The sequence below is a fragment of the Carboxydocella sp. JDF658 genome (assembly GCF_002049395.1).
In the GTDB taxonomy this organism is placed as follows: Bacteria; Bacillota.
In genome coordinates, this window is sequence record NZ_BDLR01000025.1 from 1 (window position 1) to 57671 (window position 57671).

Consider the following 57671-nt stretch of genomic DNA (forward strand, 5'->3'; position numbering starts at 1 on the left):
GGAGTATCGGTTTCTACCGTTTCCCGGGTACTAAATAACAGCAAACCGGTAAGTTCGGAAATCCGGGCCCGGGTTCTGGCGGCAGTAAATAAATTGAACTTTCAGCCCAACTCCCTGGCCCGCAGTCTGGTTCTGAAAAAAACCAGGCTGATCGGGGTTTTGGTCCCGGATATTGCTAACCCCTTTTTCCCGGTGGCTATCGCCGGGATTGAGGAAATTGCCAGTATGTATGGCTACAATATCCTGTTGTTCAACACTTTCGGGCAGATTGAGAAAGAATTGCAATATCTCAATATTTTAAAGGAAAAACAGGTAGATGGTATTATTAAAATGAGTACACAGGTTACAGAAAAACACGAGGAATATTTTGCAAGCACTTCTATTCCTATGGTAGTTACCAGCAATTGTACCGAACGGGAAGATGTGCCCTGTGTAGTAATCGATGATGTGAGAGCTGCCTATGATGCTACCTCCTATCTGATTTCCCTGGGACATAAGCGAATCGGCATGATTAGTGGCCCGCTGGATGACAGTGCCGGACGGGATCGTTTTTTGGGCTATCAGCAAGCAATGCTGGAACACAAACTTAATATTGACTTCAACTTGCTCAAACAGGGGAACTTCAAGGTGGAGAGCGGCAAAAAGGCAATGGAAGAAATTTTGCGGACTGTAGCCAGAGAGGAGTTGCCAACCGCCATTTTTGCAGCCAATGATGAAATGGCGATAGGCGCTATTGGAGTGCTACTGGATAATGGGCTAAGAGTGCCGGAAGATATCTCGGTGATGGGTTTTGATGATATTTTTATTGCCCCTGTTTTCCGACCGGCTTTGACCACAGTGAAGCAGCCTATATATGATATTGGGGCGGTAGCCGCCAGAAAACTGGTAAAGCTAATTGAAGGAGAAAAATTAAGTGAAACAAAGACAGTCTTGCCCTATCACATAATAGAACGTAATTCTTGCCGTAGAATATAAATTTTTTTAAGGTGTAGGAAAACGGTTTCCTAATTAGGGGGTGAGATGGCAAATAAAAAGGTGGTGTTTAGTTTCATTTAAAAATCAATTTAGATGGAGGAGGAGAACAAATGTCGAAGTGGAGAAAGGTAACCAGTATCGCCCTTGCCGCTGTCATGGCTTTTTCTCTCACTGCCTGCGGTACCGGCAAGCAAGCAGCAGAAGCACCCAAAACTGAGAACAAGCAAGCTACTGAACAACCGGCAGAAAAGGTAAAACTCATTTACGCTCGGGGTAAAGATGTCACCGGTGCTACCGAAAAAATTGTAGAGGCATTCGAAAAGAAATACCCCAACATTGATGTGGAATTCCGGGAAATGCCGGCTGATACCGGGCAAAGCCATGACCAGTATGTAACCATGTTCAGTGCCAAATCTTCTGAAATCGATGTTTTTGACCTGGACGTAATTTGGCCTGCTGAATTCGCTCAGGCTGGCTATCTCTTGCCCCTGGATCGGTTTATTGAAAAAGATCAGATTGATATGAGTAAGTACATCAAAGGTGCTGTCGAAGCCGGTAACTACAATGGTCAGCAGTGGACCATGCCCAAGTTTATTGATACCGGTTTGCTCTACTACCGGAAAGATATCGTGAAGCAGCCGCCCAAAACCTGGGATGAGCTGATCGCTCAAGCTCGTCAGTACAAAGGGAAAGGCGGAACTCAGTTTGGCTACCTGATGCAAGCCAAGCAATATGAAGGTCTGGTCTGTAATTTTGTAGAGTTCAATGCTGCTTATGGTGGTAAGATTCTGGACGAAAATGGCAATGTAGTCATCAATAACCCCAATAGCATCAAAGCCTTAAAGAAAATGATGGAAATCGTCAAGTCTGACATTGTGCCCAGGAATATCACTACCTTTACCGAACTGGAATCTCACACTGCCTTCATTGAAGGACAGGCACCTTTCATCCGCAACTGGCCCTATATGTATGCCCTGGCCCAGGACAAAACCCAGTCCAAAGTTGTAGACAAAGTGGCTATCGCTCCGCTGCCGGCAGGGGATGCTGGTTCTGCTGCTACCCTGGGTGGCTGGATGACCGGTATTAACAAGTACACCAAACATCCCAAGGAAGCCTGGGAGTTTGTTAAGTTCATGACTGGTCCGGAAGGCCAGAAGATCACTGCTATCTATGGCGGTTCTGCTCCTACTCTGTTGCCTGTTTATGATGATCCGGAAGTGCAAAAAGCCAGCCCGCTCTTCGCCAATAAAGACTTCATTAATGGTGTAAGTGCAGCTGTGCCGCGTCCTAGTTCCCCCATCTATCCCAAGATTTCTGAAATCATCCAGATCGAAGTCTCCAAGGCTCTGGCCGGTCAGCAAACTGCTGAGCAGGCAGTTCAGAACATGGAGAAGAAAATGAAAGAGGCCATTGGCAAATAAAATACCATGAAAGCGCTGTTGAGGGAGGGATTTCCTCCTCCCTCAACAGCGGGTTTTCATGGTTTTTTTTCTCACCTGAAAGGTTGTAAAAAACAGGAAGTTGGTGAATGCGATGAAACCGGGTAAAGGCAAAGGCTTATCGGAAAAACAGATAGGTTATCTGATGGTATTGCCTGCACTCCTGATGATTACGGTTATTGCCATCTGGCCAGTGCTGCGTTCTTTCTGGCTGAGTATGTTTGATATTCGCCTCAATGACCCGGCCCGGACGGCTGTACATCTCAATTACGGGCTGGATATGGAAAGATATGTGGAAACCATGCCGGCTCTAATCCGGGTGTTAAATAAAAAGAGCGCAGAGGCAGCCGGAGAGGCTCTAACTGCCCTGACGGATTTGAAAACAGCAGCGGAAAATTTGCAAAAGGAATTGAACCGGGATCCAGAAATTGCTAAAAGATATGAAGAGATTGACAAACTGCTCTATGATTTTCAGCCTGTGCCTGAACAGTTAAAATATCTGGAAGTAAAAAAAGAACAAGCAATCTTGATTAAAACCCAGCTGGCCAGTATGCAGGGAAAAATTGATGCCTTAAGCAAAGCTAAAACCATCGAAAAACCCGAGGAAATCCTCGGTCCACTGCAGGGATTGCGGGCAGCTATGATTGAACCAAACTATCTCGGTCTAACCTACTACAAAACCTTTTTCAAGGAGCCCCGGCTCTGGGCAGCTCTATTTAATACCTTTTTCTTTACGGTTGTTTCAGTATTTATTGAACTGGTGCTGGGCCTGTGGATTGCCCTGCTGATCAATAAACAGTTTAAAGGCCGCGGACTGGTCAGGGCAGCAGTGCTGATTCCCTGGGCCATTCCCACAGTAATCTCGGCCTTAATGTGGAAATTTATGTACGATGGACAGAACGGAATCGTAGCCAGGTTTTTTGAAACCATTGGCCTGGTTAATGATATGAGTGTGTTGTTAACCACCAAATGGGGGGCTATGTTCTCGGTTATCTTTGCTGATGTGTGGAAAACTACGCCCTTTATGGCGTTACTCTTATTTGCCGGTTTGCAGACCATTCCTGACTCTCTCTATGAATCAGCGGAGGTAGAGGGGGCCAGCAAAACCCAGCAATTTTTCTACATTACTTTGCCTATGCTGAAATCCACCATTCTGGTAGCGCTCCTGTTCCGGACCCTGGATGCGTTCCGGGTCTTTGACCTGATTTATGTACTAACCGGCGGTGGCCCGGCTAACTCTACTGAAACCATTTCCATCTATGCTTACAAAACCATGTTTGCGCAGATGAATTTCGGGGCCGGTTCTGCTCTCTCGGTCATAGTCTTCCTGTGTATAGCTATTATCAGTTTGATTTTCATCAAAGTTCTCGGCGCTGACCTGATCGGCGATAATCGAGGCAGGTAGGGGGTGGCAGCAAATGATTCAGAAAAAGGCAGGGCCGTTGTTTTATCTCTTTCTGGTTGGTTTCCTGTTTGTAATCATGTTTCCCTTTTTATGGCAGTTAGTCGCTTCCATCAAACCGCCCGGTGAACTGTTTGGAGACAGGGCTTTTAATGTACTGATTGAGAATCCCACCATTGAAAACTATATCCGGGTCTTCAGTGCTCGACCCTTTGGCAGATATCTCTGGAACAGTTTCGTAGTAGCTTCCACTACCACTCTGGTCAGTATTGTTATCGCCTCAATTGCTGCCTATGCTATTGCCTGGGTAAAATTCAGCGGCAAAGCCATCGTACTGGGGATAGTGCTGGCGGTATCCATGTTCCCTCAAATCGCTACCATTTCTCCCATCTTTCTGTTTTTACAGTCGGTGGGACTAACCAATAGCTATCTGGGGCTGATTTTGCCCTATACTACTTTTGCTCTGCCGCTGGCTGTCTGGAACCTGACTGCTTTCTTCCGTAAAATTCCCTACGACCTGGCTGAGGCGGCCAAAGTGGATGGAGCCAGTATCTTGCAGACTCTAACCAGAGTCTTTTTCCCGCTGGCCTTGCCCGGGATTTTTACTACAGCGATCCTGGTCTTTATTGCAGCCTGGAATGAATTTCTCTTTGCCCTGACTATCAACACTGAAGAGGCAATGAAAACGGTACCGGTAGGGATTGCCATGTTCCAGGGGCAGTATACCATGCCCTGGGGTGAGATTGCGGCAGCTTCCATTGTGGTTACCGTCCCGCTGGTAATCATGGTATTGATCTTCCAGAAACGGATTGTATCAGGCTTAACCGCAGGAGCAGTTAAAGAATGATGGGAGGAGAGGACGGATGAAAAAAGCCTGGTGGAAAGAAGCGGTTGTATATCAGATTTATCCCCGCAGTTTTATGGACAGCAATGGGGATGGCATCGGGGATTTGCGGGGAATTATCTCCAAACTGGATTATCTGCAGGAGCTGGGGGTGAATGTAATCTGGCTCTGCCCGGTTTATAAATCCCCCAATGATGATAATGGCTATGATATTAGTGATTACCGGGATATCATGACGGAATTCGGCACCCTGGCCGACTGGGAGGAACTGCTGGCCGAGGTCCATAAGCGGGGGATGAAACTGATCATGGACCTGGTGGTAAACCACACCTCGGATGAACATCCCTGGTTTATCGAATCCCGCAAGTCCAGGGATAATCCCTACCGGGATTACTACATCTGGCGGCCAGGCAAGGATGGCCGGGAACCCAACAACTGGCGTTCCTTTTTCAGCGGCTCGGCCTGGGAGTATGATGAAACAACGGGGGAATATTATCTCCACCTCTTCTCCAGAAAGCAGCCGGATTTAAACTGGGAAAATCCCCGTTTGCGGGCAGAAATCTATGAGATGATGAAATGGTGGCTGGACAAGGGGATTGACGGGTTCCGCATGGATGTGATCAATGCCATCTCCAAGGTTCCGGGTTTGCCAGATGCACCCAAACGCAGTGATGACCCCTACCAGTGGGGAACAGAGTATTTCATTAACGGGCCCCGTATTCATGAGTTCCTGCAGGAAATGAAACGGGAAGTGCTGGACCACTATGATATCATGACCGTGGGGGAAACACCCTTTGTCACTCCCGAAGATGCCATCAAATACACCCATGAGGAAACGGGGACCCTGAACATGGTTTTCCAGTTCCAGCACATGGATGTGGATATGGCACCCAATAGCACTAAAGGGAAGTGGGAGCTCTATCCCTGGAAATTAACGGACTTGAAAAAAATCATCACCACCTGGCAAAAAGAGCTGGAAGGCAAAGGCTGGAACAGTATCTATCTGGAAAACCATGACCAGCCCCGTTCTGTCTCCCGCTTCGCTGATGATGGGGAGTACCGGGTGCCATCTGCCAAAATGCTGGCCACTTTCCTGCTCACTCTGCAGGGTACACCTTACATTTATCAGGGTCAGGAAATCGGCATGACCAATGTCAAATTCGATTCCATTGAGGACTACCGGGACATTGAAACCCTGAACATGTATCGGGAGGAACTGGCGAAAGGAAGTAAGCCGGAGGAAATCCTGCCCTTGATTCATGCCAAGGGCCGGGATAATGCCCGTACCCCCATGCAGTGGGATGCCAGTGAAAATGCGGGCTTTACCGGTGGTCAGCCCTGGATCAAAGTCAACCCCAACTACCGGGAAATCAATGTGGCCCAGGCCTTAATGGACCCCGATTCCGTATTTCACTATTACAAGCGCTTGATTCGCCTGCGCAAGGAAATGCCGGTTTTCGTATATGGTACCTATGACTTGCTGCTGCCTGAAGATGAACAAATCTATGCTTATACCAGAACCCTGGGAGAAGAAAAACTGCTGGTGGTGCTGAACTTCTCCGCGGCTACCCCTCTTTTCACCATGCCGGCAGAACTGGAGCGGTTTAGCCAGCGGCAATTGCTGATTGTCAACTACCCGGTAAACGATGAGGAAAGCAGGGAATTCCGGCTCCGTCCGTATGAAGCCCGGGTCTATCGGTTCAGTAATGGTACAGACAGGAGGTAATGGCGATGGCCAAAGTCCGATTTGAACATATCTACAAGCGCTATGGCCAGCAAACCATTGTTAAGGATTTCAATCTCGAAATCAAGGATAAGGAATTTCTGGTGTTTGTCGGTCCTTCCGGTTGTGGTAAATCCACTACCCTGCGCATGGTGGCCGGTCTGGAAGAAATTTCCGAAGGCAATCTATATATTGACGACCGGCTGGTCAATCATTTGCCACCGAAAGAACGGGATGTGGCCATGGTATTTCAAAACTATGCCCTCTATCCCCATATGAATGTTTATGAGAACATGGCTTTTGGATTGAAATTGCGGAATGTACCCAAAGAGGAAATCGACCGCCGGGTGCGGGAAGCGGCACGCATTTTGCAGATCGAACATTTACTGGAACGGAAACCCAAAGCCCTGTCCGGGGGTCAGAGGCAGCGGGTAGCCATGGGGAGGGCTATTGTGCGGGAACCCAAAGTCTTCCTGATGGATGAGCCCCTTTCCAACCTGGATGCCAAACTGCGGGTGCAGATGCGGACGGAAATCATCAAACTGCACCGGCGGCTGGAGTCCACTATCATTTATGTTACCCATGACCAGACGGAAGCGATGACCATGGGTGACCGCATTGTGGTGATGAAGGATGGGGTGATCCAGCAGGTGGATACACCTTTAAATCTCTATCACCATCCCTGTAATAAATTTGTTGCCGGGTTTATCGGTTCTCCGGCCATGAATTTCCTGGAATGTACCGTTAAACTGGAAGGTGAGACGGTCTCCCTGAATTTCGGTAATTTCGAGCTGGCAGTGCCCCAGGGGAAAGGGGAAAAATTGCAGAAGTATATTAATCAGCGGATAATTTTCGGGATCCGGCCCGAGGACATTCACGATGAGGCGGTGGTGCTGGAAGCATATCCTCACAGCCAGGTGGAAGCGGTCATTGATGTGGTAGAACTGATGGGGGCTGAAACTTATCTCTATCTTTCTGCCGACACCCATAACTTTACCGCCCGCCTGGATGGCCGTTCCCAGTATCGGGCCGGGGAAAAAGTACGGCTGGCCATTGATATGAACAAAATGCATGCCTTTGATAAAGAAACCGAAGAAGCGATTTTGTAAAGCGGGGGACTGCTAATGATAGTTTGTATCGGCGAGGCTTTAATAGATTTTGTGCCCACAGTGTTAGGCCAGGCCCTGCGGGATGTGGAAACCTTCAGTAAAAAAGCCGGAGGAGCTCCCGCTAATGTAGCTGCCGGGATTGCCAAACTGGGGGGTAAAGCGGCCTTTATTGGCAAAGTGGGAGCTGATGAATTCGGCCGCTTCCTGGAGAAAACCCTGGCGGAATTGGGGGTTGATACCAGCGGAATGCTGTTTTCCGAGGAGGCCAACACCGGCCTGGCCTTTGTTTCTCTGCGGGCTGACGGGGAGCGGGATTTCCTCTTTTACCGCCGTCCCAGTGCCGATATGCTGCTTCGGCCCGAGGAAATCCGGCAGGACCTGCTAGCACGGGCCCGGATTGTCCACTTTGGTTCTGTCACGTTGATTAGCGAGCCGGCTGCTTCTGCCACTCTGGCAGCGGTAAAACGGGCTAAAGAGCTGGGGGCGTTAGTTGCTTTTGATCCTAATCTCCGCCTCAACCTCTGGCCTTCAGCTGAAATGGCCCGGGAGCGGATCCTGGCAGTCCTGCCACTGGCTGACCTGGTCAAGGTCAGTGAAGAAGAACTGGAGTTTCTTGCTGGCCATGCGGGGGAGAACCGGGAGGCGGCCTGCCAGCAGCTGCTGGCTGCTGGCCCCCGTCTGGTGGTGGTAACCCTGGGAGCGAAAGGCGCCTTGCTCTGCAGCCGGGAGCAGGTACTGCAGCTGAATGGGTTTGAGGTGACGGCCATTGATACCACCGGGGCTGGAGATGCCTTCTGGGCGGCTTTTCTCACCCGGCTGGAGGAAATGCTGGTAACCGGACGTCAACTGTCCGGACTAACTGAAGGGGAGTGGCAGGAGGTCCTGACCTTTGCCAACCGGGTAGGGGCGCTGACCACTACCCGGCCGGGGGCAATTGCTGCTATACCCACCCGGGCGGAGGTGGAGGCAGAACTGGCAGCAGCTCCTGTAACCAGTGCGGACTACATTCGTCAGGTGACTGTTGAACTGCCGGAAGGGCTGCTGGGAAGAAGCGCTGCTCTATTTGTCCAAACAGCCGGAAAATATGAGGCGTTATTGAAAATAGGCTACCAGAATAAACTGGTGGATGCCAAAAGTATTCTCGGGGTGATGGTGCTGGGGGTGCGACCAGGGGAACAGGTAACTCTGTATGCCGACGGCTCGGAAGCAGCCGAAGCCCTGGAAACACTGACTTCTTTCTTACAAGGCAAGACAGGGAGCGAAAGTTGAGATGAAACAACAGACAGCAACACCAATTTACCCCCTCGATGAATGGAAGATCATTGAAGAGAGATTCCGACCTGAAGATAATCTGCGCAATGAATCCATCTTCGCCACCGGCAATGGCTATATCGGGATGCGGGGAAATTTTGAAGAAGGCTATGAAGGCCCGGAAGGGACCTCGGTGAATGGCACCTATCTGAATGGTTTTTTTGATTCAGAGCCCATTATTTACGGGGAAGAAGCTTATGGTTATGCCAGAAACCGGCAAACCATGCTGAATGTAACCGATGGCAAAATCATGCAGGTATTGGTGGATGACCAGCCTTTCAGTCTCTTTCGTGGGCGCATTCTGGCTTACCGGCGGGAACTGGATTTAAAGACCGGTTTGCTTACCCGTGAGGTGACCTGGGAGGCCCCTGCAGGCCAGCAGGTACGCTTGCGCTTTCAACGTCTGGTATCATTACAACGTAAACACCTGGCGGCTCTGACCTGTGAAGTGGAAGCTCTCAACTTTAATGGGGAAATTACCTTTATCTCCGCTCTGAATGGAGAGGTGCGCAACCAGGTCAGCAAGGGGGACCCCCGCACCGGTTCCGGTTTTCAGGGCCAGGTCCTTTTGACGGAAGGGAAAGTGGCTGAGGGTGACTTTGCCGCCCTCCGTCAACGAACCAAAACTACCGCCTTTGCCCTGGTCTGTGCTATGGAAAATGCGATAGTGGCCAGCCGGGAAGGAAAGCGGGAAAAGGTTGAAGCAGAGCAACTGGTGGGCTTTCGCTATACCCTGCCGGTGAAGCAGGGGGAAAAAGTGAGACTGGAGAAATATTTGGCCTATTATACCTCCCGGGATTATCCGGAAGGGGAATTGCTGACTCGCGCTCAGGCAACTGTAGAGGAAGCCAGGAACCTCGGCTTTACGGCCCTGGCAGAGGAGCAACGCCAGTATCTGGCTGCTTTTTGGCAAGTAGCAGATATTGAAATTAAAGGGGATGCCGCCCTGCAGCAGGGACTGCGTTTCAATGCCTTCCAGCTGCTGCAATCCGCTGGCCGGGATGGCAGGACCAATATCGGAGCCAAAGGTCTGACTGGTGAAGGCTACGAAGGCCACTATTTCTGGGATACGGAAATCTATATTCTGCCCTTTTTCCTCTATACCAGTCCGGAAATTGCCCGGTCGCTGCTGGCCTATCGCTATCACATTCTGAACAAGGCCAGGGAGCGGGCCCGGCAAATGTCCCAGCGGGGGGCCCTCTTCCCCTGGCGGACCATTGATGGGGAAGAGACTTCCGCTTACTATCCGGCCGGTACTGCCCAGTATCATATCAATGCTGCCGTCATCTATGCCCTGAAAAAATATCTGCAGGCCACCGGGGATCTGGAGTTTTTCCTGCAGGCCGGGGCGGAAATGCTGTTTGAAACCGCCCGGTTCTGGGTGGACCTGGGAGATTATATCCCCAGAAAAGGCAACCGCTTCTGTATCAACGGGGTAACCGGCCCGGATGAGTATACCGCCATTGTCAATAACAACGCCTATACCAACCTGATGGCCAAAGACCATCTGGAGTTTGCTGCCCGCATGGCGAACTGGCTGCAGAGGGAATATCCGGAGCAGTACCAGGTCCTGGCGGCCAAAATCGGGCTTCAGCCCGAGGAAGTGGCGGAATGGCAGCGAGCAGCCGGGCTTATGTACCTTCCCTATGATGAAGAACTGGGTATTCTGGCCCAGGATGATTCCTTCCTGGACAAGGCGGTCTGGGATTTTGCCGGCACTCCGGCGGATAAATATCCACTGCTGCTTCACTATCATCCGCTGGTGATCTATCGCCATCAGGTACTGAAGCAGGCTGATGTGGTACTGGCCCTCTTCCTGCAGGGCAACCGTTTCTCCCTGGCGGAGAAGAAGCGCAACTATGATTATTACGAGCCTCTGACTACCCATGATTCTTCCCTCTCCCCCTGTATTTACAGCATTATGGCGGCAGAGATCGGGTACAAGGACAAGGCTTATCATTATTTTATGCAGACCGCCCGCCTGGATCTGGATGATTACCATGGCAATGTCAAGGATGGCTTACACATGGCGGCCATGGCCGGGGCCCGCCTGGCCCTGGTCTGCGGTTTTGGCGGGATGCGGGAATATGATGGTCAACTCTACTTTAATCCGATCATTCCGGCTAAATGGGAAAGTTACACTTTTAAGCTCAGGTTCCAGAACCGCCTGCTGGCAGTGCAGGTGACACCGGAAAAGGCGGTCTATACCTTGCTGACAGGAGAACCCCTGACCATCTACCATCGTCAACAGGAGCTGCAGTTGCTCGCTGGTCAGCCGGTGGCGGTCAGTATCAAGCCCCGCCTGGAGGCGGTGATTTTTGACCTGGATGGGGTAATCACTGATACCGCCGAATATCACTACCTGGCCTGGAAGCGGCTGGCCGAGGAGCTGGGGCTGGCCTTTGACCGGGCCCTGAATGAGCAGCTGAAAGGGATTGGCCGCAAGGAATCCCTGGAGATTATCCTGCAGGCCAATGGCAAAACCGCGGCGGAAGCGGAAAAAGAAGCGTGGATTACCAGGAAAAACCGGTACTATCTGGAGCTGCTGGAGCAGCTGACACCGGCGGCGGTGGCTCCCGGGGTGCTGGCCCTGCTGCAGGAGTTGAAGGCTCATGGGATCAAGATCGCTCTGGCTTCAGCCAGCAAGAATGCGCCGCTGGTGCTGGAGAAACTGCAACTGACCCGGTATTTTGATGTAATTGTAGATGCGGGTGCAGTAAAAAAAGGCAAACCCGATCCGGAGATTTTCCTGACCGCTGCTGAGCAATTACAGGTGCATGGGGGAAATTGCCTGGGAATCGAGGATGCTGCAGCCGGGATTGCTGCTATCAAGGCTGCCGGGATGGTAGCGGTCGGTGTAGGCGATAAGGCAACTCTCCCGGCAGCGGATCTGGTAGTCAAAACAATGAATGAACTGAATTTGTCTAAACTGCAAGCATGCTTTACAGGTGTCCGTTAATGGCACCTGTTTTCTTTTGTCTTTATGTTTAAGAGATATAAAAAAAGGGAAAAATCAAGGATAAGGAGGTGTTTTTATGAGCTGGTGGAGAAAAATTATCGACTGGCCCTGGTGGCCGGATGCTCTGGAAAGGCAAAGGAACTGGCGGCGGCGCTGGCTGCTGGGCTGGAGTATCTGGGGGATAGCTATTACTGGCTTGGTCCTGGCGGGTACATATGCCTGGTGGTTTAACCGGACTTATCAGGATCATGTAACTGTGACCCGGGCGGTACAGGATGACCTGAGCAGCACTGCCACATGGGTTAAACCGGCAACGGTGCTGGCCCGGCAAACCGGAGAGGAAACGCAAGCTAAGCGGGCGGTAGAGCCTGCCCGGTCCCGGGAGGAAAAAAAGCAAAAAATTTCCCGCTCTCAGGTATACACCCGGGCCCAGGTGGGGAATAATATAGTAGGGAAGGAACTCCCCTCTCCCAGATTTCCGCTGGCAGGTGGACAACTTATTTTCGGCTATGGCCAGATTTACTGGCCGGTTTTCGGGGACTACCGTTTCCACCACGGGGTGGATATCCGCCCGGCGGAAAACAATCACCTGGTGCGGGCAGTGTGGCCCGGTCAGGTCAAGGCCATTCGCGATGGCAGCGAAGGACCGGAACTGGTCCTGAGCCATGCCCAGGGTTGGGAAACGGTATATGGCAACCTGCAGGGCATCAAGGTGCGAATGGGTCAGCGGGTGGAAGGTGGCCAGGTCTTAGGCCTGGTAGCACCGGGTGAGTTGCTCCATTTTGCTGCCAGCCAGCGGGGAGAAGCGGTGAATCCTGCGGTTATCTTCCCTTAACAAGCTACCCTCATTCTTTTCATATCCCCTATCCCCTTTCTTGGCAACCGTTCTGGTTGCCTTTTTTTTATATTGAACATAATCTGTAATAATAGTTGCTCCAAGAGCCCGGTTAGTTTTGCTTGAAAGGAGTAGTCATAAGCTATGGATGACAGGTTTGAATCACGATTTTTTCGCCAATCAGACCCCAAAAGGAAAGAATTCATCTTTACTCTCCCCCCAGCATGGTGGAGCCGTTGTTATGAGTACCCCTGGGCCAGTATGTTTGCTGAACCCGGTGATACGGTACTTGATGCTGGCTGTGGTATTAGTCATCCCTTTAAATTCTTTCTTTCCGATACATGTCGCGAAGTGCATGCCTGTGACATTGACGAACGCATTTTGTCATCCACCGCTATCCTCCAGGAGATTGAAGCGGACTTTGGTCAAGAAGAGGTCACTAAATTTCCCTTACGTTACTTTGATAACATCCACTTTGCTAAAGCTGATCTGGCTAAACTTCCTTATGAAAAGGGAAAATTTGATAAGATATTCTGCATTTCTGTCCTGGAGCACTTAAATATGAAGGTGATGCTGTCTATTCTAAAAGAATTTAAAAGGACCCTTAAAGATACAGGCTTAATTATTTTGACTTTCGACTACCCAACGATTAATTTAGATACTTTCATAAACATAATCACTGAAGTTGGCTTAAAATTTAATGGACCTGTTTCACTTACACTGCCAGAGGACGCAGTCTTTAGTGATCTATATGGCCGACTCTATTGCTATCGCGCGGTTTTAAGAAAAGATTAGTACTTTGAGACGCTATCAGCCTGGCTTTTTGCTATATTACCCGACAAGTGGCTTCTTTTCTCATTCCCTGCAGCATATATATCTATTAGCAATGGCTGTAGGGGGGTTGAGGACGGGATGCAAGAATACATCAGGAAACGGGTCCTGGATATCAGCAATTATATTCTGGAGTCGGGGGCAACGGTGCGGCAGGCAGCCCAGGTCTTCGGCGTCAGCAAATCCACCGTGCATAAGGATATAACCGAGCGGTTACCGACCATTAATAAACGCCTGGCATCCCAGGTCAAAAAAATCCTGGAAAACAACAAGGCAGAACGTCATATTCGGGGCGGGGAGGCAACCAGAAAAAAATATCAGGAAAATGCCGAATGACCGTAAGAAAAAGAGGATTTTCCCCTTTTTAGTAGAAATAAATTATATTTAGACGAAACTGGGCGTAATAGAATATTTGAAAGGGGAAAAGAAGAGAATGTTCGGCTTCGGCATGGATATCGGTGTGGATCTGGGCACTGCCAGTGTGCTGGTATATATAAGGGGGAAAGGGATCGTTCTCCACGAGCCCTCTGTGGTCGCCATCAACAAGGATACCGGCAAAGTGATTGCTGTTGGGGAGGAAGCCCGGCGCATGATCGGGCGGACCCCGGGCAATATTGTGGCTATTCGCCCTTTGCGGGACGGTGTTATCGCCGATTATGACGTAACGGAAAAAATGCTGCGCTATTTTATCAACAAAGCCGTCGGCCGCAAATTTATTTTGCCTTTTTTCCGGCCCCGCATTATGGTGTGCATTCCCTCCGGTGTAACGGGGGTAGAGGAACGGGCAGTCAGACAGGCCGCCATTCAGGCCGGGGCCAGGCAGGCGGCGCTGATTGAGGAACCCCTGGCAGCAGCCCTTGGGGCAGGGATTGAGATTTCCGAACCCAGTGGCTCCATGGTGGTGGACATCGGCGGGGGTACCACCGATATTGCCGTCCTTTCCCTGGGGGGCATAGTGGTGAGCAAATCCCTGCGGGTCGGCGGAGACAAGTTTGATGAGGCTATTATGCGCTATATTCGCCGGGAATTCAACCTGATGATCGGGGAACGGACAGCGGAAGAGCTGAAAATCCAGATCGGCACTGCCTATCCCGCCGCCAAACGGGATAACAGCGTTTACGAGATTCGCGGTCGGGACCTGGTTTCCGGTCTGCCCAAGAATGTGCAGGTAACCAGCCAGCATACCTATGAAGCCCTGCAGGAAGCGGTGGAACAGGTAGTAAGCTCGGTCAAGGAAGTGCTGGAAAAAACCCCGCCGGAACTGGCGGCTGATATTATGAACAAGGGGATTGTCATGACGGGGGGAGGTTCTCTCCTGCATGGCCTCAGTACCCTGATCAGCAAGGAGACAGGCCTGCCGGTCTATATTGCCGATGATCCTCTCTCCTGTGTAGCCCTTGGAACGGGGAAAGCCCTGGTTAACTACGATGTAGCAGCCAAAAACAACCGGTCCTATCGGAAAGTGCTGTAAGCGGTGGTGATGGAGAGTGAAGCGGCAGCACTGGCTAAGTTTGATATTGTTGCTGCTGGTCTGGCTGGGGACAGGCTCAGCGTTAAGTCAGGGGGCAGAGGTGGCCCTGGTGGTGGAAAGCCCACTGGAGGGAGCAAGGGTAACCACTGGTCAGATTGATGTCAGGGGCTATCTCAGAGGCAGTACAGAGCTGACAGTTAACGGCAATACCGTTAGTGTAGGCAGTGACGGTTCCTGGACCACCCAGATCCAGTTGACCCCGGGTGCCAACCGGATTGAGCTGGTGGCACGAATATCAGGTCAGACGCTCAAGAAGTATCTTAACCTGTTTTACGCCGATGGCTTGCCGGTGATTACCATCAACCAGCCGGCAGATCAGGGGCTGGTGCGCGCTTCATCTCTCAACTTGACGGGAGAAGTGGCGGAAGGAGTGCTGGCAGCGGTATATCTCAATGGCAGCCAGCAGTCGGTGACCACCGGAGTAAATACCTTCAATCTGACTCTGTCCGGCTTGAAACCGGGCGCAAATAACATTAAGGTTTCAGCAGTGGACTCCGAAGGGGATAGCCGGGAAAAAAACCTGACCGTCTGGTATGATGACAGTCCGGCACTGGAGGTAACTGAACCCGGTCCGGGACAACAAATTAATGGTAACACTGTGGTGGTCAAGGGGAAGGCCTGGAATGTGGACAAGCTGCTAATCAATGACCAGCAGGTATCTGTCAGTGGTAACAGTTTCAGCTACACCCTGGCGGTCAATGATAAGACCGATAAAATCACTCTGGTGGGCAGCAAAGGCACCCGGTCGGTTACAGTTGAGATTCAGGTCAAGTATGCAGGCAGGCCGGAGCTGGTTATTGACAGTCCTGGTTCGGGCAGCAAGGTCTATAGCAATGTTATCAGTATCAGTGGGCATCTGCTCGGCCTGGCTGATTATAGCGGACTGGAGGCTGTGGTCAACAAAAATAAATATTCTTTCAATACCAGGGGGTACTTTACTGCAGATAATATCCTGTTGAAGCCTGGCAAAAATACTGTTAAAGTTGAAGTAAAGACGGCAAATTTAACTTTAAGCAAGAGTATAGATATTTACTATATTGAACAACTGCAAACAGGGGCCAGTATCCGCCTGCAGCCTGCTATCAGCGGCGGTAACTTCAAACTCTGGGGCGGAATGGTTCAATTGACGGTACCGACCGGGGCATTCAGCGGCAATGAATACCTGCGGGTCAGGAGCGAAAATCCCCGGGACTATACTATTTCCGGAGGTGGTCGGGTTTTTGCTGGACCGGTGCTGAGTATCGAAGGACTGGGGGAACAGGGGGTAACCCTGACGGTTAAAACCGCGCCAGGTCTCAGTTTGGAGCAGGGCCGGCGCCTGGACCTCTATCGCTATAATGGTGATGGGAACTGGGAGCCGCTGGCGGGAGCGGCAGACAGCCGCAAAGGAACAGTAACTGCCTGGCTGCCGGGGAATGGAGTTTATGCGGTGCTGGCCGATGTCAGGGTTTATGCCGACGTAGAGGGCCACTGGGCCCAGGAGGAAATCGAAGCCCTGCTGGCTCGTGGTATCATGCCCCCGGACAGCAGTACAGCTTTTCGTCCTGACCGGGCCTTGACCCGGGCCGAGCTGGCAGTAATTCTGGCTAAGGCGCTGGGACTGCAGCCTTTGAACAATAATTATCTTTACTTTACCGATTTGTCGACCGGTGATGCCCGTTATCCCTATATTCAGGCGGTAATCAGGGCTGGTTACATGAAAGGTACAGGCAATGGGCGTTTTAACCCTTATGGTACGGTAACCAGGGCGGAATTTATGACCATCCTCAGCCGGGCCGGTAACTGGGCTGTTGCCAGGGATGGTGGGACCAGCCCCGGGTTCAGGGATTGGATCCAGGTGCCCTGGTGGGCGAAAAATGCCATAACTGTAGCTCTGCAAAAGGGCTATATCAATGGGGTGAAACCGGGAGTGTTAGCACCCCGGGCGGCTATTACCAAGGCTCAGGCCGCCAGGTTGCTGGTCAAGGTGATGACGGAACTGAAGCGGATTTAAGCGGGGGAGGGATCAGTTTGATCAGAGGATTATATACAGCAGCGTCCGGGATGGTGGCCCAGCAAAAACGCATGGACACCATCGCCAATAACATGGCCAATGTCAATACCGCCGGTTTCAAGCGAGATGAGACTGTCGTTGAAGCTTTTCCCCAGTTGCTGCTGAGCCGGCTCAATGACCCGGGGATACCGGGAGCGGCGAAAGGGGAGATCCGGCCACTGGTCGGCGGGCTGGGCACAGGTGCCCGTTTGCAGGCAGTGCTGCCTATCTTTACTCAGGGCCCCTTGCGCCAGACGGAGGCCCCGCTGGATGTGGCTATTGCCGGGGATGGCTTTTTCGTGGTTCAGACTCCTGCCGGAGAGGCCTATACCCGCAATGGCGCTTTCCAGCTGGATGAACAGGGATACCTGGTTACTTCTGCCGGTTACCGGGTACTGGGGCAGGGGGGACCGATTCGGGTTCAGCCCGGCAGCAAGGTGGTTATTGATGAACAGGGGCAGGTGACAGCCAATGGTCAGCCGGTAGGAAAGCTGCGGGTGGTGGCTTTTGCCAATCCCCAGGCCCTGCAGAAACTGGGGGACTCCCTCTTCCAGGGGACAGGAGCAACCCCGCTGGCGGAACCGGTGCTGCGTCCCGGTTTTCTGGAACAGTCCAATGTCAATCCGGTACTGGAAATGGTGAATATGCTGACGGCTATGCGGACCTATGAAGCCGGGCAAAAAACCATTCAGGCCGAAGACCAGCTTCTGGAGAAAGCTGTTAATGAAGTAGGCAGGGTATAAGGAGGGAGTTGGAATGATACGGACTTTATGGACAGCGGCCAGCGGTATGACGGCCCAGCAGGCCAATATTGACAATATCGCCAACAACCTGGCAAACGTCAATACTACCGGTTACAAAAAGACTTCAGTGGAGTTTCAGGATCTGCTTTATGCCAATCTACGGGAAAACGGCCGGGTGCTGGCTGATGGGACCACTTCCCCGATCAATTTCCAGCTGGGTCTGGGGGTAAGGGTGGCCGGGATCAGGACAGAGTTCAGCAAGGGCAATCTGCAGGCTACTAATAATCCCTTTGACCTGGCACTAACCGATGACACCTTTTTTGAAATCCGCCTGCCCAACGGCCAGGTCGCCTATACCAGGGATGGCTCCTTCAAAGTTAACAGTGAAGGGCGGATTGTGACAGTAGATGGTTATCAGCTGTCCTTGCAGAACAAGACGGCCGATGAGGTGCTGATCAGCGATCCGGAAGCGGTATCCATTGCGGAAAATGGCAGTATTGTCATGCCCAAGAAAACTGCGGTATCAGCAGATATTTATATTCTCAAGGATGCCAAGACTCTGGTGGATAATGGCACTGGATTTTTTACCGGCGATTTTGAACAATGGCAACCATCAGACAGTCAGCCCAATCCGCCCAAAGACCGCTATTTCAAGGTAGAAATGCCCGATGGCAGTGAAGCCTATGTGCGGGCCGGCAGTTTCAAGGTGGACAGTGAAGGCAATATTGTCACCTCCCTGCAGGTTGCTGATGGCAATGGGGGGTTTAAACCCGCCAAGCTGGTCAGTTCCTCCCTGCCGGAAGTGGACAAGGGGGTAGTTCAGGTGGATGTAGGGGATGATGGCAAATTCGTTCTGACCCAGGAAGTGGGCCTGATTCGCCGGGTGCGTTTCACCAACCCGCAGGGTCTGGAGAAGAGGGGCCAGAACCTGTATTTCTCCACCGCTGCCTCTGGCCCGGCGGAAACTGTATCGGAAGATCAGGCAGGGGTGATGAGTGGCTTTATTGAGACTTCCAATGTCCAGGTGGCTGAGGAAATGGTGAAGATGATCATGGCCCAGCGGGCTTATGAGCTGAATTCCAAGGCGATTCAGACCGCAGATGACATGATGCAGGTCGCCAACCAGCTCAAGCGTTAAGGGAGGGATAGCCGGTGACAGTTAATGGTATCGGTGGGCCCTCTCCGCTGAAGCTGGCCCGGGAAGCGGTCAAGAGTACCGTTCCGGGTGAAGGGCAGGAGTTTGCCCGGGTGCTGGAACAGGCGGCCAAAAGCGCTGATGATAAAAAACTGAAAGAGGCCTGCCAGCAGATGGAGGCCCTTTACCTGCACCAGCTTCTGCAGAGGATGAGGGCTACTGTTCCCAAAGGAGGACTGTTCCCGGAAGATAACGGAGAGGAGATCTTTCGGGATATGCTGGATGGGGAACTGGCGGTGCAGATGAGTAAGGCCGGTGGGATTGGTCTGGCAGAAATGTTGTATCAACAGTTGAAACCGCAAAAATAGCTATTCTGCGGGAATAAAAACTGTTCCAGCTGGTTAACCTGTGTTCTGGTGATTTAAATGCAAATTAGCAGAAGAATCTGTATAGTGATGGTGCTGGTCGTTATTCTGAACATTTCTGGTGCTGCAACCGGCTGGAGCAGTGAACAAACTATCAATGAACCAGTGGCTATTTTCTGGCATAATGGCCGAGAACTAAAAGCTCTTACTATTCTGGTCATGAGAGCTGATGGCAGCAAAGCGGTGATCGGAACCGTCCCTGTCTTCGCCTATTATGCCAGTTACCGTGGAGGGCCGGGCAGCCGGGGGCTACCGCAAACGGTGGGAGAGATGTTTGCTGCTCAAGGCCGGGCGGCGGTACTAACAGCGGTAAGTACCTATCTGGGCCTACCGCTCAGCAAGTATGTAGCGATTGAGCAGAAAGCTTTTGCCAGCATGTCCGAACTGGTTGGACCCACCACCATCAATGGAAAAGAGATTACCATGGCAACGGCCTTTGAGCAAACCCGGCTGGGGATCAGACATGATGATCAGCAAGTGGTGAGAGCTTTTAGTGCCAAGCTCCGTCAACCGGAGGAATGGTGGAAACTGCCCCGGCTGGCCTATTTACTGATCGGGGCTGTAGATACCAATCTGACCATGCAGGAGCTCTGGCAATATTATTCCCTCTACCGGCAAATCGGACCGGAACGAACTTACAAGGAAGCCGTTCAGGGTAAGGATTTCTATATTGATGGTGTAAAATACCGGGCCATTTCTCCCCGGGAATGGCAGGAATTCTTCCCCCGCCTGTTGAAATAACAGGTAAAGGGGGTTTTTGTTTTGCGGAAAAACAGGATTCTGGCGCTCTCTTTTCTGCTGATCCTGGCTGGATTGGGATTAAGCAAGAGCGGCTGGGCCAGGCCCGGGGATGCGGCTGACCCACTGGTAACCAAAAGCTATGTAATGAAGGTGCTTTCAGAAAACTTCAATCCGATGGCGCAGACTCTGGCGTCTGTAGATAGCAAACTGGATGATTTATTACAGCGTACTGCCAGTGCCCAAAAACAACTGGTGCCCTTCAGTGATGTTTATCAGGCGGAATACAGCCCGGCTATTGCCCGTATATACCATCTTGGTCTGATCAAAGGTTATCCGGATGGTACTTTCAGGCCCAATGGACCGATTAGCAGGAGTGAAATGGCTACCCTGCTGGTAAGGGCGAAAAAATTAGCATTAACTACCCGGAAAATCTATTTTAAAGATGTGTATTCCGGCTACTGGGCTTATCAGTATATCGCCACTGCCAAACTATCCGGACTGGTTACGGGTTATCCTGACAATACCTTCAGGCCAACCCGGCAGGTGACCAGAGGGGAAGCGGCTGCGCTCATCTATCGGGCCTATGCCAAATCACTGATAGCCGTGCAACCGGCGCCTATATACAGCGATATGACCAAACACTGGGCCAGGCCTTATGTGGATTATCTGACCAAAGCGGGAGTGATTCCGGTGGAAGCGGGCGGCAAATTCAATCCCGACGCCCCGGCTACCCGTTTATGGGTGGTGGAGGCCCTGGCTAAACTGCAGTAGAGAGGAGCGAAGGCTAATGAAAAAGAGAATGGCCCTGATAATTGCCCTGGCAATACTCGGAACAAATACGGCTGTAGCCTGGGCCCGACCGGGGGATGCCAGTGACCCGCTGGTAACCAGGAGCTATGTTGACAAACAGGTGGCTGAAGGGCTAACGCCTCTGGCTGACCAGATGGACGCACTGCAACAGAATCTGGACCAGTTGCTGGTAAGAAGCACAGCCTTACAGCAACAGCTGGCCGAACTGTTGCTGAATTTCAAAGATATAGCTGCCATACCGGAAAAAGTGGCCATAATCAAGGCAGTCAAGCTGGGCTGGATGCAGGGCAATGCCGATCGCACCTTTCGGCCGAAAGCGGCCATGACACGCAAGGATCTGGCCCTGTTCCTGGTCAGGGCCAAAGGAGTGCCCCTGAGCAACACGAAGGCTACTTTTAAGGATGTGAAAGCCAGTGATCCTCTGGCCAAAATAATGGTGACAGCAGCCGAGAGAAAGCTTTTACCGGCGCGCAGCCGCACCTATTTTGGGGCGAACCAGGCGGTGACCAGGGCCGAAATGGCCTATTACCTGGTCCGCAATTTCCCGGAACTGATGCCTAAAGCGGGTAGCAAGCTGCCATATATAAAGGATAGCAACCGTCACTGGGCTAAAACTTCGGTCCAGAAGGTAGTGGTTAGCGGGCTGATGCCCCTAGACAAGCAGGGGAAGTTCTATCCCAACCGGCTGCTGACCAGGGCGGAAGCGGCGGCGATCATGGCAAAAGTGGCAGCCAAGAAAAATTTATAAAAAATTTTCCTCCGACCCCCAAAAAAAGACCCCTGCCTGACGTATTTATATAACGTCAGGACAGGGGTTCAGTTTTATGGTTGATGTAGCAGAAATTTAAATTAAAGCCATTGACTGGACTGCCGTTGCTGGCTATAATGGAAAATGTAGCCTAATGGCTACAGGGGGACTGAAAAGATTAAATAAAAAAAGAAGTGTAAAGGGGGATATGAAAAGAATGAGAATCAAGAAGTCTATGGCTACTTTTGTGGCCGCCACCATGCTGTTCGGTTCCACCGGCATGGCATTCGCTTCCGTGGATGACAGCATCAATCGTCTGAATGGCGTAGGTCTGGTTAAGGGTTATGCTGATGGCAGCTTCAAACCGGAACAGAACATCACCCGGGCTGAATATGCCGCTATTGCCGTACGGGCCCTGGGGCTGGAAGCGGCTGCCCAGTATGCAAAGGGTCCGACCAAGTTCAAGGATGTGCCTGCTAATCACTGGGCCTCTGGTTATATTAATGTTGCAGTTGATCAGGGGATCATTACCGGTTATCCTGATGGCAAATTCAGACCTGATGCCAATGTGACTGCTGCTGAAGCCATTGCCATGATGGTACGGGTGCTGGGTTATGAGCCTGTTCTGACTGGAACCTGGCCGACCAAGTATATCTCCAAGGCATCAGCTCTCGGTTTGTTGGACAATGTTTCCATTGACAACTTCAATGCTCCTGCTAAGCGGGGAGATGTATTCGTTATCGCTGATGATGCATTGGATGTAAAACCGCTGGAACAAAAAGGTTATGGTGACACTAAGACTTACGAAGAATCCACCAAAACCCTGCTGGAACTGAAGCTGAAAGTAACCGAGAAAAAAGACATGGCTGTGGGTGCTTCTGTAGTTCACGATGGTGTTGCTGCAGACCAAATCAGCGTCAATGGTTCTGTCTATGACCTGGTAGGTACAGTTAATCCTTTTGATTTCTATGGTCTGAAAACAAAAGTCTGGTTTAACAAGGATAATGATGTAATTGCTGTTAAGGCTGATGAGGAAGAAATCTTTACTGATAAGATTAAGAGTTTTAGTGGTAATAAAGTTGTATTCTATGGTAAGGGTGAAAAAGAACTTGCTTCTTCTGTAACCCTCTACAACAACTTTGCTGCAGGAACACCGGCAGTACTTGGTTCCAATGTTAATAATGGTGATGTAGTAAAAGTTGTACTGGATGATAAAGGCAAGATCATTAAGTTTATTAAGTTTGCTTATCCCAACACTGACTACGTAAAAGAAATTGATGTTGCTAACAAGAAAATCACCTTTAAGCGGTCTGGTAGCTCCATCTCCTTAAAGGATAAGGATGAAGACTATATCCAGATCTTCAAGAACGGTAAAAAGGCAACTTTAGCTGACATCAAGGTTGGCGATGTAGTATCTTATTATTATAATGGTGATAAATATTTGATCGCAGCTACAGATGCTGTTGTAAGCGGTAAGCTGACCTCTGTTGCTGATGCAGCTGGCAACAATGTAAAACTGGTTGTTGGCGATAAAACTGTATATACTAATGGAACCGCTGAATACACAACGAATAACGGCGATTCCTTCAGTACAGCTACAACTGCTAACTTGAACGATGATCTGGTTGGCCAGAATGTTACTGTGAAACTGGGTCTGAATGGTGAGGCAGCCTATGTTATCAGTGACAAGGAAGCTACCAGCAAGACATTTGATGTACTGGTCAGAAATATTACCAAAGAAACTACTTATAGTGGAAACACCAATTCCACCAAGACCTATATCAAGGTAACCAAGTTTGATGGTACCATGCTGGTATATGAAGTTGATAACGATGACTACAGCACTGTTGGCGATATGGCTAATGGATATGTAGGTCTGAGTACTGTTATTACTAATCCCGATACTGCTGAAATCAATCCTAAAGACTTGGTCAAAATTACTTTAAATGACTCAGGTAAAGTATCAAAAGTTGTTGCTATAGATAGTAACACGATAAAAACACCAACTGATATCGATAAAGATACAAATGTACTTTATGTAAGTGGTACACCTTACATTATTACCAGTGACACCAAGGTTATCAAGTCCAAGAAATTGGGTGGTGGCTCTTCTACAGCTTATCTTGATGAAACTGAATATGTAACGTGGGATAATGCTGAAGATTATGTAGCACAAAATCTAACTAATACTAAAATAGTTATTGATGGTTCCAAAGTTAAATATGTCTTCTTGGATTCTACTACTGCCGTTGCTTCCGACTATAAGTGGGGTGTTGTTGTAGGCAGTAAGTTCGGTATCGGTGGCGGAGACTATGCGGTTAAAATCAACATCGATGGTACCGAAAAGCAATACACACTGGATGTTGCAAGCTTTACCTATTCTAACCAGCCTATTATTTTCAAACTGAATGCAGATGGAACTAAATTGAATTTTGCAAACGGACTAGTTGAAATGGGTGGTTTGGAAACAGTAGAGAAAGTTGAAACCGTAGGCGACAAGGTAATTATCACCATGACTAACGGGAACCAGCGGATTGGCATTGCCTCCAAGGTTAAATACTTTGATAAATCTGGAGGTAAGAACATTACTCCGATTACTGGAGTCTCCAGTGGAGATAATGTACGGGTCTATGAATTCCTGGATAAAGATGGAAAATATCAGTCGCCGACTGATGGCATGATTGACTTTGTAGTAAAAGAATAACAACAAGGGGCTAAGCCCCTTGTTTTTTTTGGTGCGCCCGGCATGGGCGTTGTCTATAGGGTGAAAGTCCTGAACGGGGAAGGTAGCAGTAACCGTAGCTTAAGACAAGGGTGTCCACCGTGATGAAGGGCCGAACACGAAGTGAGGGCTTGGCTTGGTACGTTCGAGTGATACTCAAAGACAGCAGAAAACCCCATATGGGGACTGCCATGGGGAGGAAGCGGTGAATCCGCAGGGGACCCATGGAGGGCCGAGTGTAACTCCGGCACAACCCGGGAACACATCCCGCGAAAGTGATGGTAATGGGCAGAAGGAGAAGGTTGTGGCCAGACAGAACATGCTGGCAACCCTAAGACGAGTAGAGGTGAACAAAGGTGCTCCAGGAATCGACCAGGTCACGGTAAAAGACCTCCGGGACTACGTACGAGAGCACTGGGACAGAATCAGGGAAGAACTTCTCACGGGAACCTATAGACCGCAACCGGTACGCCGGGTCGAAATCCCGAAACCTGGCGGCGGAACAAGGCTATTAGGAATCCCAACCGTCATAGACCGCCTAATCCAGCAGGCACTCCTGCAGGTACTTACCCCTATCTTTGACCCGGAGTTTTTCCCATACAGCTATGGGTTTAGACCTGGACGCAGGGGACATGATGCGGTCAGACAGGCAAGGAAGTAAGAGTATCGACGCGAAGCGCAGGGGCGGAACAATCCGCAGTAGTGATGAAGCTCCCGTAGTGGGTGTGAAGCAAAGGGATTGTATTATCGTTCTTGGGAATGTCAAATCGTTCCTGGAGAAGAAGTTGATAACTTCTCGAAGCAAGGCAGAGAAGATTTCGGATCGCATCAAGAGCATCAATGCCTACCTTGGAGGCTGGATAGGCTACTATGCGCTGGCAGAAACGCCAAGCATATTCCAGGAAATCGAGGGATGGCTAAGACGAAGATTGCGGATGTGTGTCTGGAAACAGTGGAAGCGTGTCCGAACCAGATACCGTGAACTGCGGGCATTGGGCTTGCCTGAGTGGGTTGTCCATAGGATGGCCAGTGCCCGCAAAGGCCACTGGCGCATGTCTCAGAGATTAAACAAGGCCCTGAACAATGCCTACTGGCATGAAGAGTTTAACTGAACGTTATCATCGCATTCGTCAAGCTTGGTGAACTGCCGTTTACCGAACGGTATGTGCGGTGGTGTGAGAGGACGGGGGGTTAGTCACCCTATCCTACTCGATTGTGTATGAAATGACTTATTTTATAGCGAAGAGTAAAAGCAAGGGACTTATGTTCTTTTTTACAGAAAAATGTAATCATTAGCAAACAATAGGATAATAAGGAGGACTTTCTGTTTTAATGTCGAATATCAGGATTTATAAACAGGTCTATCATGGTTACATACTGACTTGCTTGCCTTGTGGAGGCGATAAAAAGACTCAATGAAAAGGTGAAAATAATGAAAGCAAAAGTTATAATAACCGGAGCGGCAGGAATGTTAGGGCAAGATCTGTGCTCTGTCCTGCAATCACAATGGGATGTATACGGATTGAGCCGGGAAGAATTGGATATAACCCAATATCTGCGGGTGGATGAGGTTTTGAAGAAAATTAAACCTGCAGTAGTTATAAATGCGGCAGCATACACCCAGGTTGATAATTGCGAAACGAATCAAGAAGAAGCATACCGGGTAAATGCTCTGGGTCCTCGTAATTTGTCAGTGGTATGTCAGCAAATAGGAGCTTCACTGGTACAAATCAGTACTGATTATGTTTTCGATGGCAAGGGCGCTCAACCGTATGATGAATACAGTCCGACTAATCCTCTTGGTGTTTATGGCAAATCCAAACTGGCAGGAGAAGAATTGGTAAAAACCCTGACTAATCGATACTATATTATACGCACCGCCTGGCTATATGGTAAAAATGGAAACAATTTCGTTAAAACTATTTTACGCCTGGCTGCTGAAAGAGAATATCTTACAGTTGTTGACGACCAGACAGGGTGTCCTACTTATACAAAAGATTTAGCTGTTGCAATAGCAGAATTGCTTGAACAACCGGGCTCTTATGGAGTTTACCATTTTACCAACAGTGGTAGTTGCACCTGGTATGAATTTGCCAGAGAAATACTGAAAATTGCTGGGATAGAAAAAGACGTAAGACCCATCAAAAGTCATGAATTAAATCGACCGGCACCACGGCCGCATTATTCAGTTTTGGCAAATAACCTGGGGCCTTTAAATGGAGTAAAACCATTGAGAGAATGGCAGCAGGCTTTGAAAGAGTTTCTTAATGAAATCAAATTAGTGGGGGATTGAAATGAAAGGTATAATTTTGGCAGGAGGTACTGGCTCTAGACTGTATCCGCTAACAAAGGTAACAAATAAGCATTTATTACCGGTAGGCAATTATCCCATGCTGTATTATCCAATCAAACGTTTACAAGAGTGCGGGATTGAAGACGTCATGATCATTACTGGCAAAGAACATGCTGGCAGTATTGTCAACCTGTTAGGCAGTGGTGCCGAAATGGGTTTGCGCTTTACTTACCGGATCCAGGATCAGGCGGGAGGAATAGCTCAGGCTCTTGGTCTCTGTGAGGAATTTGTCGGACACAATCAATGTATCGTGATTCTTGGTGACAATATATTTGAAATGAATATTAGCAAGTATGCCGAAAACTTCCGCCGGCAAGGAAAGGGAGCCAAAATCCTGCTAAAAGAGGTGCCAGACCCTCATAGATTTGGTGTAGCAGAACTTAAGGACGGAAAAATCATCAGTATTGAAGAAAAACCCAAAAACCCCAAAAGCAATTATGCGGTAACAGGTATTTATATGTATGATCACCATGTTTTTGAGATCATCAAAACCCTTAAGCCTTCTGCCAGGGGAGAACTGGAGATTACCGATGTTAACAATGCTTATATCGCAAGTAATAGTCTGACTTATGATATTTTAGAGGGCTGGTGGACTGATGCCGGGACTTTTGAATCTTTTTATAGGGCTAATCAACTGGCAGCCACAATCGAATTAGACTTGTAAGTGGGGGTTAATATGGATACAATTGCCGGAGTAAAGGTAAAAAAACTGATTAAACGTGTTGATGATCGTGGGTTTTTTATGGAAATTTTAAGGGACGATGACGAGCTTTTAACCAGGTTTGGACAAGCGTCCATGTCTTTAACCTATCCAGGCGTAATCAAGGCGTTTCATTATCATAAAAAACAAGATGATTTATGGTTTTTTCCTGTTGGCAATGCGCAAGTCGTATTATATGACCTGCGTCAGGATTCTCCTACCTACAAAATGACGAATGTCTTTTATATGGGAGAGCACAATCCCATCTTGCTAACAATACCCAAGGGAGTAGCTCATGGCTATCGGGTTTTGGGGAATGAACCTGCTGTCATAGTTTATTTTACTACGGAATCATATGACCGGAATAACCCGGATGAATTCCGCATTGCCTGGGATGATCCGGAAATAGGTTTTGATTGGACAACGAAAAACAGATAGGAGGAGAACGGTGAATAAAAGAATTTTAGTTACCGGAGGAGCGGGGTTTATTGGTTCAAATTTTATAAGATATATGCTAAAAAAATACCCTGAAGTCCGGATAGTCAATCTAGATAAACTAACATACGCGGGTAATTTGGAAAACTTGAGAGATATAGAAGATAATCCGAATTACCGGTTTGTGAAAGGAGATATTGCAGATCCCGTTGTAGTCGACCAGTTAGCAGCAGAGGTTGATTATATTGTCAATTTTGCTGCTGAATCCCATGTTGACCGCAGCATTGAGGATCCTTCAATTTTTATAAAGACAAATGTTATGGGTACCCAGGTGCTGTTGGATGCTGCTAAAAAACACGGGATAGAAAAATATTTGCAAATATCTACAGATGAGGTGTATGGATCCCTGGGACCGACCGGTTATTTTACTGAGGAAACACCCTTGGCGCCTAACAGCCCTTATTCGGCTAGTAAAGCTGGAGCTGACCTACTGGTTAGAGCTTATCATGAAACCTACGGATTACCGACGCTGATAACCAGGTGCTCAAATAATTATGGACCTTATCAGTATCCAGAGAAACTTATCCCTTTTTTCATTAAGAGGGCACTTGCAGATGAGTACCTGCCGGTCTATGGCGATGGAATGAATATAAGAGATTGGTTACATGTGGAGGATCACTGCAGGGCGATTGATTTGGTTTTGCAGAAGGGTAGAATAGGTGAAGTTTATAATATTGGCGGCAATAATGAAAGGACGAATATTGAGATTACCAGGTTGATTCTGCAGGAATTAAACAAACCGGAAAGTTTGATTAAATTTGTTCAGGATAGATTAGGGCATGACAGACGTTATGCTATTGATGCCAGTAAGATTAAAACAGAACTGGGCTGGCAGCCTGAGTATACTTTCGAGCAAGGAATAAAGGAGACTATAAAGTGGTATCTGGAGAACAGGAAATGGTGGGAAAAAATTTAATCAAGGAAAAACGAATTAGATTTGGAGCGCATGTTAGCTTTATTTCCGAGATTCGTGAACTGTATGAATATAGAGGTCTTTTACTGAATTTAACGAAAAAAGAACTTAGCTTAAAATATAAAGGGTCAGTTTTAGGTTTTTTGTGGTCCTTTATGAATCCTTTGTTAATGATGACAATTTATTCAATCGTATTTACTACAATAATACGAATTGGGATTGAAGATTTTCCTATATTTTTCTTAGGCAATTTTTTACCATGGACTTTTTTTCAAATGTCAGTTTTGAGCTGTGTATCTTCAATAGTTTATAACGCAAATCTTATTAAAAAGGTTTACTTTCCTAGAGAGGTAATACCTTTATCCATAACTATAGCAAATCTAATAAATATGTTATTAAGTTTTATTGTATTTTTATTATTCTTACTCTTTTTTGGAAAAAGCATAAACTATTCTGTGTTTTTTTTACCAATCGTAATCATTATACAATTCTTTTTTACAGCCGGTCTTGGAATGCTTCTAGCTGCACTCAACACGTTTTTTCGTGATATTGAACATTTGGCAAACGTAATATTTTTTGCCTGGTTTTATATAACACCAATTTTTTTTCCTTTGTCAATGGTACCTAAAGATTATAAATTTATGTTTTTAATAAATCCTATGACGCTGATTATTACTAATTATACAGATATTTTATATTTTGGTAAATGGCCAAGTGTTAGTAATTTATTAATTTCGTTGTTTTTGGCAGGATTTGTTTTTCTAGCAGGGTACTATGTTTTTAATAAACTTAAATGGCTGTTTGCCGAGCATGTATAAAATAAATACTTAATGAGGCGATGATTGGTAATGTATGCAGTAAAGATAGTAGGTATTTCAAAGAAATTTAAGTTATATCAACAAAGAACATATTCATTGAAAGAATTTTTGATACGAAGGAACAATCAATATGAAGAGTTTTGGGCGCTAAAAAATATCAATATTAATATTCCTAAAGGAAAGACTGTAGGATTAGTAGGTAAAAACGGATCTGGGAAAAGTACGTTACTTAAAATTATTGCTAGAATACTAAAACCAACTGAGGGGTTCATAGAAGTTAATGGAAAGGTTTCGGCTCTTTTGGAATTAGGTGCAGGTTTTCAAAGTGATTTTACGGGTAGAGAAAATATTTTTCTTAATGGCTCAATTTTAGGATTATCTAATAAAGAAATCATAAATAAAATGCAGGATATTATTGATTTTTCTGAACTGGAAGACTTTATAGATACTCCGGTTAGAAATTATTCTTCTGGAATGTATATGCGGTTAGCTTTTGCTATTGCGGTAAATGTTGACCCAGATATTTTACTAGTAGATGAAGTTCTGGCTGTAGGTGATGAAGCTTTTCAAAAAAAGTGTTTAGAAAAAATTAATGAATACAAAGCTAAAGGTAAAACAATTATTATTGTCTCTCACTCTGCTGATTTAGTAGAAGCTTTTTGTGATTTAGCTGTTTTATTAAAGCAAGGACAAGTTGAAGACGTTGGAACTGCATCGGAAATAATAAAAAAATATCGCATGTTGGGATAAATGGGAGGTTTAGATGTGAACGATAATACCACTGTTTGGGATAATGTATTTGCTAGCTGGGATCCCAAATTGATACCGGTGCCTTCTCCATTAGCGTGTGAATTTATATATCTTTTTAAAAGTCTAGTTCCTGAAGGAGCTTGTCTTTTAGAGGTGGGCAGTGGAAGTGGAGAGATTTCAGCTGCTTTAGCACAAAACGGATATGAGTGTACTTTACTTGATGCGTCAGATGTCGCATTAAATTTAAGCAAACTTTTATTCGAAAATAATAATTGTAAAGGGAATTTTGTTAAAGGCGATTTATTTAATTTGCCTTTTCCTGATGAAAGTTTTGATATAGTTTGGAATAGTGGAGTGATAGAACATTTTGATGACGTGGAAATAGTAGCTGCTCTTCGTGAAATGCGAAGGGTTAGTAGGAAGTTTGTAGTAGTTGCTGTACCCAATGCATCATGTGTTTTTTATAGATTGGCTAAGTGGTATCTTGAGAGTCAAGATAAATGGGAATATGGAAAAGAAACTCCAAAATCCTCTTTAAAAAAGCTTTTTAGACAAGCAGGCTTCTCAAAGTCTATTATAGAAGGGTATATAGGTTATGATTTGGGTATTAGCTGGATTAACAGGTTAGACCAAATTCCAGAAGGATTCGGGGAATTAATCAGGCATTGGTCTCAAGAACTAAGAAATGATGAGGCATTAATATCAAGTCTTAGTTATTTATTAGTAACGATTGGACATAAGAACAATGATAGTTGGCTGTCTTTGGCAGGAGGGGACGTATTATTGCTTAAAAAGAAACTAGGCCTAGGTTTAAGTGAAAAAAGGACAAAGAAAATGGGAATAAATTCGTTAAATGAAAAAATCAAAGAACTCCAAGACACTTTAAATAACTTTATTTTGGAACGATTGTACATTGATTTGGAAAACGAAAGGAAACAAAATTTGGCGCTACAAAAGGAGTTAGGTGAACTCAGGGTGCAACTAACCAGTAGCCAGTATGATTTGTTTAAAAAAGAAAACGAAATTAAAGTTCTCGCAGAAGAACTTAATAAAGTAAAGGTACGTCTTGCTGAAATCATTGAAGAAAAAAATTTTATTGAAACTAAATTAGAGACGGAAGTTGCCCATGTTACACAGGAAAAAAAGATGTTGGAGGATACATTAAAATCAATCTATAATTCTCGTGCTTGGAAAGCTCTAACTCTATATCGCAAATGCAAATATGGATTATTAGAATTGTTTAAAAAAAAATCTGAGGTCGCTATAAAAAAAAATAATGAGCAGGTAAATGTAGGTTTAGAAGTACCGTTAGAAAATAATCCTTATCATATATGGAAGTATGATATCTTGTGTTTTCCAATTATAGACTGGGGTTTTCGCTATCAAAGACCACAGCAATTAATGACCCACTTTGCTGATAAGGGATATAGAATTTTTTACTTTACTACTACATTTAATCTAGCTAAAGAAAAAGATGAACCTAAAATAGAAATCAGAGAGATTAGGAATAATGTTTGGGAAGTCAAACTATCTCTTGTACGTAATCTTAATATTTATAAGGATAGCATTGACGATATAAATCTAAATATGCTTAAGAAATCAATCTTTGAGTTAAGAAAAAGATTTGGTATCTTAATGGCATGTAGTATAGTAGATCTTCCCTTTTGGGGGAAATTAGCTTTTAGTCTAAAAGAAGAATTTGGGTGGAAGGTTATTTATGATTGCATGGATCAACACAGTGGGTTTTCAACAAACGATGATATAATGTTGAGAACAGAACGAGAACTGACACAGAAAGCGGATTTAGTAATAACGACTTCCAAAAAGTTGTTTAACGATAAAAGAACAGAAAACAGACATACAATTCTAATCCCTAATGCTGGTGATTTTAAGCATTTTTCTAATCCGCCTGATACCCAAAAACCGGAATATTTAAGTGGACCTGTAATTGGTTATTATGGAGCAATTTCTGATTGGTTTGATGTTGAAATTATCAGGTATTCGGCAACAAAACATTTGGATTGGAATTTTTTGTTAATAGGGAGCACTTTTGGAGCCGACATTGAGCCACTGAAAGGATTAAAAAATGTTTTTCTATTGGGTGAAAAATCTTACGCTGAATTGCCAATGTATTTAAGCTGGTTTGATGTAGCAACAATACCTTTTAAGATTAATGAGTTGACTTTAGCTACAAATCCGGTTAAGTTTTTTGAATATATTGCGATGGGAAAACCAGTTGTTTCAATAAAACTACCGGAACTTGAGCCATATGCAGAACTTGTTTATCTGGCAGATAATAAAGAAGAGTTTGATAAAATGCTTGAGCTTGCTATAAAAGAAAAAGATATTGTTATAAAAGAGAAACGAATTTCTTTAGCAAAGGAGAATACATGGGAAAAACGATGTGAATTAATGGAACAGGAGATGTCTAAGCTATATCCACTGGCAAGTATTATAATTGTTACCTTTAATAATCTAAGTCTCACTAAGCAGTGTATTGATAGTATTTTTGCTAATACACTCTACCCTAATTTTGAGATTATAATAATTGACAATAATTCAAATGATGGTACAAAAGAATACTTGAAAGGATTGGAGGCTACCGATGCTAGGGTAACGGTTATCTTAAATGAAAAAAATTATGGTTTTGCAAAAGCTAACAATCAAGGGCTTAAAATTGCTAAAGGGGAATTTTTGGTATTACTAAACAATGATACCATTGTTTCAAGAGGATGGTTGGACGCCCTTGTCCAGCATGCAAAGAGAGAAGATGTTGGACTCGTAGGACCAGTTACCAATTCTATTGGTAACCAAGCAAAGATAGAGGTTGACTATAAGAGTCCTTCCGAAATAAATGAATTTGCATGGAAGCATTGTTCAAAAAATAAAGGCATTATTTTTGATATACCTATGTTAGCTATGTATTGCGTAGTAATGCGAAGAGAAGTTTTTGAAAAAGTAGGATTTTTAGACGAGGGCTTTGAGGTAGGTATGTTTGAAGACGATGATTATTCTCATCGAGTAAAGTTAGCTGGATACAGGGTAGTTTGTGCTGAGGATGCCTTTGTTCATCATTTTGGCGGGGCGTCATTTGGGAAATTGGAAGAACAAGATTATAAAGAAATTTTTGAGAAAAACAAGCGAAGGTTTGAAGAAAAGTGGAAAATAAAATGGAAACCCCATTCTTATCGCTAAGTGATAAGGTGACTTGATGATGGAAGGCAAAACAATCATAATTCTAGGAGTAACCGCTTGGAACGATATTAGGCAGCGACCTCAACACTTTGCTGTTATGCTTGCAAGGAAAAATAAGGTTATTTATTTTAATCCTATAGTATCACCATTTACAGTGATTCAAGGGAAAACTAAAAGGGGAGTTTTTCCAAAAGTTTTTAGTTCAGAAGGGGTAATAATTATCGACCCGCCTCTTTTATGTCCGTTTTCCAATAAAATTAGGCTTATAAATAAGTTTAATGCAACAATATTTTCTCTGTTTTTTAGGGGCATGATTAATGAGAAAATTGATATTTTATGGGTAACTAGTCCGATCTGGGCGGATGTAGTTGGTAATTTGAAAAGTAACCATATAGTTTTTGACTGTATGGACAATTATCCTGAGTTTTTTGTAGGAAGAGAGAAAAGGAACTTCGAAAATCTAGAAAAAAAATTAGTGGTATGTGCTGATGTCATTATTACTTCTTCCCAAGAGTTATATTCTAAAATCAAGGAAAGATATAACCGTAGTAATGATGTATTTTTAATATTGAATGGTGTGGAAGTTGAAAACTTTTTACCTGCAATAAAATATGACACACCAAATATTGAAAACCCCGTTATAGGTTTTGTTGGTAATATAGGAGCATGGGTTGATTTAGATTTGATTGAATTTCTAGCTATTAGAAATCCACAGTGGGATATTAGGTTGATTGGGCCAATAAATCAGGGAATTAAGTATAGATCTAAAATGAAAAATGTTAAATTTATTGGTCCAGTGAATTATTATGAATTGGCTTCATTTATGAGAGAATTTGATATAGCAATAATCCCTTTTAAAAAGAATGAGTTAACGAAATATGTTAACCCGGTTAAAATATGGGAATATTTAGCTGCGGGGAAACCTGTGGTTTCAATTGGTATTCCAAGTCCCAGTCCGGATCATCTTTGCCGGACATCGGAAAATTATGAGGGTTTTGAGGCTAACATTAAAAGGTTTCTGTCTGCTAACAGTTTTTCTCAGGAAAAGATAACAGAAAGAGTAAATTTTGCAAGGGATAATTCTTGGGAAAAACGATTTGAGGAGATAGAGATTATACTTTCTAAAATGAATTAAGGTGAGTTATGAAAGTAACAATTGTTATTCCGAATTGGAATGGTGGAAAGTTCTTACGTCAATGTTTAAGTTCTTTAGTGAATCAAACTTTTACTGACTTCGAAACAATCCTGGTTGATAATGGCTCTACGGATGATAGTGTCTTAATAACCAAAAAGGAATTTCCTTGGGTACAAATTATATGCCTTGACAAAAATTATGGTTTTGCTTATGCAGTCAATCGAGGTATTGAGAATGCAAGGGGTGAGTATATAGCTTTATTAAATAATGATACATTTGTTGATCAAGATTGGTTAAAAGAGTTAGTTAATGCTCTTGATATCGATCCTGAAGTCAGCTTTTGTTCCTGTAAGATGTTACAGTTTGGTAATAAGGCTGTAATTGATTCTGTTTGCGATGTGTACACATTATCAGGTCAAGCGGTTAAGCTTGGCTATGGTTTAAGAGATTGTGGGCAATATGATAGTTTGAAGGAAGTATTTGGAGCTTGTGCAGGTGCAGCGATTTACCGTAAAGAGTTTTTTGATAAGGTTGGCTTATTTGACGAATCTTTCTTCTGTTATTATGAGGATGTGGATTTAAATTTAAGGGCTGCGGCTAAAGGACTAAAGTGCGTATTTGTTCCCAAAGCAGTAGTTTACCATATAGGTAGTGCTACAACGGGTGGAAGGTATAATAAGTTTAATTTATATTATACGGGACGGAATTATGTTTTAACCTTAAAGAAAAATCTACCAAAATCTCTCTTGCTTATACTTGTACCCTTGATTTTTTTAAGTAATATAGTACTAGTTATAAAATTTGCCTTTATAAAAATTAGTCTTGGTAAATGTTATCTTAAAGGTTTAATTGATGGGATTAAGGCTGACGTTTCAGTTCACTATACCAAACAACTAAATTTTTATAAAGGGTTAATTATTATGTGTCAAGGGTTTATACTAACATGTCAATTTAGGTTTAGTAGATTGAAATATGGATTAGAGGAAAAATGGCCATAATTATAAGAGTGATTCATTTTAAACTTTTTATGGGGGAGATTAAGTGGAATTGACATGGTTTATTATAAAGCATTATTTAATTATCATTGGTTTATTAGTTTCATCATTTCTTTTAGGATTTATTTTTCTAAAAAAATTTAATTTTAAAACGGATCTGGAACTATTCTTTTTTTCAACTTCACTAGGGATTGGTATTTGGGCAATTATACTGTTTGTCCTTGGTTTAATTGGATTATTATATAAAGAAGTTATTTATTTTATTAATATTATTATTTTTATAAAAAACCTTTCTAAAAGTAACATAAACTTAAAAAGTATATTTTTGTCCAGAAAAGACTGTATTAAAGATAGTTTAATTATTTTAGGATTACTTTTTATAATTTACCCAATTTTTATTTTCTTTTTGTATCCACCTACCGCTTGGGATTCAATAAGTAGTCATTTAGCGGCAGCGAAAATCTATGCAAATTCTCATGCTCTCGTTTACACACCATATTTAAGATATCCTGTATTTAATCAGAATACAGAATTATTATTTTCAGTGATGTTTTTAATTGCAGATGATATTGCAGCTCAGTCCATTTCGTGGGTTTCTAATTTATTGGTTGTTATTGGTATTTATTCCTTTTCATCTCATTTTTTCAACAGAGGTGTGGGAATTATTAGTGTTACTTTCTGGTTATCAGCACCATTAGTCCTTCATTTAGCTTCTATTGGCTATGTTGATATAAACCTTACTCTATTTACTGTAGCTGCTTGTTTTTCTGGATTCATATTTTTAAAAGAAACTGATATTGGATGGGCTTACTTATCAGCAGTATTTTTTGGATTTGCAGTGGGAACTAAATATTCTGCACTTATTGTAATTACTTTGTTTATATTACTATTATTTAGTCATTATTTAAAAGTTGGTGGATTTAGAGGAGCAATTAAACTGGGATTTAAATACGGAATGGTAGGTTTAATAATATCTTTACCTTGGTTTCTACGAAATTATTTTTATTCAGGGAATCCTTTTTTCCCGTTTTTTAGCAAAGTATTTGGTTTAGGAAAGATATGGACCAAAGACGACTATAACGGACAAATTCAGGATCTTCTTTACTCTCATGGTCTTCAGAAAAACATTGTTAACCTCTTAGATATACCTCATGAATTGTCATTTCATTGGGACCGCTTTTTAATTGAGGCCCCATTTACACCTATTTTCTTTTTCGGGCTAATTCTATTTTTAAGTGTTCCACAAAAAGGAAAATACATTTTATCTATATTTTTAATATGGGTTAGTTATTTAGTAATTTGGTTCTATTCGGCTCAGATACCTAGATACTTATTAATTATTTGGCCTCTTGCGTGTATTACTTTTGGCTGGGCAACAGATTATTGGATAAGTAAAGTTTTCTCTAAAGCCAAAATTAAAGATATTGCAACATACCTTATTTCTACTATACTTTTGTTTAATATTTCTTTACCATATTTACAAAGGGAATTAAACAACATGGGAGATTTGCCGGTTAATTCTGAAGATAGAGATGAATATTTATCTAGGTTTCTACCGACATATCCGGCATATAAATATCTTAACTCGCGAGAAAAATCAACTATTTATGCGTTACTTGACGAAAATATGAACTATTTTTATAAAGGGACTTTTATAGGGGATTGGTTTGGACCAGGAAGATACTCGCAAATACTTAATAGTATTAATTCGGGACAGGCTTTATATAATACATTAAAAAAGTTAAATGTTAAATATTTTGTCGTAAATCTTCAAAGAACCAAAAATATTTCTTTACCCAGTGATGAATTTTTTCAAAGTCATTTTTTGTTAGAATATGAAAATGAGTATGTTAAGGTGTTTTCTCTACATTGATAGTTAGTAAATAATATATTTATTGAAGTAATAATTTGACTAGAAAGGAGTTTGCTATGAGTTTTTTTCCTAAAACGATTGTTATTATTCCTGCTTATAACGAAGAAAAAAGTATAGGAATTGTTGTTAAAAAAATATTAAAAATATATCCTGAGTTTACAATTCTGGTTATCGATGATGGCTCAAATGATAATACTGCTGATATCGCTTTTCAGGCCGGAGCTAAAGTTATTAGACTCCCACAAAATTTGGGAATTGGAGGAGCTGTGCAAACTGGTTATCTGTATGCATTATATAACAAATATGAGATTGCAATTCAAATAGACGCAGATGGACAACATAAGCCTGAGGAATTACATAAGATACTTAAACCGATTGTAGAACAAGAGGCAGACCTAGTAATAGGCTCGAGATATGTAAAAAAAACCCAATACAAATCAACATTTAGTCGTAGAGTTGGTATGATTATCTTATCTGCTTTAGTTAGCTTAATAACGAAGCAAGTTTTTAAAGATACTACTTCTGGATTTAGAGCTGCAAATCGGAAGGTAATTAAACTATTTGCAAAGGAATATTCTACTGATTATCCTGAAGTTGATTCTTTGGTTGTAGCTAAGATGTATGGATTAAATATTAAAGAAGTTTCGGTTGAAATGGAGCAGAGGCTAGCGGGTAGTTCATCTATAACACCTTTACGTTCAGTATATTATATGATTAAGGTTAGCTTATCTTTATTAGTTAGAGCTCTTAAGTACGAAAGGATGACACTATGAAAAATATTTTGATTTTTTCATTTACAATTAGTATTATTTTTATGATAATAATATTTGATTTAATTCGTAAAAAACTTCTCAAAGAACAATATGCATTGCTCTGGTTGTTTTTTGGTAGCATTATGATTATTTTATCAACAAATTCCGTTTGGTTAGATTTCATGGCCAGAGTATTGAATGTAATTTATCCTCCTTCTTTGCTTTTCTTATTCGGAATATTGGTTTGTCTCTTTCTGATTCTTCATCTCTCATTGGTGGTATCAAGACAATCAGAGCGAATAGTTAGGTTAACCCAAGAAATTGGGATTTTAAGACATGAGATTGAGAAAAGAAGAGATGGTTAATATTTAATATCTTATAAACGACAATATAAATTGTTTGCTTCTTAATAAAGGTGAATTAATGGTATAAATTTTGACATGAGGGTGGTAGAAGAATTGATAATTTTTTTAACGATTTTAAACTCAATGTTTATGGTTATCGGGCAAATAATGTGGAAATTGGGAGTAATAGGAAAAGAGATTAATAGTGTTTCACAGTTATTAAAGCTCTTCTTGAATCCCTTTATAATATTAGGCATTGCTATATATGTATTTGCTACTGGACTTTGGCTTTATATATTAAACAAAGGAGAGCTAAGTTATGTCTATCCTTTACAAAGTATATCCTATATTTTTGCATTGATGGCCGGATTGACTATTTTTAAAGAGAATTTAACTGCTTCTAAATTAATTGGCGTCTGTTTAATTTGTTTAGGAGTAATAATGCTTGCTAGAAAGTAGAGAAAAAATGTGGACGTAAAGTTGGAAAAATGGGCTTGTTCAGTTAATGTATTTGTTTATATTGGCAATTAAGGAACAGCAACTATAGATACTATAAAATCTCTATAATTTCTATAATAGTAGAGGTATTCCTATATGATTCATATTCAGATTATTACTTTTAATAATCAGAGAATAATCACCAACTGCCTACAATCTGTTAATAAACAAATATTGAAGGATTACTCTGTTGGTATCATTGATAATGCTTCACATGATAATACTGTTGATCTAATTAAAAAGTTTCATAATATAGCTTTTAAACAAAATACCATTAACCTTGGTTATGCGGCAGCTCACAATCAGGGACTAAGAGAGCAAAAAGCCGACTATATTTTCGTATTGAACCCTGATATCCAATTAGCCCCAAACTTTCTTAAAGAATTAATAAACACGATACAACAAGACCCCTCCATCGGTATGGTTTGTGGCAAACTTCTCCGTATGACTACAGATGGTCAACTAACCAACATCATTGACTCAACCGGCCTTATCTTGAAAAAAAATCGCCGGGCTTTCGATCGAGGACAGGGAGAAGAGGACAGAGGCCAGTATGATGAGCCGGGATATGTCTTTGGCTGTAGTGGCGCTGCCGTTCTTTATCGCCGAGAAATGCTTGAAGATATCAAGGTTTTGGACGAATATTTTGATGAATCATTCTTTGCCTATAAGGAAGATGTAGATTTAGCCTGGCGTGCCCAATTGCGAGGGTGGAAAGCTTATTATAATCCTAAAGCAGTTGCCTACCATGTCAGAGGTTGGAAGGAAAACGGAAGAGATCAAGTTCCTCGTTTTGTTCAAATTCATTCTTACAAAAACAGATATCTTATGCTATTAAAAAATGATACATTGATGAGTATATTACGTGCCCTTCCACAGTTCTTGCTTTATGAATTTGCAGCTTTTATATATGCTCTATTCAGAAGACCTTATTTGCTAAAAGGCTGGGTACAAATTTTTAAATTGCTTCCCCTGACCTGGAAAAAACGCAAGATTATTCAGAGCAGAAGGAAAGTCACCCCCAGAGAAATTGAAAAATGGTTTGAATGAAAAGTAAACCTGTTTAATGGGAGGACAAACATTGAAACTGTCCATCATCATCGTCAATTATAATACCAAAGCCTTGCTAAAACAGACTCTACAGTCTGTCTACAACCATCCTCCTCAAGCAGATTTTGAAGTCTTTGTTGTGGATAATCATTCAACCGATAGCAGTGTTGAGATGGTTAAACAAAATTTTCCGCAGGTTAAACTGATTGAAAATCAGGAAAATGAAGGCTTCTCCCGTGCCAATAATCGCGCTATTCGAATAAGCAAAGGCGAATATATACTTCTGCTCAATTCTGATACTGTAGTTTTACCTAATACTTTTGATATTATGCTTGATTTTATGGACAAGCACCCGCAAGTAGGGGCGGCGGGATGTAAAGTTCTATTACCTGACGGCAAGTTGGATTTGGCTTGCCGTCGCAGCTTTCCCACCCCGCTGAATGCCCTTTTTCAGGCCCTTGGACTGAGTAAACTCTTTCCCAAAAGTCGGTTATTTGCACAATATAACCTGACGTATTTGGATGAGGATCAAACCTATTCTGTGGATTGCCTGGTGGGTGCATTTATGTTAGTACGCAGAAAAACTATTGAACAGGTAGGTTTACTGGATGAAACCTTTTTTATGTATGGCGAGGATATTGACTGGTGTTACCGGATTAAAAAGGCCGGGTGGGAAATTTATTACTATCCTGAAGCCAGGATCATCCATTATAAAGGAGCTAGTAGTAAAAAAAAGAAATATCGAATGATATACGAATTCCATCGTGCCATGGTAATTTTTTATCAAAAACACTATGCCCCGAATAAATTTGTACTTGTTAATATCATCGTTCTATTAGGAATTTGGCTGCGTTATCTGGTTGCATTAGTTAGAAATTTGTTCAAACAGTCGAATTAGTTGGTGATGTAACAATGATAAGAGAAAACCAGCGTTTTTTAAATCGTGTACTCTTTCTGCTGGACAGTATCACTGCCCTGACAGCTTTATATGCTGCCTGGTGGTTAAGATTTGAAAGTAATTTATTAGGACAAGTTGATATAGGTACACGACTAACCAAATTTAGCTATTTGATCCCCGCTTTATATATAATACCGTTATATTTATTTATTAATTACCTGATCGGGTTATATTCGCCTCAAAGAGCCAGCAGGTTTTCCCATGAATTTGTTCTTGTTATTAAGAGCAATTTAATTGTTCTTCTACTGGTAATGAGTATTTTGTTTTTTATCAAAGAAATACATTATTCCCGTCTGGTTTTATTAATTTTTCTAATATTAAATATTATATTAAGCACTATTGAACGGTTAACTTTACGATGGTTCCTGCGTTATATCCGTAACCGGGGGTATAACAAAAAATATTTATTGATATTAGGAGCCGGTCGCTTAGGAAGGGAATTTTACAATAAAATTAGCCATCATCAGGAATATGGCTATGAAATATTAGGTTTTTTAGATGATGATCCTGAGAAATTGGGCAAATCTATAGGAAGCACTAAAATTTTAGGTAAACTGGAGCAATTGCCAGAAATATTAACTTCTTTACAAATTGATGAAGTAATCATAGCTTTGCCAGTAACTGCTTATAAACGGATAGCAAATGTTATAGATTTGTGTGAAAAATATGGTGTCAAAGCCTTAATAATTCCGGATTTTTTTGATCTAATTCCTGCCAAACCTCGTATCTCCGATTTAGATGGAATCCCCCTGATTGACATACGCCATGTACCATTGGATGAACCGGTAAATAAAATCATTAAAAGGTTATTTGACATTGTTTTTTCTCTTTCAGTTCTGATCCTTCTCTGTCCACTATTCATACTTATTGCAATAGGTGTTAAACTTTCTTCTCCTGGTCCTGTTTTCTTCAGTCAAGAGCGGATCGGTCTTTATCGCAGACCGTTTAAAATGTATAAATTTAGAAGTATGTATGTAAGTGATGATACAGTTTCGCAGACACAATGGACTGTAAAAAATGATCCGAGACGTACAAAGTTTGGTGCATTTTTGCGAAAAACCAGCCTGGATGAACTGCCTCAATTTTGGAATGTCTTAAAAGGCGACATGAGTGTGATTGGCCCCAGGCCTGAGCGTCCCTATTTTGTAGAGCAATTTAAAGAAAGAATACCTAAATATATGATCAAACATCATGTTAGACCAGGTATTACCGGTTGGGCTCAGGTTAATGGCTGGCGTGGGGATACTTCCATTGAGGAAAGGATAAAATGTGACTTATATTATGTGGAAAACTGGACTTTTTCGTTAGATATTAAAATTATTATTATGACTATTTTAAATGGTTTCTTTAACAAAAATGCCTATTAATTAATAAGGGGGAAGTAGGGTGCCAGTTAACGGATTTGTTTTTTGGGTCTATATATTAACTGTTTTTTTCCTGGTTTTTAACAGGGGTGGTTTTTTTGCTTTTGAAACCATGCCTGTAACTGCTGTTATCCTTGCATTAGGGGCAGCAATTTGGTTGCAAAATCAGTCCGAAGGTAAATATTTTAAATATATGAAAGTGCTTGGTGCCATTTGGCTGGTTACCTGGTTTTTGTCTCTAAATAAAGCAGTTCACCTTAGTTTGGCAATTGAAGAAATGTTAAGGGTTGCTCTCTATATATTTTCATTTATTATTATTTGTTTTGTCGCTCAAAAAAAATCACATCGGAAGTTACTTTTGGGAATATTATTGATTATCGGTGTTACTGAAGCTTTGAGCGGTTTGGGTACTGCCTATGGCACATTTGATTTTGATGCTGCCTATAAAGATGGCAGAGTAATGGGGACAATGCAATACCCTAATGCTTATGCAGCTTTTTTAAGTATGTTATTTATACTAAGTATTTTTATATATACAAATACAGAAGAACGTTATCTAAAATCTTTGATTTCTTCAGCTAATTTTATTATGTTTACTGGGGTTTTGTCAGCTCAATCGAGAGGTTCCGTATTGGTTCTTTTAATGGTGGTATCTTTGGCACTGGTCTTTTGGCCTCGGGAAACCCGCTGGACTGCGATTGCTCAAACAATATCTATTATCATTCTTGCCTTTTTGTTTGCCCATTGGACGGTTGACTTTAGCGGTAAGGTTAGTGAAAGCGAACACTGGCTGGCATTGTTTGGCGGCGGCATTTTAGGTGCTGGAGTTCCTTTTATTAAACCACCAGAGACCATTAAAGCCAAATTTAGTAAACAAGGCAAATTACTATTATTTTTGTTGATGATGGTACTGCTGGCAGGTGTTATTTATTATGCTTTTCAGGAAGAAGGACTCTTTAACCGCCTGGCTAGAATAAATTGGCAAGAACAAAGTGTGCAAGAAAGATTTGTTTTTTACCAGGACGGTCTTAAAATTTTAAAAGACTACCCCTTAACCGGGGCTGGCGGTGGTGGCTGGCGCAGTCTTTTTGAAAAATATCAGAGTTACCGCTATATTTCTCGTGAGACGCATAGTTATCCACTTAAAGTACTTGTTGAAACAGGTATAATTGGCTTTTTATCCTACATTGTATTTTTTGGTGCATATTTCTTACTGGTACTATATAATTTCTTTCAAAAAAAGCATTTTTCCACTTTAGCGATGGGTAGTTTGTGGTCTGTTTTATTGATTACACTCCATAGTTTTATTGACTTCACTTTATCTTTATCTGCTATATCAGTGATTATGTGGACTATCATGGCTTTAACCATAACAGAAATCGATGAACATGAAAATAAAACGATTCGCCCCCTGTGGCAAACCATAAGTGGTCTAATAGTGATAGTTATGTTATTTGGTTTAGCGATAAAAACTGGAGGAGGAGAGTATTATTTTAGAGAAGCTCAAAAAGCGCTACAACAAAATGATATCGATGCTGCGAAAAAATATATTGATAAAGCGACTGATTTTAATAGTTGGAAAGGTGATTACTATCGATTAAAATTTAATATCTATCTATTACATGCTCAGCAACAAAAAGAAATTCAAGAGTTTAATTCGGCTATAGAAGCAGCTAAAAAGGCTGTAGACATTGATTCTTATTCACCCAATAATGTACTCACCTATGGTAAAGCCTTGTTGCTGGAAGGTCAGATCGAACAGGGGCTTAGTGAACTGGAAAAACTGACAACCCTTGCCCCCTATGATATCCGTACCTGGGAAGTCCTGACTGAAGCCTACCATAATGTAGCCCAGTATTACCAGCAACAGGGCGAAACGGCGAAGGCAGAAGCTTATCGGGCCAAAATGCAGGAAGTTCCCCGGCGGATGGAAAAGGTCTGGCAGCAAGTACCGGAAAAATACAAGCGAATGTGGATTGCTTGGCCCAAACTTGAGGTAACAGATTATATGAAAAAACTGTTGGTAAATTAGGGAAAACTCCGGCCGTAGGCCGGAGTTTTTTGCAGGAAATTACAGAAGATTGTCGAACTTATTATGACTAATAATAATACGTTTACGTTATGAAAGGAGCGGAGAAAGATGGGTCTCAAGAGAAGAAGATGGCAGCTGGTGGCCTTGTTCTTGAGTGTATTGTTATTTTGGACCCAGATTGCCTGGGGGGCTTATGGTAGCACTCTTTATCCTTTATATGAAATTTATCACCCCAATGACCCGACTTTAGCTCCGGGTAACGCCGAATTTAATTACAACGGTTATCTCTATTACACCGGTTTTAATCAGACAGTCAAGGTTGATGTTGATTTTAACGGTTGGCTGACGGACAACAATTTAGGTGGAGCAACTATCAGTGAAGTATATGCAGACTTAAGCAGTATCGGTATGGACAGCCATTATTTGTTAATTGATAACGGATATAATAATTTTACCTTGCAATTCCCTCTGCCTGATTTGAATGCAGAAGCCCAAACCTTCAGTTTGCCCCTCATGGTCCAGATCAATGGTGAGAGTAGTCCACGCCTGGCTGGAGAGTATAATCTGCTGTTAAATTACAATTTTCCAGGTGGTTGGCAGCTGTTGCCCGACCCGCGGATACAGACCGATGTGGGCCTGGGCTCCATGACTTCCTTTCAGGTAAACAGGCCTGGAGTCGGTTCAATCAAATGGTGGCCGGCAACGACATTATCCCTGGTGGACCCTGTGCTGATCAATAGCTGGCAGGATTGGCAGAGGGTTTGGCTGGAGCCAAAAATCATCGGTTATGGCCCTGATTATTTGCTTACAATGCCTAACCGCCTGGAAATCGTCATGGAAGATGTCTATTTTGCCGCTGGGACGGGAGATCCTGACATTATCAAACTTACCCCTGATGGTTCCGGTGGCTGGTTAAAGAGCAAACCACTGGATAATACTGCTTTTGTTGTAGCGCCAGCCTGGGATGTCCAGACCAAACAGGTTAACTTTACCATTGACCAACCATCCATCTATGCTTTTCCGCCCAGTTTGCGTGTGGATCTGCCGGTAGAGGATATGGTCTATTTGACAGAGCCGACTCAGGCTCAGGTGACAATCCAGGGCCAGGTTCAAGACCTGAAAGCTACCATCCAAATCTACCTGGATGCTGAACCAGTGCCGCGAGCTACACCCGGATTAAACAACGATGGCACCTTCACAGCAACTTTAAACCTGGCAGGTCTGAATGATGGTACTCATACCTTGAAAATAAAGGCCCTCTCTACCAATCCCATACTGAATGAGGAAATCAGCAAAACAGTGATTACCGACTTACAACCACCCGCTGTCACCGGAGTAGCTGATGGCCAGACTTATACTGCGCCGGTGACCCCGGTTTTTACTGAAGGAAGCGCCTTGCTCAATGGGCAACCATTTCTTTCCGGGACGACCATAACTGAGAATGGGCAATACCAGCTGGTGGTAACAGACAGTGCGGGGCATGCCACTACCATCACCTTCACTATTGCCATCCCTGCTTCCGGGCCTGCATCGGGCGGCAGTTCTGGCTCTGGCTCAAGCTCTGGGGGTGGGTCCAGCTCGGGTTCTGCCTTGCCTGCCGGATTTAATGTTCCTGCCGAACTTTGGGCGGGAATTGCCATCAGCCCGACTACAGTCACTGGCAAAGAACCCGGGATCAATGCTGGCATTTGGGATATCACTTATAATGGTTCATTAAGCCAACCGGCCGCCATCACCTTCCCCCTGCAAACACAGCTCCAGGATGGGCAAGGGGCTGGTGTCTGGTATTACAGCCCTCTGGCAAATCGCTGGCTTCCCATCGGCGGTCAGTTGGGAGTTGATCGGCAAACCATTACTGCTAATCTGAACCATTTCAGCCGCTATGGTGTGTTCCTGCGCCCCAACAGCTTCCCGGACCTCCCGGCTCAGCACTGGGCGGCAGCCACCATCTCCCGCTGGGCAGGTCAGGGACGGATTCAGGGCTACCAGGGTAAGTTTGAACCGGAACGCGCCATGACCAGAGCCGAACTGGCAGCCCTGCTGGTACGGTTGCTGGCCGTAGAAGACGATGGCCGGTCCTTGCCCTTGCCTGCCGATGTTCCTGCCAGTCACTGGGCAGCCCGGGATATTGCCCTGGTGGTGAACAAAGGCTGGTTGCTGGGCTATAATAACCGCTTCCGTTCCCAGGAGGCGGTAACCAGAGAGGAACTGGCCGTGGTTCTGGCCAGGCTGGCTGACCTGGGAGCAAGTGCCGATCTAAGTGCCTTCAGTGATAACAGGCAAATCTCACCCTGGGCCCGCGCGGCGGTAGGACAGGCAGTTAAACAGGGATTAATGAACGGGCGCAGTCACAGCTCTCTGGCTGCTCGGGCAGTTGCAACTAGAGCAGAAGCTGTAAGTATGCTGTATCGCTGGAACAAAAAATTTGGTCTCAATGAATAATTCCCCCTTGTCCAGAACAGATGTTTGCGATATAATTAACATGAAGCTATTGGGAAGGGGGGAGGATGGTGGACAAGCTGGACAGACTGGAAGAAATGATGCGCCAGGTCATTGTCATGCTTGCCGGAATGGATGCCAGAATCGAAAAACTGGAAAAAGAATTTGCTGAACTGAGACAGGAAGTTAATCTGCTTAAGGCACAGATGGCAGAATTTGTTGCTCTTAAACCGCAAATCGAGGAACTGATTGCCTTAAAACCGCAAATCGAAGACTTTATCAAACTTAAACCAGAGATTGAGGAATTTATCAAACTTAAGCCAGAAATCAAGGAACTGATTGCCCTAAAACCGGAGATTCAGGAATTTATCAAGCTTAAGCCAGAGATTCAGGAATTCATCAAGCTTAAGCCAGAGATTCAGGAATTCATCAAACTAAAACCAGAAATTCAAGAATTTATCAAGCTAAAGCCAGATATCCAGGAATTCATCAAGCTCAAGCCTCAAATTAAAGAACTGGTTGCCTTGCAGTCGGATATCCAGGGACTGGTAGCATTAAAACCAGATTTGGAGGCTCTGGTTAGCATGAAACACAAAATCGAAGAAAGCCATACCTGGCTTGGGACCATTTACGAAGGACACCGGTTTCAACGGGCGGAAATGGACCGCGTGAATATCAAGCTCGCCAGAGTAGAAGGTGCTCTCACCGGAATGGCCAGTAGTCTGGAACCTTATCACAAAACAGCCCCCTGATCCCAGGGGGATTTTTTTCTCCCTATTGACCCAGAGGTCGGAGTAGTATATACTGGAAACCAGAGACCGACTGGTCGGTCGGAAGGGATAAATGCAGGGAGGGATCAGAGCATGTTCAGAACTGGTTTAGCGCTCTTGCTAGGACTCACACTGCTGGTAGGAGCAGCAGGATGTGGAAGTAAAGCCAAAGAAACAGCCACTGCCAGTGAGGCTGTACCGGTTGAGGTGGTAACCGCAACCGAAGGGCCCATTTCCCAGACCATTATTATTGCCGGTAAGGTAGTGCCCAAACAGGAGATAGCCCTGGTGCCCAAAGTGGGCGGCAAAGTCAGCCGGGTAGCGGTGGATATTGGCCAGAGGGTAAAAGCTGGCCAGGTGGTAGTAGAGCTGGATGCCAGTGACCTCAAAGCCCAGATTGCCGCCACTGAAGCGGCAGTGCGTCTGCAACAGTCTTTGCAAAAGCAGGCCGAAGTCAACTACCAGGACGCCCTGAACAACTATAACCGGATCAAATATCTCTATGATCAGGGGGGAGCTTCCCAGCAGCAGCTGGATACAGCCAGGGCCAACCTGGATCGGGCCCAGGCGGCCTACAGCCCTGCCGGGGGCGGCAGTTCTGCTGCCCAGATCCAGCAGGCCCAGGCCCAGCTTCAGGCTCAACGGGTGCAATTGGCCAACTTTACCCTGACTTCACCCATTAATGGGGTGGTAACAGCCCGCAATATCGACCCGGGGGAAATGGCATCACCGGGAGTGCCGGTCCTGACCATCGTGGATGACAGTACCATGCTGGTAGAAGTAGGCCTGATGGAAAACCAGATCAATTACGCCCGGCCCGGACAGACAGTGGAGATAAAAATCACAGCCACTGGCCGTACCTATCAGGGGGTCATCCAGTCCATCAGTCCGGCTGCTGACCCGCGCAGCAAATCCTATTTAACCCGGATTGAGATCAAGAACGCCGATGAGTCGGTCAAAGGCGGCATGGTAGCGGAAGTGACATTGGCAGCCCAGGAGAAGGATAAGGCCTTGCTCATACCCAAAGCAGCCATAGTGGAAAAGCTGGGGGCCAGATATGTTTATGTTGTGACCGGTAACAAGGTGGACGAAGTCAAGATAGAAACCGGTTTGAGTGATGCCGAGAAGGTGGAGGTGCTTTCTGGAATCAAGGCTGGCCAAAAGGTGGTTATCGCTGGCCAGAACCTGCTGGCTGATGGTACTGAGGTACAGATCAAGGCAGGAGGCCAGAAACAATGAGGATCTCCGACCTTTCCATCCGGCGTCCGGTTTTAACTGCCGTAGTATTCATTTTTATTATCATAATGGGCCTGGTTTCGGTTACCCGTTTGGGGCTGGACCTTTATCCTGATCTGAATTTCCCGGTTGCTGCGGTTGTGGTTAATTACGAAGGGGTGGGACCCCAGGAGATTGAGAACCTGATTACACGCCCGGTGGAACAGGCTATGGGTACAGTCAACAATATCGATCATATTACCTCGGAAAGCCAGCCGGGCTCATCCCTGGTGCTGGTCTGGTTCAAGTGGGGCACTGATATGAGTGAAGCCACCATCCAGATGCGGGAAAAATTGGACCGGATCAAACCTGTGCTGCCCGGGGACGCCGATACCCCCATGGTGCTGAAAATGGACCCAACCCAGATCCCCATTTTGCAGCTGGGGGTGACCGGAGGTAAAGACCTGGCGGATTTGCAGCAAATCGTGGAGGATAAAATCCAGCCTCGCCTGGAACGACTGGAGGGGGTAGCCTCGGTAGTTACCACCGGGGGTTATACCAGGGAGATTCTGGTGCAGCTGGATAGCAACAAGTTACAGCAGTATGGGCTCAGCAGTACCCAGATTGCCGGCATTTTGCGTCAGGAAAACCTGAGTCTGGCCAGCGGGGAGCTGACTGATGGCGGCAAAATCCTGTTTGTCCGTACTCTGGGAGAATTCAGGAGTATTGATCAGCTGGCCAATCTGCCGATTCCTCTGCCCCAGGGTGGCACGATTGCCTTGAAGGATCTGGCTCTGGTCAAGGATAGTAATAAAAAAGTGCGTCAGTATACCCGTATCAACGGGAAGCCCAGTATTGGGATTCACATTCTGAAACAGACCGGGACCAATATTGTGCAGGTAGCAGACCGGGTCAATGCGGAACTGGAGCAGTTACAAAAAGAACTAAAAGCGGACGGAGTCCAGATCAGCATAGCGGTGGATAACTCCAAATTTATTCGGGACTCCATCAATCAGATCAAACAGCATTCCCTGGAGGGCGCTGTTCTCTCCATCATCGTGCTGTTGCTGTTTTTACGCAACTGGCGCAGTACCATCATTGTCGGCCTGGCCATTCCTATTTCAGTGGTTTCTACCTTTGTCTTGCTCTATTTGAAAGGCATTACCCTTAATATGATGTCGCTCGGGGGCCTGGCCCTGGGGATAGGGCGGATGGTGGATGATTCCATCGTGGTGCTGGAAAACATCTACCGGCACCGGGAGCGGGGCTTGAGTCTCATTGAAGCAGCCCGCCAGGGCGCAGCCGAGGTGAGCAATGCTGTTATCGCTGCTACTCTGACGGCAATTGCCGTATTTCTGCCCATGATTTTTGTGGAAGGAATTGCTGCGGAATTGTTTCGGCAGATGGCTTTAACTGTTTCTTTCTCCCTGCTCTGCTCCTTGCTGGTATCTCTGATGCTGGTACCGATGTTATCCTCCAGGTTTTTACGACTGGAAGAGGAGAAAAAGCACCATCTGTTCTGGTGGGACCGGCTGCTTAGCTGGTTTGGTCGCGGTCTCAACAAGCTGGATGACCGTTACCGGGACCTGCTGGCCTGGAGTCTGGGCCACCGCAAAACAGTGGTAATACTGGTAATCGGATTGCTGGTAGCCAGCGGAGCGCTGGTGCCGGTAATCGGCATGGAGTTTATGCCCAAAACCGACACTGGAGAAATTGCTGTAGATATCAAGCTGGCCAAAGGGACGGTGCTGGAAAAAACCGCAGCTGTAGCCGAGTATTGTGAGCAAAAGGCCAGGGAACTGCCCGAGACAAAGGTTATTTTCACTTCCGTCGGGCCTTCCGGACGCGGGGGGATGGTCAATCTCAGCGGGCAATCGGAAAATGCCCAGATTCGCATCAAGGTAGGCGCTCGTTCTGAACGGCAGCGCAGTACTGACGAAATAGTGGAAGACTTACGCCGGCGAATCGGAGCTGTACCGGGTGCTCAAATTTCCGTCAAAATGTCAGATGCCAGCCAGGGCGGACCTACCGGGGCGCCCATTCAGATCAATATCAAGGGGCAGGACCTGGAAGAGCTGGCTCGCCTTGCGGATGAAGTAGTGAAAAGGGTGAAACAGGTGCCCGGAACCCGGGAAGTGGAAAGCAACCTGGAAGCCAGTCGGCCGGAACTGCAGATTTATCTCAAGCGGGAAGTGGCGGCTCAGTATGGCCTGACGGCTACTCAGGTAGCCAGTGCAGTACACCAGGCTCTGGCCGGGGAAACTGCCACCCGGTTCCGTACTGGCAAAGATGAAATAGATGTGCGATTGGCTCTGGAAGACAGCTATGCCGAAAGTCTGGGGCGCCTGGCAGCGTTGCCTTTATCCCTGCCTGGGGGCGGGGTGGTGGCATTGGGTCAGGTGGCAGACCTTTCGGTTACCATGGGCCCGACCTCTGTCAAACGGGAGGAAAATGCCCGTATGGTAACGGTTTCAGCGGAAAATGTGGGCCGGGACCTGGGCAGCGTTACCAAAGACATCCAAAAGGCTCTGGCCGACCTGCGCTTGCCACCCGATTATACCCTGGAATATGGCGGGCAGAACAAGGAGATGATGCGATCCTTTGCCAGCCTGGCGCAGGCGCTGGTATTGGCGATAATTCTGGTCTATCTGGTCATGGCAGCTCAGTTTGAATCCTTCCTCTATCCTTTTATCATCATGTTCTCCTTGCCTACTACCTTTATCGGGGTGGTAGCAGGGTTGGCCTTGACAGGCAGAGCCTTTAGTGTCAATGCCTTTATCGGAGTGATCATGCTGGTGGGGATTGTGGTTTCCAATGCCATCGTGCTGGTGGATTACATCAATATCCTGCGGGAACGGGGCAAAGACCGCTGGACGGCCATTCTGGAAGCCGGTCATACCAGGTTGCGCCCGATTCTGATGACTACCCTCACTACTGTGCTGGGGATGGTTCCTCTGGCCCTGGGAATTGGCGAAGGAGCAGAGGCGGAAGCTCCGCTGGCTACGGTAGTAGTAGGGGGATTGACCACCTCCACAATTCTGACGCTGGTGTTTGTGCCGGTGGTCTATACCCTGTTTGATGATGTGCGCAACTGGCGCTTTAAAAAATCAAAAATAGGGGGGAATTACCATGAAAGCAAGAATTAAAACCGTAGCACTTTTCCTGGTTATTTTGCTCACCACTTTAACTTTATCTGATGGGGTAGGAGCACAAACTGCTAATCCTAAAGTGGTGAAGCTCTCCCTGGATCAGGCTATTGATCAGGCTTTAAAACACAGTTCGGATTTGAAACTGGCGCAAATAGCAATAGATAAGGCACAGATTGCTGTGGACAAAGCGGAAAACGGCAAAGAGCAGATGGAAGATGCTAAAGACAAATTGAGCTCGATCGGACAGTGGAATGACAGTTTTGATAACGACCTGGTCATGTATTATTATCCCCGTCAGGCCCGGTATGCGCTAACTATGGCGGAGAAGGCCAAAGCCCTCAAGGAAAAAAAGGTACGCCTGGAAACCCAGCAGCTTTATTATGAGGCTTTAAAAGCCCAGATGATGCGGGATGTCAAGAAACGCAGCCTGGATAAAGCTCAGGAAATGGTGCGGTTGGCTTATGCCAACCAGAAAGCCGGGGTTTTCTCCAAACTGGATGTCCAGAATGCCGAAACCCTGGCCGCATCCGCCAAAGCGGAATATATAGCCTATGAAAATAAGTTTCAGATCGCTCGCATGAAGTTGAATAAGCAGCTGGGACTGGACCTGGACACTCCCCTGCAATTGACCACTGTGCTCAATTATGTTCCCAGCAATGACCTGGATGTGGAAAAAACCATCAAAGATACGGTGGCTGAATCCCTGGATATTTACAGTGCCAATGAAACGGCCAGTCTGGCAGCATTGAAGGCTCAGCTGGCAGATAAATATTATACTTCCAATGTCTTTACCAACCGGGAAGCTCAGACGGCCAAAGCAGAGGCAGAAGAGAAAAAAGAAAAAACGGAAGTAGAAGTGCGGCTGGCGGTAAAACAGGCCTATTATACCCTGAAATCTGCCGAGGAGAGGATTAATGTCTTAAAAGCCAGTATAAATAGGGCCCGGGAGGGACTGCGCATCACTACCCTGCGCTATCAGAAGGGGATGGCAACCAATGCTGAGCTGCTGGATGCCCGGGTCAGCCTGGAGCAGGTGGAAGCGCAGTATGCGGAAGCTATTTTCGATTACAATCTGGCACGGGCCCAGTTCACTTCCCGGCTGTTTGTGCTAGCTGGCTCTGATGCCCAGACTACAGCTGCCACCGGAACCGGGGGGGCAGGATTTTAATGGAAACCAGCGGCAAGCGGGAACAAATTCTGGCGGCGGCGATGGAAGTCTTCAGCCGCCGCGGCTTCCATGAAGCTAAAATGGAGGAGATAGCGGCCGCAGCTGGAGTGGGCAAAGGTACAGTTTATGAATATTTTAGCAGTAAAGCTGAGCTGTTTCAGGAAATGTTTCGGCAAAACATATGTAAGCACCTTTCCCGGCTGGAAGACGCTATAGCGGCAGAAACAACGGCAACGGGCAAAATCCAGCGTCTGCTGGAATTACATTTTCAGTTTGCCTGGGAAGCTCAGGACTTAACCAGGTTAAGTCTGGATTTTGGCCATCTGAATTTTAACCAGGAATTCAGGCAATGGATTCTCAGAAATCAGAGACAAAAGATAGAATTGATTACCCGGCTGGTGAGGGAAGGCCAGGAGAATGGAGAATTCAAAACAGAACTAAATCCCCATGCGGTAGCGCTAGTTATCCTGGGTACTTTCCATTCGCTGTTCGGGGCAATTATGGCTGGCACAGCCGAAGACAGACTGGTTAATGATATTTTTTCCGTAATTATTCAGGGTTTAGCAGGAAAAACCAACAATTAGTCGAACAATAACAATATTATGTAGATATAGTTACCCTGGTGGCAAGGGGAGGACTGAAAAGGTTGAAAAGGATAGAGAAAAAAGTCAGGGGCCGGGCATATCTTTGCCTGGCAGTCTGGCTATTAGGGCTTTTTTTGCCTGTTTCTGCTCAGGCTGCGGTTTTTCGGGATATTAGTTATAGCTGGGCGAAAGGGCAAATTCAGCATCTGGCAGCCCTCAATCTGGTCGAAGGTTACCGCGGTTATTTTGAACCAGACAGATTTTTGACCAGAGCAGAGCTAGCCAAAATTCTGATTGAAATAAATGGTCGTGGGAAGGAAGTTCAGAGCCTGCAGAACGTCTGGGGAGTATTTCGTGATCTGAGTCCGAAACACTGGGCCAATGGCTATATTCTCCTGGCCCAGGAACAGGGCTGGGTCAAGGGTTATCCTGATGGTACCTTTCGCCCTGACCAGCCTGTCACTCGACTGGAGCTGGCCTATATCCTCTCCCGTTTGCAGCCTTCTGACCAGGACGTGCCCTGGTGGAATCTTAGTTTCCGTGACCTGGGGAAAATACCGGAGGAGGCCCTGGGGGTTGTAGCTAACGGAGTGAGCAAGGGATGGCTCCAGGGTTATCCTGATGGCACATTTCGCCCCCACAACAAGTTAACGAGAGCTGAAGCTGCGTCGGTTGTCTACCGTTTTCTGGCTGACACAGGCGGACTTTATGACCTGGTAGGCACTGTAACAGCTTATTACCCAGGGGAAAGTGTTACCTTGAAAGCGGGTAATAAAGAAGTAACTTTGCGCTTGGCGCCTGAAGCATTACTGCCCGGTGGTGCCCTGTATAGCGGCTGGTATGGGGGACTAGTGCTAGACCAGCAAGGGCGGGTTCTGCTGGCTGGCCCGTTGCAGGGGGTAAGCGCTGAAGTAGCAGTTCAGAGGAATAATAGTTCCAGTAGCGCCTTAACCCGTGACAATGACCAGTATCGCCTCTTCAATGGACAGCAGGAACCCAGCCAGGCAGCGCCGGACCCGGCGGTCAGCCTCAATATTACCAGGCGGGAAATGGGTGTAGATGAGCTGCTCAACCTGACAGGCGGGGCGACTGGATTGGGCGAAACCATTGCCATTATCGATACCGGTGTGGATGCGGCCCATCCTGATTTGCAGGCTAATATCCAGGGCTGGCCCAAAATAGTGGATTGGCGGGATGTAACTGAGGATGGGCTGGTTAATTTAAAAGAATTGCCTGCTGATCAAGGCAATTTAATCCTGGATGGACAGACACTGGGTGTAAATTCCGCCTGGAGCAAAAGCGGGCTCTGGCGGGGAGGCTGGTGGCAGGAAAACGGAATTGACCTGGATTTTAACGGTACCGGTGATGACCGCTGGCCGGTACTGGTTGCAGATAGCAATAAAAAGGGAATTTATGATACTGTCTGGATTGATACCAATCATAATGGGGATTTTCGGGATGAAACTCCTTTAAAGGTTTTTGCCTCTAACCGCTCAGTACTTAAACTGGGCCAGGGGGAAAAGAAACGGGGGGTTGTCCTGGCTGAGCTGGCCAGTGATGGCTCCAGTTTGCGGCTGGGTTTTGACGGCTCCGGCCATGGGACCCATGTCGCCGGGATTGCTGCAGCCAGTGGTCAGGTTAACGGTGTGGCTCCGGGAGCTCGCTTGCTGGTGATTAAAGCCGTGGATTCCCGCGGTCGTTCTGATACCAGTAAGCTGGCTCAGGCCATTAATCTGGCTGCTCGGCTGGGTGCCAAGATTGTAAACCTGTCTATCGGAATCCAGAGTGAAAATGGCCGGAGTTTCATTAACCGCCTTTTGAAAAACCTGTCCGATCAGTATGGTATTATTTTTGTAGTAGCTGCCGGCAATAATGGGCCGGGTTTATCCACTATCACCATGCCGGCAGACACAGCCGGAGTGATCAGCGTAGGGGCCTATATTTCCCCGGCTATGTGGTTACAGGATTACGGTTACAAGGTTAATAGCGATACCCTCTGGTTTTTCAGTTCCCGCGGACCCCGCAAGGATGGCCTGGCTTTGCCGACAGTAGTGGCTCCTGGCAGTGCGGTTTCTACTATACCGGGTGGTGGTTATGAACTATCTGAAGGAACCAGCATGGCTGCTCCCCATGTAGCAGGAGCTATTGCAGTTTTACGTCAGGGAGCCAAAGCTAAAGGATTGCCCGCCACACCTGACCTGATACGACGGGCACTGATCAGGGGGGCTGTGCCCATCAATGGTTATTCGGAAGTAGAGCAGGGAGCGGGCAAGGTTAATCTGGTCAAATCCTGGCTGGTCTTGAAACAGCTGCAGACACCGCCGCCAATGCTGGTGAGCATTAATGGTTATGATTTTGAATCACTAGCAGGACTTTATGGCAGGGAGTTTCGGCCTCTTGTGCTTGACTTGAAAATAACCAATATAGACAGTCAAAACTGGCAAATGCGCTTTGAATCAAATATTTCCGGAACCATCATGAGCCAGAACTACCTTTTGCTACCGTCGCTGACAAGCCGAACACTACCCTTGCACTTTAACCTGCCAGCTGAACCAGGGCTATATACCTATCATTTGCAGGGTTATGCCGGGCCTAACCCTGAACCGGCGGTGGATTTGCTAACCACATATATTTCTCCGGAAAAATGGCAGACAGATGGCACGATCAAACGATGGCAAAAAGAGGATAATGCTCAGGCTGGGCAGAGTAAAAGATATTTTCTGAGGGTAGAGGAAGGCAGCAGCAAACTGCGGATCAGACTGCAAGTAGAAGGTGGACAGGGAAGAACCAGGCTGCACCTGTTTGACCCCCAGGGACGGGAAGTGGATCCTGACCTGACGGCTTTTGCCGGAGTTAATCCCGATGGCCAGAACCGCCTGGAAGTCGGCAAAGAGGTGCAGAATCCCCAGGCTGGCACCTGGGAGGTAGTAGCCTATACTTCTGCTACGCTGGCCAACTACCAGTTGACCGAATCCCGGTATAGCCTGCAGGCTGAACTGGAGAGCGGAACCGCTACATCAAAACCAGAAGGGGAATTGCTGGTTACTGTTTTCCGGGCCGAACAGGGGACGATGGTGGCGGTGCGCTGGCCTGACGGGAGACCCTATAATGGCATGATCTTGATTGACAGTGACCTTTTACAGGTAACCAGTGGCCGCGTCTATCTCTGGCCCAGACAAACATTAAACCCCGGCTATTGAGAGCCGGGGTTTTCCCTTAACTGCCATAACATCCCTAACAGGAACCAGAAATAAGTATTCATCATTGGCACTTCAAAAATATTCTCCACCCCATTGTGGGCCAGTACTCCCGTCAATCCTGCTACCAGGCCAGCAGCCAGCAGGCGATCACCGGGGGCGCGGATGCGCCGGTAGGAACCGATGGCATACCGCCAGGCATTGAAGTAAACAAACAGCAATAGTGCCAAACCGATCAGGCCTGTTTCCGCCAGAGTCTTGATATAGTAGTTATCGACATAAAAAGTACCCGGGATATCATTTTGAGCCGCCACGGCACCGCCAAACCGGCCCAGACCCAGGCCGATAGCTGGCCGTTTCTCCACCTTTTCCAGGGCTGTGGTCCAGCGGATCAGGCGCCCGCCTTTCTGGCTGCTTTCGATATACTGGGGGCTGAGCATATAACTAATGCGGGCACCAACCGATGGGGCCAGGACTGGTACCAGCAGAGACAGGGCCAGAATGGCCACCAGCAGCCGGCGATTGTAGCAGAAGCCGAAGACCAGCATGGCCAGCAGGAAAGCCAGCCAGGCGCCGCGGGAATAGGTATAGACCAGACATAAGAGCTGG

General features: G+C 45.6%; 47 protein-coding genes (1 of these 47 running past the window's edge). 46 read left to right on the top strand and 1 reads right to left on the bottom strand.

The window, feature by feature from the left end; translation table 11 throughout:
- The 46 genes from JDF658_RS04980 to JDF658_RS05205 all read left to right on the top strand — a co-directional run.
- Positions 1 to 975, top strand: a 975-nt coding sequence (locus JDF658_RS04980; protein ID WP_079906663.1) for a LacI family DNA-binding transcriptional regulator, incomplete at its 5' end; no start/stop codon positions are given.
- Positions 976 to 1085: 110 nt separating this feature from the next.
- On the top strand, positions 1086 to 2396 hold the full coding sequence (locus tag JDF658_RS04985; RefSeq protein WP_079906664.1) for an ABC transporter substrate-binding protein: 1311 nt from the start codon (positions 1086 to 1088) through the stop codon (positions 2394 to 2396).
- 112 nt (positions 2397 to 2508) lie between these two features.
- Entirely contained in the window at positions 2509 to 3819 is a 1311-nt protein-coding gene (locus JDF658_RS04990) for a carbohydrate ABC transporter permease (protein ID WP_079906665.1), read from the top strand.
- Positions 3820 to 3832: 13 nt separating this feature from the next.
- Positions 3833 to 4663 carry a carbohydrate ABC transporter permease gene (locus JDF658_RS04995; RefSeq protein WP_200805646.1) on the top strand — a complete coding sequence of 277 codons (831 nt, stop codon included), beginning with the start codon at positions 3833 to 3835 and terminating at the stop codon, positions 4661 to 4663.
- A 16-nt stretch (positions 4664 to 4679) separates the two neighbouring features.
- Positions 4680 to 6386, top strand: coding sequence for an alpha-glucosidase (locus JDF658_RS05000; protein WP_078665218.1), 1707 nt, complete (start codon positions 4680 to 4682; stop codon positions 6384 to 6386).
- 5 nt (positions 6387 to 6391) lie between these two features.
- The gene (locus JDF658_RS05005; RefSeq protein WP_078665217.1) at positions 6392 to 7492 is read left to right on the top strand and encodes an ABC transporter ATP-binding protein; all 1101 of its coding nucleotides are present in this window, start codon (positions 6392 to 6394) and stop codon (positions 7490 to 7492) included.
- A 15-nt stretch (positions 7493 to 7507) separates the two neighbouring features.
- Positions 7508 to 8761 carry a PfkB family carbohydrate kinase gene (locus tag JDF658_RS05010; RefSeq protein WP_242946614.1) on the top strand — a complete coding sequence of 418 codons (1254 nt, stop codon included), beginning with the start codon at positions 7508 to 7510 and terminating at the stop codon, positions 8759 to 8761.
- Position 8762: 1 nt separating this feature from the next.
- Entirely contained in the window at positions 8763 to 11762 is a 3000-nt protein-coding gene (gene pgmB, locus JDF658_RS05015; protein ID WP_079906666.1) for a beta-phosphoglucomutase, read from the top strand.
- Positions 11763 to 11838: 76 nt separating this feature from the next.
- Positions 11839 to 12597, top strand: coding sequence for a M23 family metallopeptidase (locus JDF658_RS05020; protein WP_079906667.1), 759 nt, complete (start codon positions 11839 to 11841; stop codon positions 12595 to 12597).
- 144 nt (positions 12598 to 12741) lie between these two features.
- The gene (locus JDF658_RS05025) at positions 12742 to 13392 is read left to right on the top strand and encodes a class I SAM-dependent methyltransferase (protein WP_079906668.1); all 651 of its coding nucleotides are present in this window, start codon (positions 12742 to 12744) and stop codon (positions 13390 to 13392) included.
- 117 nt (positions 13393 to 13509) lie between these two features.
- The gene (gene spoIIID, locus JDF658_RS05030) at positions 13510 to 13764 is read left to right on the top strand and encodes a sporulation transcriptional regulator SpoIIID (RefSeq protein WP_079906669.1); all 255 of its coding nucleotides are present in this window, start codon (positions 13510 to 13512) and stop codon (positions 13762 to 13764) included.
- Between the two features lie 97 nt (positions 13765 to 13861).
- Positions 13862 to 14899 (top strand): rod shape-determining protein, encoded by a 1038-nt coding sequence (locus tag JDF658_RS05035; protein ID WP_079906671.1) that lies wholly within the window; start codon positions 13862 to 13864, stop codon positions 14897 to 14899.
- Positions 14900 to 14915: 16 nt separating this feature from the next.
- Positions 14916 to 16952 (top strand): S-layer homology domain-containing protein, encoded by a 2037-nt coding sequence (locus JDF658_RS05040; protein ID WP_079906672.1) that lies wholly within the window; start codon positions 14916 to 14918, stop codon positions 16950 to 16952.
- A 17-nt stretch (positions 16953 to 16969) separates the two neighbouring features.
- On the top strand, positions 16970 to 17734 hold the full coding sequence (gene flgF / locus JDF658_RS05045; RefSeq protein WP_079906673.1) for a flagellar basal-body rod protein FlgF: 765 nt from the start codon (positions 16970 to 16972) through the stop codon (positions 17732 to 17734).
- Between the two features lie 13 nt (positions 17735 to 17747).
- Positions 17748 to 18872, top strand: a complete 1125-nt coding sequence (locus tag JDF658_RS05050; protein ID WP_079906674.1) for a flagellar hook-basal body protein — start codon at positions 17748 to 17750, stop codon at positions 18870 to 18872.
- Positions 18873 to 18886: 14 nt separating this feature from the next.
- On the top strand, positions 18887 to 19237 hold the full coding sequence (locus tag JDF658_RS05055; protein ID WP_079906675.1) for a rod-binding protein: 351 nt from the start codon (positions 18887 to 18889) through the stop codon (positions 19235 to 19237).
- A gap of 84 nt (positions 19238 to 19321) precedes the next feature.
- Positions 19322 to 20035: an LCP family protein gene (locus tag JDF658_RS05060; protein WP_079906676.1), complete on the top strand. Its 714-nt coding sequence runs from the start codon at positions 19322 to 19324 to the stop codon at positions 20033 to 20035.
- A gap of 21 nt (positions 20036 to 20056) precedes the next feature.
- Positions 20057 to 20806: an S-layer homology domain-containing protein gene (locus JDF658_RS05065; protein ID WP_079906678.1), complete on the top strand. Its 750-nt coding sequence runs from the start codon at positions 20057 to 20059 to the stop codon at positions 20804 to 20806.
- Positions 20807 to 20822: 16 nt separating this feature from the next.
- Positions 20823 to 21593 carry an S-layer homology domain-containing protein gene (locus tag JDF658_RS05070; RefSeq protein ID WP_079906679.1) on the top strand — a complete coding sequence of 257 codons (771 nt, stop codon included), beginning with the start codon at positions 20823 to 20825 and terminating at the stop codon, positions 21591 to 21593.
- A 217-nt stretch (positions 21594 to 21810) separates the two neighbouring features.
- Complete coding sequence (locus JDF658_RS05075; RefSeq protein ID WP_159446565.1) at positions 21811 to 24297, top strand: S-layer homology domain-containing protein; 2487 nt, start codon at positions 21811 to 21813, stop codon at positions 24295 to 24297.
- Positions 24298 to 24619: 322 nt separating this feature from the next.
- Positions 24620 to 24976 carry a reverse transcriptase domain-containing protein gene (locus tag JDF658_RS14395; RefSeq protein WP_375804190.1) on the top strand — a complete coding sequence of 119 codons (357 nt, stop codon included), beginning with the start codon at positions 24620 to 24622 and terminating at the stop codon, positions 24974 to 24976.
- Positions 24977 to 25100: 124 nt separating this feature from the next.
- Positions 25101 to 25427: a group II intron maturase-specific domain-containing protein gene (locus JDF658_RS14775; RefSeq protein ID WP_242946615.1), complete on the top strand. Its 327-nt coding sequence runs from the start codon at positions 25101 to 25103 to the stop codon at positions 25425 to 25427.
- A 320-nt stretch (positions 25428 to 25747) separates the two neighbouring features.
- A complete protein-coding gene (gene rfbD / locus JDF658_RS05090) occupies positions 25748 to 26608 on the top strand; it encodes a dTDP-4-dehydrorhamnose reductase (protein ID WP_079906681.1) in 861 nt (286 codons plus the stop codon).
- Position 26609: 1 nt separating this feature from the next.
- A complete protein-coding gene (locus JDF658_RS05095) occupies positions 26610 to 27332 on the top strand; it encodes a sugar phosphate nucleotidyltransferase (RefSeq protein ID WP_079906682.1) in 723 nt (240 codons plus the stop codon).
- Positions 27333 to 27344: 12 nt separating this feature from the next.
- On the top strand, positions 27345 to 27806 hold the full coding sequence (locus JDF658_RS05100; protein WP_079906684.1) for a dTDP-4-dehydrorhamnose 3,5-epimerase family protein: 462 nt from the start codon (positions 27345 to 27347) through the stop codon (positions 27804 to 27806).
- Between the two features lie 10 nt (positions 27807 to 27816).
- Entirely contained in the window at positions 27817 to 28779 is a 963-nt protein-coding gene (gene rfbB / locus JDF658_RS05105; RefSeq protein ID WP_079906686.1) for a dTDP-glucose 4,6-dehydratase, read from the top strand.
- Positions 28740 to 29594, top strand: coding sequence for an ABC transporter permease (locus JDF658_RS05110; RefSeq protein WP_143311951.1), 855 nt, complete (start codon positions 28740 to 28742; stop codon positions 29592 to 29594). The genes rfbB and JDF658_RS05110 overlap by 40 nt, the downstream gene beginning before the upstream one ends.
- Before the next feature lie 30 nt (positions 29595 to 29624).
- Positions 29625 to 30344, top strand: coding sequence for an ABC transporter ATP-binding protein (locus JDF658_RS05115; RefSeq protein ID WP_079906689.1), 720 nt, complete (start codon positions 29625 to 29627; stop codon positions 30342 to 30344).
- 15 nt (positions 30345 to 30359) lie between these two features.
- On the top strand, positions 30360 to 33539 hold the full coding sequence (locus JDF658_RS05120) for a glycosyltransferase (protein WP_159446566.1): 3180 nt from the start codon (positions 30360 to 30362) through the stop codon (positions 33537 to 33539).
- 19 nt (positions 33540 to 33558) lie between these two features.
- A complete protein-coding gene (locus JDF658_RS05125; RefSeq protein WP_159446567.1) occupies positions 33559 to 34674 on the top strand; it encodes a glycosyltransferase in 1116 nt (371 codons plus the stop codon).
- A gap of 8 nt (positions 34675 to 34682) precedes the next feature.
- The gene (locus JDF658_RS05130; protein WP_079906693.1) at positions 34683 to 35672 is read left to right on the top strand and encodes a glycosyltransferase family 2 protein; all 990 of its coding nucleotides are present in this window, start codon (positions 34683 to 34685) and stop codon (positions 35670 to 35672) included.
- 43 nt (positions 35673 to 35715) lie between these two features.
- Positions 35716 to 37542, top strand: coding sequence for a glycosyltransferase family 39 protein (locus tag JDF658_RS05135; protein WP_079906694.1), 1827 nt, complete (start codon positions 35716 to 35718; stop codon positions 37540 to 37542).
- Between the two features lie 35 nt (positions 37543 to 37577).
- Positions 37578 to 38315 carry a glycosyltransferase family 2 protein gene (locus tag JDF658_RS05140; RefSeq protein WP_307189627.1) on the top strand — a complete coding sequence of 246 codons (738 nt, stop codon included), beginning with the start codon at positions 37578 to 37580 and terminating at the stop codon, positions 38313 to 38315.
- On the top strand, positions 38312 to 38659 hold the full coding sequence (locus tag JDF658_RS05145; protein ID WP_079906696.1) for a DUF2304 domain-containing protein: 348 nt from the start codon (positions 38312 to 38314) through the stop codon (positions 38657 to 38659). Before JDF658_RS05140 ends, JDF658_RS05145 begins: the two co-directional genes overlap by 4 nt.
- 81 nt (positions 38660 to 38740) lie before the next feature.
- Positions 38741 to 39097, top strand: a complete 357-nt coding sequence (locus tag JDF658_RS05150) for an EamA family transporter (protein WP_242946616.1) — start codon at positions 38741 to 38743, stop codon at positions 39095 to 39097.
- A 135-nt stretch (positions 39098 to 39232) separates the two neighbouring features.
- Positions 39233 to 40186 carry a glycosyltransferase family 2 protein gene (locus tag JDF658_RS05155; RefSeq protein ID WP_079906699.1) on the top strand — a complete coding sequence of 318 codons (954 nt, stop codon included), beginning with the start codon at positions 39233 to 39235 and terminating at the stop codon, positions 40184 to 40186.
- Positions 40187 to 40217: 31 nt separating this feature from the next.
- A complete protein-coding gene (locus tag JDF658_RS05160) occupies positions 40218 to 41084 on the top strand; it encodes a glycosyltransferase family 2 protein (RefSeq protein WP_079906700.1) in 867 nt (288 codons plus the stop codon).
- A gap of 14 nt (positions 41085 to 41098) precedes the next feature.
- On the top strand, positions 41099 to 42511 hold the full coding sequence (locus tag JDF658_RS05165; protein ID WP_079906701.1) for an undecaprenyl-phosphate glucose phosphotransferase: 1413 nt from the start codon (positions 41099 to 41101) through the stop codon (positions 42509 to 42511).
- Between the two features lie 19 nt (positions 42512 to 42530).
- Positions 42531 to 44540: an O-antigen ligase family protein gene (locus JDF658_RS05170; RefSeq protein WP_079906702.1), complete on the top strand. Its 2010-nt coding sequence runs from the start codon at positions 42531 to 42533 to the stop codon at positions 44538 to 44540.
- Between the two features lie 108 nt (positions 44541 to 44648).
- A complete protein-coding gene (locus JDF658_RS05175) occupies positions 44649 to 46982 on the top strand; it encodes an S-layer homology domain-containing protein (RefSeq protein WP_079906703.1) in 2334 nt (777 codons plus the stop codon).
- 68 nt (positions 46983 to 47050) lie between these two features.
- Positions 47051 to 47731 carry a hypothetical protein gene (locus JDF658_RS05180; protein WP_079906704.1) on the top strand — a complete coding sequence of 227 codons (681 nt, stop codon included), beginning with the start codon at positions 47051 to 47053 and terminating at the stop codon, positions 47729 to 47731.
- Positions 47732 to 47842: 111 nt separating this feature from the next.
- Positions 47843 to 48988, top strand: a complete 1146-nt coding sequence (locus tag JDF658_RS05185) for an efflux RND transporter periplasmic adaptor subunit (protein ID WP_079906705.1) — start codon at positions 47843 to 47845, stop codon at positions 48986 to 48988.
- A complete protein-coding gene (locus JDF658_RS05190) occupies positions 48985 to 52110 on the top strand; it encodes an efflux RND transporter permease subunit (protein WP_079906706.1) in 3126 nt (1041 codons plus the stop codon). Before JDF658_RS05185 ends, JDF658_RS05190 begins: the two co-directional genes overlap by 4 nt.
- The gene (locus tag JDF658_RS05195; protein ID WP_079906708.1) at positions 52094 to 53281 is read left to right on the top strand and encodes a TolC family protein; all 1188 of its coding nucleotides are present in this window, start codon (positions 52094 to 52096) and stop codon (positions 53279 to 53281) included. The genes JDF658_RS05190 and JDF658_RS05195 overlap by 17 nt, the downstream gene beginning before the upstream one ends.
- A complete protein-coding gene (locus tag JDF658_RS14405) occupies positions 53281 to 53865 on the top strand; it encodes a TetR/AcrR family transcriptional regulator (protein WP_079906709.1) in 585 nt (194 codons plus the stop codon). Before JDF658_RS05195 ends, JDF658_RS14405 begins: the two co-directional genes overlap by 1 nt.
- 62 nt (positions 53866 to 53927) lie before the next feature.
- Entirely contained in the window at positions 53928 to 57065 is a 3138-nt protein-coding gene (locus JDF658_RS05205) for a S8 family serine peptidase (RefSeq protein WP_143311952.1), read from the top strand.
- On the opposite strand, the gene JDF658_RS05210 is transcribed toward JDF658_RS05205, so the two are convergent.
- On the bottom strand, positions 57059 to 57671 hold the 3' portion of the coding sequence (locus tag JDF658_RS05210; RefSeq protein ID WP_079906711.1) for an O-antigen ligase. 815 nt of this gene lie beyond the right edge of the window; 613 of the gene's 1428 nt are visible here — the last part of the coding sequence; its start codon lies off the right edge, out of view — the gene reads right to left on this strand; its stop codon occupies positions 57059 to 57061. The genes JDF658_RS05205 and JDF658_RS05210 overlap by 7 nt on opposite strands.

Coding starts and splice junctions, on each gene's coding strand:
- JDF658_RS05130 (WP_079906693.1), top strand. CDS start 34,683: ATGAAAGTAACAATTGTTATTCCGAATTGGAATGGTGGAAAGTTCTTA.
- JDF658_RS05010 (WP_242946614.1), top strand. CDS start 7,508: ATGATAGTTTGTATCGGCGAGGCTTTAATAGATTTTGTGCCCACAGTG.
- JDF658_RS05095 (WP_079906682.1), top strand. CDS start 26,610: ATGAAAGGTATAATTTTGGCAGGAGGTACTGGCTCTAGACTGTATCCG.
- JDF658_RS04995 (WP_200805646.1), top strand. CDS start 3,833: ATGATTCAGAAAAAGGCAGGGCCGTTGTTTTATCTCTTTCTGGTTGGT.
- JDF658_RS04985 (WP_079906664.1), top strand. CDS start 1,086: ATGTCGAAGTGGAGAAAGGTAACCAGTATCGCCCTTGCCGCTGTCATG.
- JDF658_RS05145 (WP_079906696.1), top strand. CDS start 38,312: ATGAAAAATATTTTGATTTTTTCATTTACAATTAGTATTATTTTTATG.
- JDF658_RS05100 (WP_079906684.1), top strand. CDS start 27,345: ATGGATACAATTGCCGGAGTAAAGGTAAAAAAACTGATTAAACGTGTT.
- JDF658_RS05165 (WP_079906701.1), top strand. CDS start 41,099: ATGATAAGAGAAAACCAGCGTTTTTTAAATCGTGTACTCTTTCTGCTG.
- JDF658_RS05190 (WP_079906706.1), top strand. CDS start 48,985: ATGAGGATCTCCGACCTTTCCATCCGGCGTCCGGTTTTAACTGCCGTA.
- JDF658_RS14405 (WP_079906709.1), top strand. CDS start 53,281: ATGGAAACCAGCGGCAAGCGGGAACAAATTCTGGCGGCGGCGATGGAA.
- JDF658_RS05000 (WP_078665218.1), top strand. CDS start 4,680: ATGAAAAAAGCCTGGTGGAAAGAAGCGGTTGTATATCAGATTTATCCC.
- rfbD (WP_079906681.1), top strand. CDS start 25,748: ATGAAAGCAAAAGTTATAATAACCGGAGCGGCAGGAATGTTAGGGCAA.
- JDF658_RS05005 (WP_078665217.1), top strand. CDS start 6,392: ATGGCCAAAGTCCGATTTGAACATATCTACAAGCGCTATGGCCAGCAA.
- JDF658_RS05125 (WP_159446567.1), top strand. CDS start 33,559: ATGGAAGGCAAAACAATCATAATTCTAGGAGTAACCGCTTGGAACGAT.
- JDF658_RS05025 (WP_079906668.1), top strand. CDS start 12,742: ATGGATGACAGGTTTGAATCACGATTTTTTCGCCAATCAGACCCCAAA.
- JDF658_RS05020 (WP_079906667.1), top strand. CDS start 11,839: ATGAGCTGGTGGAGAAAAATTATCGACTGGCCCTGGTGGCCGGATGCT.
- JDF658_RS05035 (WP_079906671.1), top strand. CDS start 13,862: ATGTTCGGCTTCGGCATGGATATCGGTGTGGATCTGGGCACTGCCAGT.
- pgmB (WP_079906666.1), top strand. CDS start 8,763: ATGAAACAACAGACAGCAACACCAATTTACCCCCTCGATGAATGGAAG.
- JDF658_RS05115 (WP_079906689.1), top strand. CDS start 29,625: ATGTATGCAGTAAAGATAGTAGGTATTTCAAAGAAATTTAAGTTATAT.
- spoIIID (WP_079906669.1), top strand. CDS start 13,510: ATGCAAGAATACATCAGGAAACGGGTCCTGGATATCAGCAATTATATT.
- JDF658_RS04990 (WP_079906665.1), top strand. CDS start 2,509: ATGAAACCGGGTAAAGGCAAAGGCTTATCGGAAAAACAGATAGGTTAT.
- JDF658_RS05050 (WP_079906674.1), top strand. CDS start 17,748: ATGATACGGACTTTATGGACAGCGGCCAGCGGTATGACGGCCCAGCAG.
- JDF658_RS05155 (WP_079906699.1), top strand. CDS start 39,233: ATGATTCATATTCAGATTATTACTTTTAATAATCAGAGAATAATCACC.
- JDF658_RS05175 (WP_079906703.1), top strand. CDS start 44,649: ATGGGTCTCAAGAGAAGAAGATGGCAGCTGGTGGCCTTGTTCTTGAGT.
- JDF658_RS05075 (WP_159446565.1), top strand. CDS start 21,811: ATGAGAATCAAGAAGTCTATGGCTACTTTTGTGGCCGCCACCATGCTG.
- JDF658_RS05070 (WP_079906679.1), top strand. CDS start 20,823: ATGAAAAAGAGAATGGCCCTGATAATTGCCCTGGCAATACTCGGAACA.
- JDF658_RS05185 (WP_079906705.1), top strand. CDS start 47,843: ATGTTCAGAACTGGTTTAGCGCTCTTGCTAGGACTCACACTGCTGGTA.
- JDF658_RS05195 (WP_079906708.1), top strand. CDS start 52,094: ATGAAAGCAAGAATTAAAACCGTAGCACTTTTCCTGGTTATTTTGCTC.